This window comes from Weizmannia sp. FSL W8-0401 (genome assembly GCF_038009125.1).
In the GTDB taxonomy this organism is placed as follows: domain Bacteria; phylum Bacillota; class Bacilli; order Bacillales; family Bacillaceae_C; genus Weizmannia; species Weizmannia coagulans.
Map to the genome: position 1 here is coordinate 1 of NZ_JBBPAG010000001.1, position 57,671 is coordinate 57,671.

At 48.3% G+C, this 57,671-nt stretch carries 51 protein-coding genes, 3 tRNA genes and 3 rRNA genes (1 of these 57 running past the window's edge); 54 read left to right on the forward strand and 3 right to left on the reverse strand.

Going from position 1 to position 57,671, the window contains the following annotated elements:
- The 24 genes from dnaA to rsmI all read left to right on the forward strand — a co-directional run bounded on the left by dnaA (position 1) and on the right by rsmI (position 23,860).
- Entirely contained in the window at positions 1-1,350 is a 1,350-nt protein-coding gene (dnaA, locus tag NSU00_RS00005; RefSeq protein WP_017552556.1) for a chromosomal replication initiator protein DnaA, read from the forward strand.
- A 199-nt stretch (positions 1,351-1,549) separates the two neighbouring features.
- Positions 1,550-2,695, forward strand: a complete 1,146-nt coding sequence (dnaN, locus tag NSU00_RS00010; protein WP_237348745.1) for a DNA polymerase III subunit beta — start codon at positions 1,550-1,552, stop codon at positions 2,693-2,695.
- 150 nt (positions 2,696-2,845) lie between these two features.
- A complete protein-coding gene (gene yaaA / locus NSU00_RS00015; protein WP_013857968.1) occupies positions 2,846-3,064 on the forward strand; it encodes a S4 domain-containing protein YaaA in 219 nt (72 codons plus the stop codon).
- 33 nt (positions 3,065-3,097) lie between these two features.
- Entirely contained in the window at positions 3,098-4,210 is a 1,113-nt protein-coding gene (recF, locus tag NSU00_RS00020) for a DNA replication/repair protein RecF (RefSeq protein WP_017552553.1), read from the forward strand.
- 9 nt (positions 4,211-4,219) lie between these two features.
- Positions 4,220-4,498 carry an extracellular matrix regulator RemB gene (gene remB, locus NSU00_RS00025; protein WP_340702152.1) on the forward strand — a complete coding sequence of 93 codons (279 nt, stop codon included), beginning with the start codon at positions 4,220-4,222 and terminating at the stop codon, positions 4,496-4,498.
- A gap of 206 nt (positions 4,499-4,704) precedes the next feature.
- Positions 4,705-6,630: a DNA topoisomerase (ATP-hydrolyzing) subunit B gene (gene gyrB / locus NSU00_RS00030; RefSeq protein WP_133537393.1), complete on the forward strand. Its 1,926-nt coding sequence runs from the start codon at positions 4,705-4,707 to the stop codon at positions 6,628-6,630.
- Between the two features lie 19 nt (positions 6,631-6,649).
- Positions 6,650-9,124 (forward strand): DNA gyrase subunit A, encoded by a 2,475-nt coding sequence (gene gyrA / locus NSU00_RS00035; RefSeq protein WP_340702153.1) that lies wholly within the window; start codon positions 6,650-6,652, stop codon positions 9,122-9,124.
- An 87-nt stretch (positions 9,125-9,211) separates the two neighbouring features.
- Positions 9,212-10,282 (forward strand): HD-GYP domain-containing protein, encoded by a 1,071-nt coding sequence (locus NSU00_RS00040; protein WP_061574281.1) that lies wholly within the window; start codon positions 9,212-9,214, stop codon positions 10,280-10,282.
- A 376-nt stretch (positions 10,283-10,658) separates the two neighbouring features.
- A 16S ribosomal RNA gene (locus NSU00_RS00045) occupies positions 10,659-12,212 on the forward strand.
- 102 nt (positions 12,213-12,314) lie between these two features.
- A tRNA-Ile gene (locus NSU00_RS00050) sits at positions 12,315-12,391 on the forward strand.
- A gap of 13 nt (positions 12,392-12,404) precedes the next feature.
- A tRNA-Ala gene (locus tag NSU00_RS00055) sits at positions 12,405-12,477 on the forward strand.
- Positions 12,478-12,565: 88 nt separating this feature from the next.
- A 23S ribosomal RNA gene (locus NSU00_RS00060) occupies positions 12,566-15,497 on the forward strand.
- 412 nt (positions 15,498-15,909) lie between these two features.
- Positions 15,910-16,025 (forward strand): 5S ribosomal RNA (gene rrf / locus NSU00_RS00065).
- Together the 16S, 23S and 5S rRNA genes with 2 tRNA genes alongside form the textbook arrangement of a ribosomal RNA operon.
- Positions 16,026-16,261: 236 nt before the next feature.
- Entirely contained in the window at positions 16,262-16,474 is a 213-nt protein-coding gene (locus NSU00_RS00070; RefSeq protein WP_017553991.1) for a sigma factor G inhibitor Gin, read from the forward strand.
- Between the two features lie 186 nt (positions 16,475-16,660).
- A complete protein-coding gene (locus tag NSU00_RS00075) occupies positions 16,661-18,118 on the forward strand; it encodes an aminotransferase class I/II-fold pyridoxal phosphate-dependent enzyme (protein WP_340702154.1) in 1,458 nt (485 codons plus the stop codon).
- Positions 18,119-18,131: 13 nt separating this feature from the next.
- Positions 18,132-18,785 (forward strand): dTMP kinase, encoded by a 654-nt coding sequence (tmk, locus tag NSU00_RS00080; protein ID WP_017553989.1) that lies wholly within the window; start codon positions 18,132-18,134, stop codon positions 18,783-18,785.
- A 101-nt stretch (positions 18,786-18,886) separates the two neighbouring features.
- Positions 18,887-19,216, forward strand: a complete 330-nt coding sequence (locus NSU00_RS00085; protein WP_013857978.1) for a cyclic-di-AMP receptor — start codon at positions 18,887-18,889, stop codon at positions 19,214-19,216.
- A 15-nt stretch (positions 19,217-19,231) separates the two neighbouring features.
- Positions 19,232-19,672: a YaaR family protein gene (locus NSU00_RS00090; RefSeq protein WP_328192110.1), complete on the forward strand. Its 441-nt coding sequence runs from the start codon at positions 19,232-19,234 to the stop codon at positions 19,670-19,672.
- A 16-nt stretch (positions 19,673-19,688) separates the two neighbouring features.
- Positions 19,689-20,690 (forward strand): DNA polymerase III subunit delta', encoded by a 1,002-nt coding sequence (gene holB, locus NSU00_RS00095; protein WP_118500465.1) that lies wholly within the window; start codon positions 19,689-19,691, stop codon positions 20,688-20,690.
- Positions 20,683-21,510, forward strand: a complete 828-nt coding sequence (locus NSU00_RS00100; RefSeq protein ID WP_340703202.1) for a PSP1 domain-containing protein — start codon at positions 20,683-20,685, stop codon at positions 21,508-21,510. The genes holB and NSU00_RS00100 overlap by 8 nt, the downstream gene beginning before the upstream one ends.
- A 15-nt stretch (positions 21,511-21,525) precedes the next feature.
- Positions 21,526-21,909 carry a DNA replication initiation control protein YabA gene (yabA, locus tag NSU00_RS00105; RefSeq protein WP_019722094.1) on the forward strand — a complete coding sequence of 128 codons (384 nt, stop codon included), beginning with the start codon at positions 21,526-21,528 and terminating at the stop codon, positions 21,907-21,909.
- 77 nt (positions 21,910-21,986) lie between these two features.
- Positions 21,987-22,736: a tRNA1(Val) (adenine(37)-N6)-methyltransferase gene (locus tag NSU00_RS00110; protein WP_328192111.1), complete on the forward strand. Its 750-nt coding sequence runs from the start codon at positions 21,987-21,989 to the stop codon at positions 22,734-22,736.
- Positions 22,720-23,010, forward strand: a complete 291-nt coding sequence (locus tag NSU00_RS00115) for a GIY-YIG nuclease family protein (RefSeq protein WP_013857984.1) — start codon at positions 22,720-22,722, stop codon at positions 23,008-23,010. Before NSU00_RS00110 ends, NSU00_RS00115 begins: the two co-directional genes overlap by 17 nt.
- Positions 22,976-23,860, forward strand: coding sequence for a 16S rRNA (cytidine(1402)-2'-O)-methyltransferase (gene rsmI / locus NSU00_RS00120; RefSeq protein ID WP_017553984.1), 885 nt, complete (start codon positions 22,976-22,978; stop codon positions 23,858-23,860). Before NSU00_RS00115 ends, rsmI begins: the two co-directional genes overlap by 35 nt.
- Before the next feature lie 63 nt (positions 23,861-23,923).
- Here rsmI and NSU00_RS00125 read toward each other — a convergent pair whose 3' ends face one another.
- Positions 23,924-24,286: an AbrB/MazE/SpoVT family DNA-binding domain-containing protein gene (locus NSU00_RS00125; RefSeq protein WP_029141897.1), complete on the reverse strand. Its 363-nt coding sequence runs from the start codon at positions 24,284-24,286 to the stop codon at positions 23,924-23,926.
- A 454-nt stretch (positions 24,287-24,740) separates the two neighbouring features.
- On the opposite strand from NSU00_RS00125, the gene metG reads away from it, so the two are divergent.
- The 11 genes from metG (at position 24,741) to spoVG (ending at position 33,889) form a co-directional block, all read left to right on the forward strand.
- The gene (gene metG, locus NSU00_RS00130) at positions 24,741-26,708 is read left to right on the forward strand and encodes a methionine--tRNA ligase (protein WP_118498631.1); all 1,968 of its coding nucleotides are present in this window, start codon (positions 24,741-24,743) and stop codon (positions 26,706-26,708) included.
- A gap of 150 nt (positions 26,709-26,858) precedes the next feature.
- A complete protein-coding gene (locus NSU00_RS00135) occupies positions 26,859-27,635 on the forward strand; it encodes a TatD family hydrolase (RefSeq protein WP_174760516.1) in 777 nt (258 codons plus the stop codon).
- An 18-nt stretch (positions 27,636-27,653) separates the two neighbouring features.
- Positions 27,654-28,256 carry a ribonuclease M5 gene (gene rnmV / locus NSU00_RS00140; protein ID WP_013857989.1) on the forward strand — a complete coding sequence of 201 codons (603 nt, stop codon included), beginning with the start codon at positions 27,654-27,656 and terminating at the stop codon, positions 28,254-28,256.
- On the forward strand, positions 28,211-29,098 hold the full coding sequence (gene rsmA / locus NSU00_RS00145; protein ID WP_328194452.1) for a 16S rRNA (adenine(1518)-N(6)/adenine(1519)-N(6))-dimethyltransferase RsmA: 888 nt from the start codon (positions 28,211-28,213) through the stop codon (positions 29,096-29,098). The genes rnmV and rsmA overlap by 46 nt, the downstream gene beginning before the upstream one ends.
- A gap of 114 nt (positions 29,099-29,212) precedes the next feature.
- Positions 29,213-30,091, forward strand: coding sequence for a sporulation peptidase YabG (yabG, locus tag NSU00_RS00150; RefSeq protein ID WP_340703155.1), 879 nt, complete (start codon positions 29,213-29,215; stop codon positions 30,089-30,091).
- Between the two features lie 283 nt (positions 30,092-30,374).
- A complete protein-coding gene (gene veg / locus NSU00_RS00155) occupies positions 30,375-30,626 on the forward strand; it encodes a biofilm formation stimulator Veg (RefSeq protein ID WP_013857992.1) in 252 nt (83 codons plus the stop codon).
- Between the two features lie 194 nt (positions 30,627-30,820).
- Positions 30,821-31,009, forward strand: coding sequence for a small, acid-soluble spore protein, alpha/beta type (locus NSU00_RS00160; RefSeq protein ID WP_017554888.1), 189 nt, complete (start codon positions 30,821-30,823; stop codon positions 31,007-31,009).
- Between the two features lie 216 nt (positions 31,010-31,225).
- A complete protein-coding gene (gene ispE / locus NSU00_RS00165) occupies positions 31,226-32,092 on the forward strand; it encodes a 4-(cytidine 5'-diphospho)-2-C-methyl-D-erythritol kinase (RefSeq protein ID WP_026104901.1) in 867 nt (288 codons plus the stop codon).
- 161 nt (positions 32,093-32,253) lie between these two features.
- The gene (gene purR, locus NSU00_RS00170) at positions 32,254-33,093 is read left to right on the forward strand and encodes a pur operon repressor (RefSeq protein ID WP_029141894.1); all 840 of its coding nucleotides are present in this window, start codon (positions 32,254-32,256) and stop codon (positions 33,091-33,093) included.
- A 3-nt stretch (positions 33,094-33,096) separates the two neighbouring features.
- Entirely contained in the window at positions 33,097-33,471 is a 375-nt protein-coding gene (locus tag NSU00_RS00175; RefSeq protein WP_013857997.1) for a RidA family protein, read from the forward strand.
- Positions 33,472-33,595: 124 nt separating this feature from the next.
- Positions 33,596-33,889 (forward strand): septation regulator SpoVG, encoded by a 294-nt coding sequence (gene spoVG, locus NSU00_RS00180; protein WP_013857998.1) that lies wholly within the window; start codon positions 33,596-33,598, stop codon positions 33,887-33,889.
- An 866-nt stretch (positions 33,890-34,755) separates the two neighbouring features.
- Here spoVG and NSU00_RS00185 read toward each other — a convergent pair.
- The gene (locus NSU00_RS00185; protein ID WP_003352379.1) at positions 34,756-34,896 is read right to left on the reverse strand and encodes a ribbon-helix-helix protein, CopG family; all 141 of its coding nucleotides are present in this window, start codon (positions 34,894-34,896) and stop codon (positions 34,756-34,758) included.
- 87 nt (positions 34,897-34,983) lie between these two features.
- On the opposite strand from NSU00_RS00185, the gene NSU00_RS00190 reads away from it, so the two are divergent.
- The 15 genes from NSU00_RS00190 to NSU00_RS00260 all read left to right on the forward strand — a co-directional run bounded on the left by NSU00_RS00190 (position 34,984) and on the right by NSU00_RS00260 (position 50,831).
- Complete coding sequence (locus tag NSU00_RS00190; protein ID WP_014095882.1) at positions 34,984-36,102, forward strand: RNA-guided endonuclease InsQ/TnpB family protein; 1,119 nt, start codon at positions 34,984-34,986, stop codon at positions 36,100-36,102.
- Between the two features lie 313 nt (positions 36,103-36,415).
- A complete protein-coding gene (gene glmU / locus NSU00_RS00195) occupies positions 36,416-37,792 on the forward strand; it encodes a bifunctional UDP-N-acetylglucosamine diphosphorylase/glucosamine-1-phosphate N-acetyltransferase GlmU (protein WP_019722085.1) in 1,377 nt (458 codons plus the stop codon).
- A 13-nt stretch (positions 37,793-37,805) separates the two neighbouring features.
- Complete coding sequence (locus NSU00_RS00200; RefSeq protein WP_013858001.1) at positions 37,806-38,768, forward strand: ribose-phosphate diphosphokinase; 963 nt, start codon at positions 37,806-37,808, stop codon at positions 38,766-38,768.
- A 201-nt stretch (positions 38,769-38,969) separates the two neighbouring features.
- The gene (locus tag NSU00_RS00205) at positions 38,970-39,599 is read left to right on the forward strand and encodes a 50S ribosomal protein L25/general stress protein Ctc (RefSeq protein WP_340702157.1); all 630 of its coding nucleotides are present in this window, start codon (positions 38,970-38,972) and stop codon (positions 39,597-39,599) included.
- A gap of 512 nt (positions 39,600-40,111) precedes the next feature.
- Positions 40,112-40,669, forward strand: coding sequence for an aminoacyl-tRNA hydrolase (gene pth / locus NSU00_RS00210; RefSeq protein ID WP_013858004.1), 558 nt, complete (start codon positions 40,112-40,114; stop codon positions 40,667-40,669).
- 135 nt (positions 40,670-40,804) lie between these two features.
- Positions 40,805-41,029: an anti-sigma-F factor Fin family protein gene (locus NSU00_RS00215; RefSeq protein WP_013858005.1), complete on the forward strand. Its 225-nt coding sequence runs from the start codon at positions 40,805-40,807 to the stop codon at positions 41,027-41,029.
- Positions 41,030-41,174: 145 nt separating this feature from the next.
- Entirely contained in the window at positions 41,175-44,711 is a 3,537-nt protein-coding gene (mfd, locus tag NSU00_RS00220) for a transcription-repair coupling factor (protein ID WP_340703203.1), read from the forward strand.
- Positions 44,712-45,002: 291 nt separating this feature from the next.
- Positions 45,003-45,539, forward strand: a complete 537-nt coding sequence (spoVT, locus tag NSU00_RS00225; RefSeq protein ID WP_013858007.1) for a stage V sporulation protein T — start codon at positions 45,003-45,005, stop codon at positions 45,537-45,539.
- Between the two features lie 191 nt (positions 45,540-45,730).
- Positions 45,731-47,350, forward strand: coding sequence for a putative polysaccharide biosynthesis protein (locus NSU00_RS00230; protein ID WP_265114561.1), 1,620 nt, complete (start codon positions 45,731-45,733; stop codon positions 47,348-47,350).
- The gene (locus NSU00_RS00235) at positions 47,331-48,404 is read left to right on the forward strand and encodes a MazG family protein (RefSeq protein ID WP_118498647.1); all 1,074 of its coding nucleotides are present in this window, start codon (positions 47,331-47,333) and stop codon (positions 48,402-48,404) included. Before NSU00_RS00230 ends, NSU00_RS00235 begins: the two co-directional genes overlap by 20 nt.
- A gap of 24 nt (positions 48,405-48,428) precedes the next feature.
- The gene (locus tag NSU00_RS00240) at positions 48,429-48,689 is read left to right on the forward strand and encodes an RNA-binding S4 domain-containing protein (RefSeq protein WP_277613379.1); all 261 of its coding nucleotides are present in this window, start codon (positions 48,429-48,431) and stop codon (positions 48,687-48,689) included.
- A 269-nt stretch (positions 48,690-48,958) separates the two neighbouring features.
- The gene (gene yabP, locus NSU00_RS00245; protein ID WP_017553419.1) at positions 48,959-49,264 is read left to right on the forward strand and encodes a sporulation protein YabP; all 306 of its coding nucleotides are present in this window, start codon (positions 48,959-48,961) and stop codon (positions 49,262-49,264) included.
- Positions 49,261-49,890, forward strand: a complete 630-nt coding sequence (gene yabQ / locus NSU00_RS00250) for a spore cortex biosynthesis protein YabQ (protein ID WP_041818559.1) — start codon at positions 49,261-49,263, stop codon at positions 49,888-49,890. Before yabP ends, yabQ begins: the two co-directional genes overlap by 4 nt.
- Before the next feature lie 49 nt (positions 49,891-49,939).
- The gene (locus tag NSU00_RS00255; RefSeq protein WP_013858014.1) at positions 49,940-50,335 is read left to right on the forward strand and encodes an FtsB family cell division protein; all 396 of its coding nucleotides are present in this window, start codon (positions 49,940-49,942) and stop codon (positions 50,333-50,335) included.
- A 73-nt stretch (positions 50,336-50,408) separates the two neighbouring features.
- Positions 50,409-50,831, forward strand: a complete 423-nt coding sequence (locus tag NSU00_RS00260; protein ID WP_014096558.1) for a S1 domain-containing RNA-binding protein — start codon at positions 50,409-50,411, stop codon at positions 50,829-50,831.
- Positions 50,832-51,005: 174 nt separating this feature from the next.
- Here NSU00_RS00260 and NSU00_RS00265 read toward each other — a convergent pair.
- Positions 51,006-51,079, reverse strand: a tRNA-Met gene (locus tag NSU00_RS00265).
- Positions 51,080-51,284: 205 nt separating this feature from the next.
- Here NSU00_RS00265 and spoIIE point away from each other — a divergent pair.
- From spoIIE to tilS, 4 genes are all read left to right on the forward strand, one after another.
- Entirely contained in the window at positions 51,285-53,771 is a 2,487-nt protein-coding gene (gene spoIIE / locus NSU00_RS00270; protein WP_340703897.1) for a stage II sporulation protein E, read from the forward strand.
- 492 nt (positions 53,772-54,263) lie between these two features.
- Positions 54,264-55,001 carry a VWA domain-containing protein gene (locus NSU00_RS00275; RefSeq protein ID WP_013858018.1) on the forward strand — a complete coding sequence of 246 codons (738 nt, stop codon included), beginning with the start codon at positions 54,264-54,266 and terminating at the stop codon, positions 54,999-55,001.
- On the forward strand, positions 54,967-55,956 hold the full coding sequence (locus NSU00_RS00280) for a serine/threonine protein kinase (RefSeq protein WP_340703204.1): 990 nt from the start codon (positions 54,967-54,969) through the stop codon (positions 55,954-55,956). Before NSU00_RS00275 ends, NSU00_RS00280 begins: the two co-directional genes overlap by 35 nt.
- 354 nt (positions 55,957-56,310) lie before the next feature.
- On the forward strand, positions 56,311-57,671 hold the 5' portion of the coding sequence (gene tilS / locus NSU00_RS00285; RefSeq protein WP_340703205.1) for a tRNA lysidine(34) synthetase TilS. It continues 76 nt past the right edge of the window; the window shows 1,361 of its 1,437 coding nt (coding positions 1-1,361); it begins with the start codon at positions 56,311-56,313; the stop codon falls past the right edge of the window.

The window sequence follows — 57,671 nt, forward strand, 5'->3', positions numbered from 1 at the left end:
TTGGAAAATATCGCTGATCTTTGGGAAAAAGCATTGTCCGTGATAGAAAAGAAGATCAGTAAACCCAGCTTTGACACCTGGCTCAAGTCGACTAAGGCATACTCGCTGAAAAACGATACGTTTGTCATTTCCGTGCCGAATGAGTTTGCCAGGGACTGGCTGGAGGGCCATTATATTCCGCTCATCACAACGGTCTTGTACGACATAACCGGAGAAGAGCTTGAAATTAAATTTGTTATTCCGCAACAGCAGGACAGTGATGAACCGGAGCTGTTCCCGTCCCCGAAAAAATCAGCGGATAAATTGAATGATACCCGCGATTATCAGAGCATGCTGATTCCAAAGTATACATTCGATACCTTTGTCATTGGTTCCGGTAACCGTTTTGCTCACGCTGCTTCCCTTGCCGTTGCCGAAGCGCCGGCAAAAGCCTATAACCCGTTGTTCATATACGGCGGGGTGGGCCTTGGAAAAACGCATTTAATGCATGCGATCGGCCACTATGTACTAGAGCATAATCCAAAAGCCAAAGTGGTGTATTTGTCTTCTGAAAAATTCACGAATGAATTCATCAATTCCATCCGGGACAATAAAGGAGGCGAATTCCGGAACAAATACCGGAATGTGGATATCCTTCTGATAGATGATATTCAGTTTCTCGCCGGAAAAGAATCCACGCAGGAAGAATTTTTCCATACATTTAATGCGCTGCATGAGGAGAGCAAGCAAATCGTCATTTCAAGCGACCGGCCCCCGAAAGAAATCCCGACGCTTGAAGAAAGGCTGCGTTCGCGGTTTGAGTGGGGATTAATCACAGACATCACACCGCCTGACCTTGAGACGCGCATCGCCATTTTGCGAAAAAAGGCGAAAGCGGACGGTTTGGATATTCCGAACGAAGTGATGCTTTACATCGCGAATCAAATTGACACGAACATCCGTGAACTGGAAGGCGCATTGATCCGTGTTGTCGCCTATTCTTCGCTGATCAACAAAGATATCAATGCCGACCTTGCCGCAGAAGCACTGAAAGATATCATCCCAAGCGCCAAGCCAAAAACGATTACGATCGAGGACATTCAAAAAGTTGTCGGGGAAGAATACCATGTGAAAATGGAAGATTTTAAAGCGAAAAAGCGCACGAAATCCGTTGCATTTCCGCGCCAGATTGCCATGTATTTATCCAGGGAACTGACGGATTTTTCGCTGCCGAAAATCGGGGAGGAGTTCGGCGGGAGAGATCATACAACCGTGATCCATGCCCATGAGAAAATTGCCAATTTGATTCAAACGGATGCGCAATTTCAAAAGAAAATTGAAGAACTGCAAAATTTGCTGAAAAATGGGTAGCCCACGGTTCAAAAAGCGGGCTAGAGCATATTGTGCATAACAACGGATAATGTATGAACAGTCTGTCCACATGTGGATAGACTGTATTTCATTGCAGCGGCAACGTTATCCACATGTTCACAACCCCTATTACTAGTACTACTGTTTTTTAAAAAAAGATTAAGTATAAGTATATGCGTCACACGATGGAGGAATAACCATGAAATTTTCTATTTTGCGGAACCGCCTGATCGAAAGTGTCCAAGATGTGTCAAAAGCCATTACGTCCAAAACCACGATTCCGATTTTAACCGGCATTAAAATTACCGCTTCAGAAGAAGGGATCACGTTTACAGGCAGTGATTCCGATATTTCAATTGAGTCGTTTGTCCCAAAAGAAGAAGACGGGGATGAAATTGCTGTCATTCAGCAAACAGGCGACATTGTGCTGCAGGCAAAAATTTTTGGGGAACTGGTCAAAAAGCTGCCAATGGATATTGTGGAGATAGAAGTAGCCAATCAATTCCAGACCATCATCCGTTCAGGCAAATCCAACTTTAATTTAAACGGGCTTGATGCGGAAGAGTACCCGCATTTGCCGCAAATTACGGAAGACAAAGTGATCCGGATTCCGGCAGATATTTTAAAAAATCTGATCCGGCAAACGGTATTTGCCGTTTCCACCGCGGAAACCCGCCCGATCTTGACAGGTGTAAACTGGAGCATTAAAGGCAGCAGGCTGAACTGTATTGCAACAGACAGCCACCGCCTGGCGCAAAGGACAGTGGAAATCGAAACGGCCGCAGATGCCGAGTATAATATTGTAATTCCGGGGAAAAGTTTAAATGAGTTGAATAAAATTTTGCCGGATTCGAATGAACCGGTGGGAATTGTCATAACGGATAATCAGGTTTTATTTAAAGCAAAGCATTTATTGTTTTTCTCGCGTCTGCTGGAAGGAAATTACCCGGATACATCACGGCTGATCCCGACAGATGGAAAAACGGAAATCGTTGTGAATACAACAGAGTTTCTGCAAGCCATTGACAGGGCATCGTTACTCGCAAAAGAGGGGCAAAACGCAAATGTCGTGAAACTTTCATCCGTTACGGATATCCCGGGCACGATTGAAATCACATCCAATTCGCCGGAAATCGGGAAAGTGACGGACAGGGTAAACTGTAAATCCATTGAAGGGGAAGAATTAAAAATCTCGTTTAGTTCCAAATATATGATGGACGCGTTAAGAGCGCTGGAAGGAACGGAAATCACCATCCGTTTTACCGGGGCGATGAGGCCTTTTATCATCCGGCCGGTGCATGATGATACGACGCTGCAGCTGATTTTGCCGGTAAGGACGTACTGATGAAAATTGCCTGTTGAAAAACAGGCTTTTTTCATCTCCGCTGCATGCGGAAAACTGCGGGCGGCAACGGGAATTCCTTGGTATGCTTTGTGTTTCTGCCTGATTTTTAGTAAAATAATATGTTAGTGAGTACATGAAAAGAGTGAAGAAATGGCAAAAAATGTAAAAATCTCAACAGATACCATTACGCTTGGCCAATTTTTAAAATTAGCGGATATCATTCAAAGCGGCGGAATGGCAAAATGGTTTTTAACCGAACATGAAGTGCTCGTCAATGGAGAACCGGAGCAAAGAAGAGGGCGGAAACTGAAAGAGGCGGACCGGGTTGAAATTGGCGGAATCGGTATGTTTCACATTATCCGCGGTTGACCGGCGCTTTTTCCGCATAAAGGATGTTGGCATATGTACCTGCAGGAACTGGAACTTCACAATTACCGCAACTATGAAACATTAACCATTCCGTTTGAAAACAAAGTCAATGTGATCCTCGGGGAAAACGCCCAGGGAAAAACCAACCTGATGGAAGCCATTTATGTTTTGGCACTGGCGAAATCCCACCGGACGTCAAATGATAAAGAACTCATCCGCTGGGACGCAGAATATGCTAAAATAAAAGGGAGACTTCACAAAACGCATGGTACTGTCCCCCTTGAACTGACCATCTCCAAAAAAGGCAAAAAAGCAAAGTACAATCATATTGAGCAAAAAAAACTAAGCCGGTATATCGGCAATATGAATGTGGTCATGTTTGCGCCCGAAGACTTGAATCTCGTAAAGGGGAGCCCGCAGGTCAGGCGGCGCTTTATCGATATGGAGATCGGGCAAATTTCGCCGGTTTACCTGTATGATATGAGCCGGTTCCAAAAAATATTGCAGCAGCGGAACCACTATTTGAAGCAGCTGCAGATGAAAAAACAGACAGACCGGACGATGCTCGATATTTTAACCGAACAGCTAATTGAACAAGCCGCTAAAATTGTCATGCGGCGGTTTGAATTTGTGCGGATGCTCGAAGAATGGGCCCGCCCGATCCATCATTCGATTTCCCGCGGTCTTGAACAACTTGAGATCCAATATAAACCCTCTGTGAATGTATCAGAAGAGCTCGATTGGTCAAAAATGATAAAATCATATGAAAATAAATTTGCCGAAATAAGGGAGCGGGAAATTGACAGGGGCGTTACGATGGCCGGTCCGCACCGCGATGATTTAGCCTTTGCAGTAAACGGCAGGGATGTTCACACATTCGGATCACAGGGGCAGCAGCGGACAGCCGCATTATCTGTTAAATTGGCCGAAATTGAACTGATTTATTCGGAAATCCGGGAATATCCGATCCTGCTGCTGGATGACGTGTTATCGGAGCTGGATGACTACCGCCAGTCCCATCTGCTGAACGCGATACAGGGAAGGGTGCAGACTTTTGTGACAACGACAAGCGTGGATGGGGTGGATCATCAAACTTTACGGGAAGCATCCATGTATACAGTGAAGGCAGGACAAATTGTCAGGTGAGGTGTGCCTATGTATCTCTATCTCGCGGAAGATGTCATGATCCGAAGCGATGATATTATCGCCATTATGGACGAGAGATCGCTCAACAGCTCCATAATCAACGAAGCCTATTTGCAGGTTTTCGAAAAAGCCACGGTCAATTTGGCAAAGGGCAGTTTTAAATCAGCCGTGATTACCCAAAATGCGGTCTATTTATCGCCTTTTTCCCCAGGCATTCTGTTCAAACGGGCAATCGGTCTTTTTCCGGCGGGGTTTTTAACCGAACATTTTACCGGAAAACCGGTTTAACATAAGAGAATGTTGCTTACTCAACCGGTGCTTGCTTGTAACACCCGTTACAGGTTGAACCGGCTTTATGCAAGGCGTGTTTTTTGGCACGTCTGTTTCCGGCTAACCGCAAAAACGGCGGGTACAGCCTGCCGGGATAACCGGAGGGTGCTCCAGTATCCGCAGGAATCCCGCAGGTTCAATTTAAGAGAGTGCAGGTGGTATAATTGGAACAAGAACAATTACAGAAGCAGTCTTATGGTGCCGAGCAAATCCAGGTTCTTGAAGGGCTGGAAGCGGTGCGCAAACGTCCGGGGATGTATATTGGCTCGACAAGTGCGAGAGGCCTTCACCATCTTGTCTGGGAAATTGTGGACAACAGCATTGACGAGGCACTGGCCGGTTTCTGCGATGAAATCAATGTTTTTATTGAAAAAGACAACAGCATTACGGTAAAGGACAACGGGCGCGGCATCCCGGTCGGCATCCAGGAAAAAGTGGGCAGGCCTGCCGTTGAAGTCATCATGACCATTTTGCATGCCGGCGGGAAATTTGGCGGCGGCGGATATAAGGTGTCCGGCGGCCTGCACGGGGTCGGCGCGTCTGTTGTGAACGCCCTGTCTACAGAGCTCGATGTCTATGTCCACCGCAACGGGCATATTTACCACCAAAAATACCGCCGCGGTAAACCTGCCTTTGACTTAAAAATCATTGGCGAAACGGACCGTACCGGCACAACGACCCACTTCAAGCCGGACCCGGAAATTTTTACGGAAACGATCGAATTCGACTATGATATTCTTACAACCCGGCTCCGGGAATTGGCTTTTTTAAATAAAGGCATCAAAATTACCATTGAGGATAAACGCGAAAAAAATCCGCGCAAACAAGTATACCATTACGAGGGCGGGATCAAATCGTACGTGGAGCATTTGAACCGCTCGAAAGAAGTGCTCCATAAGGAACCGATTTATGTGGAAGGCGAAAAAGACGGCATTACGGTTGAAGTATCCCTTCAATACAATGACGGGTTTGCCAGCAATATCTATTCTTTTGCCAATAATATCCACACCTACGAAGGCGGCACACATGAGTCCGGTTTTAAAACGGCTTTAACGCGCGTCATCAATGATTATGCCCGGAAAAACAATCTGATTAAAGAAAATGAAGCCAATTTAACAGGCGAAGATGTCCGGGAAGGGCTCACTGCGATCGTTTCCATCAAACACCCGGATCCACAATTTGAAGGGCAAACGAAAACGAAACTTGGAAATACAGAAGCAAGAACGATTACAGATGCGGTATTTTCCGAGGCGTTCGAGAAGTTTATGATGGAAAATCCTCAAGTGGCGCGGAAAATTGTCGAAAAAGGGCTGATGGCTGCCCGGGCAAGGATGGCTGCGAAAAAAGCACGCGAACTGACACGGAGAAAAAGCGCGCTCGAATCGACAAGCCTGCCGGGCAAACTTGCAGACTGCACATCACGCGACCCGTCTGAGAGCGAGCTCTACATTGTTGAAGGTGACTCGGCCGGCGGCTCTGCCAAGCAGGGAAGGGACCGGATGTTCCAGGCGATCCTGCCGTTAAGAGGGAAAATTTTAAACGTAGAGAAAGCGCGTTTGGATAAAATTTTGTCAAATGCGGAAATCCGTACCATTATTACCGCGCTCGGCACAGGTGTCGGGGAAGATTTTGACATCTCGAAGGCGCGTTATCATAAAGTCGTGATTATGACGGATGCGGATGTCGACGGCGCCCATATCCGCACGTTATTATTAACGTTTTTCTACCGTTATATGCGCCCGTTAATCGATGCAGGCTATATTTATATCGCCCAGCCGCCGCTTTATAAAGTGCAGCAGGGCAAAAAGGTTGAATATGTATACAGCGACCGCGGCCTTGAGGAGTTGCTTAATACGCTGCCTGCCCAGCCGAAGCCGGCCATCCAGCGTTATAAAGGCCTCGGTGAAATGAATCCGGAACAGCTTTGGGAGACGACGATGGAACCTGCTAACCGGACGATGCTGCAAGTGAGCCTCGATGATGCGATTGAAGCGGATGGCACGTTTGAAATGTTGATGGGTGATAAAGTGGAACCGCGGCGGAATTTTATCGAAGAAAATGCCATTTACGTGAAAAACCTGGACATTTAAAGAAAAGGAGGTTGCATAAATGGCTGACACACCGGAATCGAATATTGTGGAAGTAAACTTAACCCAGGAGATGCGCACATCTTTTCTTGACTATGCGATGAGCGTCATCGTATCCCGGGCCATTCCGGATGTACGGGACGGATTAAAGCCTGTGCACCGGAGAATTTTATATGCGATGAACGATCTCGGGATGACTCCTGATAAAGCGTATAAAAAATCGGCGCGTATCGTCGGGGAAGTCATCGGGAAATATCACCCGCACGGCGATTCGGCCGTGTATGAAACAATGGTGCGGATGGCGCAGGATTTCAGCTACCGCTATATGCTGGTTGACGGGCACGGCAACTTCGGATCGGTTGACGGCGACCCGGCTGCTGCCATGCGTTACACGGAAGCGCGCATGTCAAAAATTTCCCTTGAACTGCTGCGCGATATTAACAAAGATACAATTGATTTTCAGGACAACTATGATGGTCAGGAAAAGGAGCCGGCTGTCCTGCCTTCCCGTTTTCCGAATCTGTTGGTGAACGGTTCTTCCGGGATTGCGGTCGGCATGGCAACGAACATTCCACCGCATCAACTCGGTGAAGTCATCGACGCGATTCTTGCTTTAAGCAAAGACCCGGATATCACGATCCAGGAATTGATGGAATATATCCCAGGGCCGGATTTCCCTACGGCCGGTTTAATTGTCGGAAGAAGCGGCATCCGCCGTGCTTATGAAACGGGAAGAGGCTCTATCACACTTCGCGCAAGGGTGGAAATTGAACAAAGATCAAACGGCAAAGAATCCATCATTGTGACCGAACTGCCTTACCAGGTCAACAAAGCCAAATTGATCGAACGGATTGCAGAACTTGTGCATGAAAAGCGGATCGACGGCATTACCGACCTGCGTGACGAGTCCGACCGCAACGGCATGCGGATGGTGATTGAAGTCCGCCGTGATGCAAATGCGAATGTGATTTTGAACAATTTGTACAAGCATACCGCCATGCAGACGACATTCGGTATCAACCTGCTGGCGCTTGTTGCAGGCCAGCCAAAAGTGCTGAATTTAAAACAGGCGCTTAAGTTTTACCTTGACCATCAGGAAGAAGTGATCCGCCGCAGAACGGCTTTTGAACTGAAAAAAGCGGAAGCGCGTGCCCATATTTTGGAAGGCCTGCGCATTGCACTTGACCATATTGATGCGATTATCCAGCTGATCCGTTCCTCGCAAACAACGGATATTGCCCGTACCGGCTTAATGGAGCAATTTTCCCTGTCCGAAAAGCAGGCACAGGCAATTCTCGATATGCGGCTGCAACGTTTGACCGGGCTGGAACGCGAAAAAATTGAAGAAGAATACCGGGGCTTGATCCAACTGATTGCAGAACTGAAAGCCGTTTTGGCAGATGAAGAAAAAGTGCTTGAAATCATCCGAGAAGAGCTGCTCGAAATTAAAGAACGGTTTAATGATGAACGGCGCACGGAAATTATAGCAGCAAGCGTTGATCAGATTGAGGACGAGGATTTGATCCCGCAGGAAAGCATCGCCATCACCCTGACCCATAACGGCTATATCAAACGCCTGCCGATTTCGACGTACCGGAGTCAGAAACGCGGCGGCCGCGGCGTGCAGGGGATGAGCACGAATGAAAACGATTTTGTTGAACATCTCTTAACGACATCAACACATGATACGATCCTTTTCTTCACAAATAAAGGAAAAGTCTATAAGAAGAAAGGATACGAAATCCCGGAATACGGCAGAACGGCAAAAGGCATTCCGATTGTCAACCTGCTTGAAATTGACAGGGATGAATGGATCAATACGATGATCCGTGTGGAAGATTTCGTAGAAGACTGGTTTTTATTTTTTACCACAAAAAAAGGCATTTCAAAACGCACGCCTGTAACTGAATTTGCCAATATCCGGACGAACGGCCTGATTGCCATTCATCTGAAAGAAGAAGATGAGCTGATTTCCGTAAAACTGACGGACGGCCATAAAGAAATCATTATCGGTACGAAGAACGGCATGCTGATCAGATTTCCCGAAACGGATGTCCGTTCAATGGGAAGGTCGGCAACAGGGGTAAAAGGCATTACCTTAAGCGGCGATGATGAAGTGGTCGGCATGGAGATTCTGGAAGAAAACGATGATGTGCTTATTGTGACCAAAAACGGCTATGGAAAACGGACAAAGGGAAGCGAGTACCGTATCCAGAGCCGGGGCGGAAAAGGTTTGAAAACCTGCAATATCACAAGCAAGAACGGTCCGCTTATTGCTGTGAAGACGGTAACGGGAGAAGAAGATGTCATGCTCATTACAGCGGGCGGCGTGCTGATCCGGATGGCTGTCGGGGATATTTCAGTGCTCGGCAGAAATACAATGGGCGTCAAACTGATCCGTCTTGGTGACGAAGAATATGTTGCCACAGTCGCAAAAGTGGAAAAAGATGAAGAAGAAAATCATGCTGATCTGGTGGAAGAAACCGGAGAGGAATAAGAAATCTCGGGAAGCATTGCACACAATGCTTCTTTTTTTTGATAAAATATGGGCAGCACAGTTGCTTGTTGACGGAGGGAGAAAAGCTTGAAGATAAAAGTATGCGATCTCGTCCCCGGCTATATTTTGGCCAAGGATGTCATGGGGAAAACGGCCCGCCCCATTATGCCGAAAGGAACCCTTTTAACGCAGAAAATGATCAATGTCCTGAAAGAGTTCGGGATAGAAGAAGTGGATGCGGGCCGTTACAATAGCCGCAAAGAGGCGGAAGAAGGCGTGAAGGAAGAAAACCAGGAAATGGCAACAGTGCCTGAAGCATTCCGGGAGCGGTATACGTCTGCAGTTGGCAGCTACAAGAAAATGTTCCAAAGCTGGCAGTCCGGTTCCAAAGTCAGTGTAGGCGCAGTAAGGGATTTTTTTATTCCGCTTTTTGAATTTATTGAACAGGATCCCGGGAAAATCCGCATTATTCATCAATATGCAACAAAAGAGGAATATATCTATCACCATGCCATCTCGGTCGGGCTGTTAAGCGGCGCAATCGCCCAAAAACTGCAGCTCGGGAAGGGGACCTGTTACCAGGCCGCATTGGCGGGTTGCCTCGCGGATGCTGGCATGGCAAAAGTCCCTGCGCATTTGCTTAGAAAATCAGCCTCCTTAACAAAAGAAGAATACGAAGAAATCAGGAACCATCCGGTATACGGTCTGAAAATGGTCCAGCACTCGCCCCTTTTGAAATCCGAAACGAAACTTGCGATTTTACAGCATCATGAACGTCTTGACAAAAGCGGCTATCCATTTGGCGAAAAACCGGACAGAATCCCGATCCTGTCAAGAATTGTTGCCGTAGCGGATGTATACCATGCCATCGTGTGCGACCATATTTATAAAAAGAAGAAAATCCCGTTTCAAGCCATTGAAGAGCTGCTGGAGGACCACTTCGGGGAGTTCGATATCGCTGTGATCCATGCATTGATCCCCCTTGTTGCCCATTTAACGATTGGATCAAAGGTCTTTTTATCCAACCATGAGGAAGCAGAAGTGCTTTACATTAAACCGTCCGCTCCCATTAAACCGCTTGTAAAAATTTTAAGCAGCAATGAAATGGTTGATTTGGAAAGCCGGCCTGATTTGTTTATTACAGAATTAATCCGGTAATGTTTGCAGCAGAAACCGGACTTTTGTTGCAGGAAAATAGAAGCTTTATTATCTTATCGTTCTGATAAACAACTCGTGTTCATGCCGCATTCATTGCCGCACCGGCGCAAGAATGAAAACCAGCCGGCTCATATTTTCGGGTGGATTTTGTTCATTGGACAGAGAATGTTGCACAAACCGAAAAAAACACTTGCGATTTACTGCATAACGAGTATAATAGAAATTGTGCTTTTTATGGTTGCTTGTTGATTTGCTTTTTTTGTTGACACAAGCTGCCGGATATGTTATGATATAAAAGTCGTCACAAGATGTGATTGTTCCTTGAAAACTGGACAAAACGAAACGTCAAATTCTTTTTGAGCTTTTATCAAACATCTTTACTGAGAGTTTGATCCTGGCTCAGGACGAACGCTGGCGGCGTGCCTAATACATGCAAGTCGTGCGGACCTTTTAAAAGCTTGCTTTTAAAAGGTTAGCGGCGGACGGGTGAGTAACACGTGGGCAACCTGCCTGTAAGACTGGGATAACGCCGGGAAACCGGGGCTAATACCAGATAGTTTTTTTCTCCGCATGGAGGAAAAAGGAAAGGCGGCTTCGGCTGCCACTTACAGATGGGCCCGCGGCGCATTAGCTAGTTGGCGGGGTAACGGCCCACCAAGGCAACGATGCGTAGCCGACCTGAGAGGGTGATCGGCCACATTGGGACTGAGACACGGCCCAAACTCCTACGGGAGGCAGCAGTAGGGAATCTTCCGCAATGGACGAAAGTCTGACGGAGCAACGCCGCGTGAGTGAAGAAGGCCTTCGGGTCGTAAAACTCTGTTGCCGGGGAAGAACAAGTGCCGTTCGAACAGGGCGGCGCCTTGACGGTACCCGGCCAGAAAGCCACGGCTAACTACGTGCCAGCAGCCGCGGTAATACGTAGGTGGCAAGCGTTGTCCGGAATTATTGGGCGTAAAGCGCGCGCAGGCGGCTTCTTAAGTCTGATGTGAAATCTTGCGGCTCAACCGCAAGCGGTCATTGGAAACTGGGAGGCTTGAGTGCAGAAGAGGAGAGTGGAATTCCACGTGTAGCGGTGAAATGCGTAGAGATGTGGAGGAACACCAGTGGCGAAGGCGGCTCTCTGGTCTGTAACTGACGCTGAGGCGCGAAAGCGTGGGGAGCAAACAGGATTAGATACCCTGGTAGTCCACGCCGTAAACGATGAGTGCTAAGTGTTAGAGGGTTTCCGCCCTTTAGTGCTGCAGCTAACGCATTAAGCACTCCGCCTGGGGAGTACGGCCGCAAGGCTGAAACTCAAAGGAATTGACGGGGGCCCGCACAAGCGGTGGAGCATGTGGTTTAATTCGAAGCAACGCGAAGAACCTTACCAGGTCTTGACATCCTCTGACCTCCCTGGAGACAGGGCCTTCCCCTTCGGGGGACAGAGTGACAGGTGGTGCATGGTTGTCGTCAGCTCGTGTCGTGAGATGTTGGGTTAAGTCCCGCAACGAGCGCAACCCTTGACCTTAGTTGCCAGCATTGAGTTGGGCACTCTAAGGTGACTGCCGGTGACAAACCGGAGGAAGGTGGGGATGACGTCAAATCATCATGCCCCTTATGACCTGGGCTACACACGTGCTACAATGGATGGTACAAAGGGCTGCGAGACCGCGAGGTTAAGCCAATCCCAGAAAACCATTCCCAGTTCGGATTGCAGGCTGCAACCCGCCTGCATGAAGCCGGAATCGCTAGTAATCGCGGATCAGCATGCCGCGGTGAATACGTTCCCGGGCCTTGTACACACCGCCCGTCACACCACGAGAGTTTGTAACACCCGAAGTCGGTGAGGTAACCTTTACGGAGCCAGCCGCCGAAGGTGGGACAGATGATTGGGGTGAAGTCGTAACAAGGTAGCCGTATCGGAAGGTGCGGCTGGATCACCTCCTTTCTAAGGAATAAAAGGAAAACTTCGTTTTCCAAAATCAAGTTTGGCGTTTCCGTTTTGTCCAGTTTTGAAGGTTCAATCCTTCCTTATATTTCCTTTCATTAAGGGCCTGTAGCTCAGCTGGTTAGAGCGCACGCCTGATAAGCGTGAGGTCGATGGTTCAAGTCCATTCAGGCCCACCATTCCTTAATGATCGGGGCCTTAGCTCAGCTGGGAGAGCGCCTGCTTTGCACGCAGGAGGTCAGCGGTTCGATCCCGCTAGGCTCCACCTTTATAAACGTGTTCTTTGAAAACCGGATAGGAGAAATAAACCAAGTAAACCGAGAATCGCTTATTTTTGGATTTAAACCTTTTATGGTTAAGTTAGAAAGGGCGCACGGCGGATGCCTTGGCACTAGGAGCCGATGAAGGACGGTACAAACACCGATATGCTCCGGGGAGCTGTACGTAAGCTTTGATCCGGAGATTTCCGAATGGGGAAACCCCCTGTCTTTAATCGGACAGGATTCCTGCCTGAATCCATAGGGCAGGAAGGGCACACCCGGGGAACTGAAACATCTCAGTACCCGGAGGAAGAGAAAGCAATTGCGATTTCCCAAGTAGCGGCGAGCGAACAGGAAACAGCCCAAACCGGAAGGCTTGCCTTCCGGGGTTGTAGGACACTCATATGGGAGTTACAAAAGAACGGGGTAAGTGAAGCGGCCTGGAAAGGCCTGCCGGAGAAGGTAAAAGCCCTGTAACTGAAACTTCGTTCTCTCCCGAGTGGATCCTGAGTACGGCGGGACACGAGGAATCCCGCCGGAATCCGGGAGGACCATCTCCCAAGGCTAAATACTCCCTAGTGACCGATAGTGAACCAGTACCGTGAGGGAAAGGTGAAAAGCACCCCGGGAGGGGAGTGAAAGAGATCCTGAAACCGTGTGCCTACAAGTAGTCAGAGCCCGTTAACGGGTGATGGCGTGCCTTTTGTAGAATGAACCGGCGAGTTACGGTCTCATGCAAGGTTAAGCTGAAGAAGCGGAGCCGCAGCGAAAGCGAGTCTGAACAGGGCGAAAGAGTATGAGGCCGCAGACCCGAAACCAGGTGATCTACCCATGTCCAGGGTGAAGGCAAGGTAACACTTGCTGGAGGCCCGAACCCACGCACGTTGAAAAGTGCGGGGATGAGGTGTGGGTAGCGGAGAAATTCCAATCGAACTTGGAGATAGCTGGTTCTCTCCGAAATAGCTTTAGGGCTAGCCTCAAGCGGAGAGTTTTGGAGGTAGAGCACTGTTTGGACGAGGGGCCCTCATCGGGTTACCGAATTCAGACAAACTCCGAATGCCAAAAACTTATGCTTGGGAGTCAGACTGTGAGTGATAAGATCCATGGTCGAAAGGGAAACAGCCCAGACCGCCAGCTAAGGTCCCAAAGTATACGTTAAGTGGAAAAGGATGTGGCGTTGCTTAGACAACCAGGATGTTGGCTTAGAAGCAGCCATCATTCAAAGAGTGCGTAATAGCTCACTGGTCGAGTGACGCTGCGCCGAAAATGTACCGGGGCTAAACGTATCACCGAAGCTGCGGATGGACACCGTTTGGTGTCCGTGGTAGGAGAGCGTTCTAAGGGCGTTGAAGCCGGACCGGAAGGACCGGTGGAGCGCTTAGAAGTGAGAATGCCGGTATGAGTAGCGAAAGAAGGGTGAGAATCCCTTCCACCGAATGCCTAAGGTTTCCTGAGGAAGGCTCGTCCGCTCAGGGTTAGTCGGGGCCTAAGCCGAGGCCGAAAGGCGTAGGCGATGGACAACAGGTTGATATTCCTGTACCGCCTCTTCACCGTTTGAACGATGGGGGGACGCAGGAGGATAGGGCAAGCGCGACACTGGTTGATCGCGTCCAAGCAGTTAGGCCGGTGCGGAGGCAAATCCTTCGCGCCAAGGCGGAGCTGTGATGGCGAGGGAAATTAAAGTACCGAAGTTCCTGATTCCACACTGCCAAGAAAAGCCTCTAGTGAGGTGAAAGGCGCCCGTACCGCAAACCGACACAGGTAGGCGAGGAGAGAATCCTAAGGTGAGCGAGAGAACTCTCGTTAAGGAACTCGGCAAAATGACCCCGTAACTTCGGGAGAAGGGGTGCTTTTTGGGGTGTATGCCCCGGGAAGCCGCAGTGAATAGGCCCAGGCGACTGTTTAGCAAAAACACAGGTCTCTGCGAAGCCGCAAGGCGAAGTATAGGGGCTGACACCTGCCCGGTGCTGGAAGGTTAAGGAGAGGGGTTAGCCGCAAGGCGAAGCTCTGAACTGAAGCCCCAGTAAACGGCGGCCGTAACTATAACGGTCCTAAGGTAGCGAAATTCCTTGTCAGGTAAGTTCTGACCCGCACGAAAGGTGTAACGATCTGGGCACTGTCTCAACGAGAGACTCGGTGAAATTATAGTACCTGTGAAGATGCAGGTTACCCGCGACAGGACGGAAAGACCCCATGGAGCTTTACTGCAGCCTGATATTGAATTTTGGTACAGCTTGTACAGGATAGGTAGGAGCCTTGGAAACCGGAGCGCCAGCTTCGGCGGAGGCATCGGTGGGATACTACCCTGGCTGTATTGAAATTCTAACCCGCACCCCTTACCGGGGTGGGAGACAGTGTCAGGCAGGCAGTTTGACTGGGGCGGTCGCCTCCTAAAAGGTAACGGAGGCGCCCAAAGGTTCCCTCAGAATGGTTGGAAATCATTCGCAGAGTGTAAAGGCATAAGGGAGCTTGACTGCGAGACTTACAAGTCGGGCAGGGACGAAAGTCGGGCTTAGTGATCCGGTGGTTCCGCATGGAAGGGCCATCGCTCAACGGATAAAAGCTACCCTGGGGATAACAGGCTGATCTCCCCCAAGAGTCCACATCGACGGGGAGGTTTGGCACCTCGATGTCGGCTCATCGCATCCTGGGGCTGTAGTCGGTCCCAAGGGTTGGGCTGTTCGCCCATTAAAGCGGTACGCGAGCTGGGTTCAGAACGTCGTGAGACAGTTCGGTCCCTATCCGTCGCGGGCGCAGGAAATTTGAGAGGAGCTGTCCTTAGTACGAGAGGACCGGGATGGACGCACCGCTGGTGTACCAGTTGTCTTGCCAAAGGCATCGCTGGGTAGCTATGTGCGGAAGGGATAAGTGCTGAAAGCATCTAAGCATGAAGCCCCCCTCAAGATGAGATTTCCCACAGTTTAACTGGTAAGATCCCTGAAAGATGATCAGGTTGATAGGTCCGGGGTGGAAGCGCGGTGACGCGTGCAGCTGACGGATACTAATCGATCGAGGACTTAACCAAATAGAAAAGCGAAGGTGCCTTGTTTAGCCCCGACAAGCGAATGTTCTGACCGGCATGGAGCCGTCTTTTGGCTCCGTGACGGGCAGGTGATTCGACCTCGAGGGGCTAGGCACCGGAGCTAGACAATAGAAAAGCGGAAGCGCCTTGGTCATCGGCGTATGAACTTCAAGGCCCCCGCCTGAGATAAAGGAAACACGACGAGCCCTAAAGGCGAGTCGATGCCCGCTTATCGTAGGAAAGGGGGACGGGAAGTTCACTAGCCGATAGGCGCTGGAGCTGGACAATTCTCAAAGTTAGAAGCAGAAACGCATTCTCCGTTTACAGTTTTTTCTCCCATCCGGTTTTCAGGGAATACAATTATTTCTCTTGATAAATAACAGCAACTGTGTTATACTATTTCTTGTCATTAAGGTCCGGTGATGATGGCGGAAAGGTCACACCCGTTCCCATCCCGAACACGGAAGTTAAGCTTTCCAGCGCCGATGGTAGTTGGGGGTCTCCCCCTGCGAGAGTAGGACGTTGCCGGGCCAAATCAAAACCGCAGGCGATTTGTCTGCGGTTTTTGCCTGTTTTTATGGAAAAATGGATGTTAAAAACGGCTTCTTTTCGCATTGGGGCGGTTCTTTTCAGACATACACACACCTGGAAAACCGGCATACGATACCATACATCAATCTATTTCGTTGCAACATTTGAAAAAATCCCTTTGATTGTGAATAGTCGGCGGGAATGATGGCAAATATAATGAGCAGGGGGTGGAGCAGATGAATCGGAGTGCCCGGAGAAATGAACCGGAAATGTGCATTGTTTGTGAGAAATTAAAACATAGCGGCATCCATCTTTATACATCATTTATCTGCAGTGACTGCGAACAGGAAATGGTCCGTACTGATACAGGAGATCCGCGTTATTCCTATTTTGTCCGACAGTTGAAGGCAGTCCAAAATCAAAAATGTATACATGACCAAGCGTACTAAAACAGGCTTGGTTATTTTTTTTGCCCTGCCCGTGTAAATTCTGTTCTATGAAAAGCGATGCCTGGACAATCGGAAAAAACTTCATCTATCCGTTTCCTGCCCGCTTTTGCCCGTTTATAGTAAAATAGAAAAAGTAAACCCGGGGCTAATTTTTACAGGCGGCCCCGTATGATAAGGGGTACGGATATGGATCAAAATCGAATGCCGTTATTTGAAGCGCTATGCCGCTATCAACATACCAATCCCGTTTCGTTCCACGTGCCGGGGCATAAAAACGGCTTGTTGATCGAGCCGTTATTAAAAGAAAGCGCGTCTTTTTTGCAATATGATGCAACAGAACTGTCCGGGCTGGATGATTTGCACCATGCGGAAGGAGCCATTCAAGAAGCCCAGGATTTGTTGGCAGATTATTACGGCAGTGAAAAGAGCTATTTTCTCGTAAACGGAAGCACCGTTGGCAACCTCGCCATGATCCTTTCCGTGTGCCGGCCGGGGGATCGTGTGCTTGTGGACCGGAACTGCCATCAATCGGTTTTGCATGCCCTCAGGCTTGCCAGGGCCAATCCGGTTTTTGTTTTTCCTGAAATTGATGAGGAACTCCAAATGCCGGCCGGATTTTCAGAAAAAGTATTTGTACAGGCGTTCAGGCAATACCGGGACGTGAAAGCGTGTATTTTGACTTATCCGACTTACTATGGCATTACCTGCGATTTGCGGGCCGTGGCTGAAATCGCGCATCAAAACGGCGCTTATGTGCTGGTGGATGAAGCCCATGGTGCGCATTTTCAGGTTGGCTCCCCGTTTCCGGAGACGGCGCTCCACCAGGGGGCAGATGCCGCCGTCCAGTCTGCCCATAAAATGCTGCCGGCGATGACAATGGGGTCTTTTTTACATATCAGGGCGCCGCATTTTCCGTTTGAAAGGTTAAAATTCTATTTATCAGCGCTGCAATCGAGCAGCCCGTCGTATCCCATTATGATGTCGCTCGATTACGCAAGGTGGTATGCCGCCAATTTCAGCCGTGAAGATATCTGCTATACCCTGTCACAAAGGGAGCAATTTTCCGCGCGGCTCGGCAAGATGTTAAAACTGGAGGAAAAAGAGGGGCAGGATCCGCTGAAATTGCTGGCGGCATTCCCCGGCCTCTCCGGGTTCAAGCTCCAATCCGTGCTTGAAAAAGCCGGTGTGTACACAGAAATGGCGGATTTACAACGGGTTGTCTTTGTGCTGCCGCTTTTAAAAAACGGCATGCCTTTTCCGTATGAGGATGCTGCCGGGCGGATCGAAGCAGCGCTTGCCGGAGCATCTCCACAAGCCGGGAACCAAACCAGGCTGGAACGGGCGGAACAAAAACCGGCATCGGGAGAAACAGCAGGTTTGGACGCCCTGCAAGGGTTAACGGAATTGCACCTTGCCTATGATGAAATGGAAGAAAAAGAGGCGGAATGGGTATCATTTGAAGAAGCAAAGGGGCGGATTGCGGCAAAAATGGTTACGCCGTATCCGCCCGGTGTGCCGCTGCTTGTGCCGGGTGAACAGGTTCGAGACGCCCATCTTTACCAAATCCAACAACTGCGCGCTTGCGGGGCGGGGTTTCATGCGGATGCCCCGTTTTTTGAAAACAGGCTGGCAGTTTATAGATAGAAAGGGAGAGAACATGAAAGGAATTTTTATTACAGCAGAAGGGCCTGAGGGCGCGGGGAAAACGACCATTACCGGGATGATTGCCGCACACTTAAAGGAAAACGGCTATCCCATTGTGTTGACGCGGGAACCCGGGGGCATTAAAATTGCCGAACAGATCCGGCACATTATTTTGAACCCGGAAAATACGGAAATGGATGCGCGGACGGAAGCTTTGCTATATGCGGCAAGCCGCCGCCAGCATCTTGCGGAGAAGGTCCTGCCGGCACTGGAAGAGGGGCGCATTGTCCTGTGCGACCGGTTTATTGACAGTTCGCTCGCGTATCAGGGCTATGCGAGAGGAATCGGAATAGAGGAAGTGTACCGGATCAACCAGTTTGCAACGGGCGGTCTGCTGCCGGATTTGACGCTCTATTTTGATGTGGAAGCAGAGACAGGCCTCAGCCGGATTGCCAAAAATCAAAACCGGGAAGTAAACCGCCTTGACCTGGAAGCCATCGACTTCCATAGAAAGGTAAGAGAAGGGTTCCAAATATTGTTAAAACGGTTTCCGGATAGAATCCATGCCATTGATGCCAATAAAGAGGTAGAATATATATATCATACCGCTTTGCAAAAAGTGCTGGGCGCCATTTGCCGGCATTACGGGAAAAATTTCCCCGGATAAAAGGAAATTCACATACAGAAGCAGAATTTCATATATAACGGTAAATGGAAGATGATATAATGAAGGATAAATACACGGTTGGAAATTCAGGAGGGGAAAAAATGAAACTGATAGTCGCAGTCGTACAGGACCAGGACAGCAACCGGTTGATGAAAGCCATGGTTGACCATAATTTCCGTGTGACAAAACTTGCATCGACAGGCGGGTTTTTAAAATCGGGCAATACGACTTTTCTGATCGGAACGGAAGAAATTCGTGTCAATAAAGCGTTGCAGGTCATTAAGGAAAATTGCAAATCGAGGGAACAGTTTATTACCCCGGTTTCACCGATGGGCGGAAATGCCGACAGCTACATCCCGTATCCGGTCGAAATCGAAGTGGGGGGCGCGACGGTATTTGTCCTGCCGGTAGATGAATTTCACCAGTTTTAACGGGGGAATAATGGATTGAAAATACAACAAGATTTGCGTATTGGTTTGGACAAAACGGTCCGGGAAGCAAAAAGCATGGCAACGGGCACAACAAATTTTGCCGAAGTGATGGACACAAGCAGGGAAAAGCTGCAAATGGATGAATTTCAACAGCTCTTGTCGCAAATTGACGAAGCAGGCAGCCGGCTTGCCCGTTCGCGCAGTCTCAAAGACTTGTCCAAATTCAAGTCGCTTGTAAAACAATTTGTGAAGCAAACTGTCGAATACGGGATGAAAAATAAACAGTCACAAAGCTTCGACCGGTTCGGGGAAAGCCGTAAATTGAATATAGTGGAAACAATAGACAAAAAACTGGCGGATCTTACCGACGCCTGTCTCAGAAAAGAGCAGCCCGCACTCGATATACTGGGAAAAATCGGCGAGGTAAAAGGTTTGCTGATTAATTTATATACTTAAGAGAGTGGAAGAAGCCATGACATGGGAAGAATTTGAAAATATCCAGCCTGTTGCGGCAACTTTGCTGAAAAACAGCATCAGGCGCAGCCGGATGGCACATGCTTATTTATTTGAAGGTGGACGCGGCACAGGGAAAAAAGAGGCCGCGCAGCTACTGGCGAAAACATTGTTTTGCCTGCAGCCGGCGGATGATTTTTTTCCATGCGAAAGCTGTTCGAATTGCTTAAGAATCAGCCACGGCACACATCCTGACGTTCACCTGGTTGAACCGGACGGCCTTTCAATCAAGAAAGAGCAGATTAAAGCGTTGCAGCAGGAGTTTTCCAAACGGGCGGTGGAGTCGAAACGAAAGCTGTATATGATTGCGGACGCCGAAAAAATGTCGACAGGCGCCGCCAACAGCCTGCTGAAGTTTTTGGAAGAGCCGAACCCCGGCACGACGGCCGTGCTCATGACAACCCAGCTGCACCGGATCCTGCCGACCATTTTATCACGCTGCCAGGTCGTTTCATTTAAGCCGGTCCCGCCCGCCATACTGAAACAACAGCTGATTGAGGGCGGGGTCAGCCCCGATTTGGCCCCGCTTCTTTCCCATATGACAAGCCACTTGGAAGAAGCGCTTGAATTAAGCAATGATGAGTGGTTTGCACAAGCCCGAAAAATCGTGTTAAAATTGTATACAACCCTTTCAAAATCGCCTTCCCGCGCAATGGTTTTTTTGCAGGAAGCGTGGTTTGGGCATTTTAAAGAAAAAAATCAACTGGATCTCGGGTTGGATCTGTTGATATGGATTTATAAAGATCTTCTTTCCATCCATCTGGGAAAACAGGAAGATGTCGTTTATCCCGATCAGCTAAACCTTTTTTCTGCAGATCTTCTTTCCTGCTCCCCGCGTTCTCTGGCTGAAAAACTGGCAGCCATTCTTGATGCAAAAAAGAAATTGGGTGCCAATGTCAATCAACAGCTGCTCATGGAACAGCTTGTTTTAAATTTGCAGGGGGGAACGGCCTTTGTTTAATGTAGTAGGAATCCGGTTTAAAAAAGCCGGCACAGTATATTATTTCGACCCAGGCGATTTTCCCGTTAAAAAAAATGATGCCGTCATCGTCGAAACCGCGCGCGGCATTGAGTATGGCTTTGTTGTGACAAATCCCAAAGTTGTCGGGGAACACGATGTCGTGCTGCCGCTGAAAAAAATCATCCGGATTGCCGACCAGAAAGATCATATGACTGTGGATGAAAATAAAGCGGCAGCAAAAGAAGCGTATGGAATTTGCATGAAAAAAATTGCGGAACACCAGCTTGAGATGAAGCTGGTGGATGTAGAGTATACATTTGACCGGAATAAGATTATTTTTTATTTTACCGCTGACGGGCGCGTCGATTTTCGGGAGCTCGTAAAAGATTTGGCGTCCATTTTCCGGACAAGGATCGAACTCCGCCAGATCGGGGTGCGTGATGAAGCGAAAATGCTTGGCGGTATCGGCCCTTGCGGCAGGATGCTATGCTGCTCCACGTTTTTGGGCGATTTTGAGCCGGTATCGATCAAAATGGCAAAAGACCAGAATTTGTCATTAAATCCGGCAAAAATTTCCGGGCTTTGCGGACGGCTGATGTGCTGCCTGAAATATGAAAATGATGAATATGAAGCGGTAAAAGAAGCGTTTCCGGATGTCGGGGAAATGGTAAAAACGCCTTACGGAACTGGAAAAGTAACCGGCTTGAACATTTTGGAAAGAGTTTTGCAAATTGAATTACAAAGCCAGGGGCGTACGATTGAGTATACGATGGAAGAATTTCTAAGTGCGGATGTTGTGTCAATTCAATCCACGGATTAATGAGGTGGAGAACTGATGGATAGGAAAGAATTATTTGAGGAGATACAGCAAATGGAAGTGCAGATCGGGGCGCTCCAGGAAAAGTTGGGGGAACTGAAACGGGATTTAACGGAAGTCATTGAAGAAAACAGCATTCTGAAAATCCAGAATGACTATTTCAGGCGCCAGTTGCAGCCTGAATCCGGCGGGGAAGGCACAGATCCGCATGACGAACCGGCCGAGATTGTTCGGAAAATCAAGGAAAAGGGCGTGCCGCAGACGCTTCTTGATATCGGCGAAGGGTATGACAATCTGGCCCGCCTTTATCAGGAAGGCTTCCATATTTGCAATGTCCATTTCGGCAGCCCGCGCAACGGGGAAGATTGCCTGTTCTGCCTTTCCTTTTTGAATAAGAAGTAACGAACGGTCCAAGATGAAAAGCCTTCCTTTTACCGGGAAGGCTGTTTTATGCAGCCGTTATTTTTGGAGGCTACAGGATGATTTTGACATTATCAGGAGACGAACGATTGGATTATTTGCTTGCGGAAAATTTAAGGATTGTGCAAAGCCCGTCCGTGTTTGCTTTTTCATTGGATGCGGTGCTTCTGGCAAAGTTTGCCTGGCTGCCGATCCAAAAAGGGAAAGTGCTTGATTTATGCACGGGAAACGGGGTGATCCCGCTTTTATTAAGCAGCCGTACGAAAGCGGAGATTACCGGGGTCGAAATCCAGGAACGCCTCTGGGATATGGCAAAAAGAAGCGTCGCTTATAACGGGCTTGAGGACAGGATCCGGATCATTCACGGCGATTTGAAGGAAATGCCGGATGTGCTCGGCTGCAGCAAATTTGACGTGGTGACGTGCAACCCGCCTTATTTTCCTTCGCAGACGAAGAATTTTCAAAATGAAAATGAGCATTTTGCGATTGCCCGCCATGAAATTTTCTGCACATTGGAAGATGTCGTAAAAGTCAGCAGCCGGATGCTCAAGCAGGGCGGCAAAGCAGCGTTTGTGCACCGCCCGGGACGTCTGGTCGACTTGGTTACGTTGATGAAAAAACACCGCCTCGAACCGAAACGGCTCCGGTTTGTTTATCCGAAAGCAGGCAAAGAAGCGAATACGATTCTGGTTGAAGGCATAAAAGACGGAAAACCGGATTTGAAGATTCTCCCGCCCTTGTTCGTGTACGGGCAGGATGGCGAATATACGGAAGAAGTGAAAGAACTGCTGTATGGAAACAAAAACTAAATCTTATTTTTACGTGCTTCTATGCTGTGACGGCAGTTTTTACGGCGGGTATACCGTTGATTTGAAACGGCGCTTCCGCGAACACAGCGAAGGCCGGGGCGCCAAGTATACGCGAACGCGGACACCGGTTAAGCTTTTGTATTTTCAGGAATATGAGACAAAAAGCGGGGCCATGAAAGCGGAATATGCTTTTAAAAAACTCCCGCGCCGGGAAAAAGAGCGATTTTTGGAGAAGGCAGGTGTCGACCTTGCACAGGCAGCAAAGTTTCCATGATGAAAAAAATAAAGGGATTCTCTATTTGGTCCCGACCCCGATCGGCAATCTCGAGGATATGACATTCCGGGCAGTGCGCATTTTAAAAGAAGCTGACTTGATTGCTGCTGAAGATACGAGAAACAGCAAAAAATTGTGCAGCTACTTTGATATCCACACGCCGCTTGTAAGCCATCATGAACATAATAAAGAAGCGAGCGCACGCGATTTAATCACGAGGCTCGCGCGCGGCGAAAAGATTGCCCTTGTAAGCGATGCAGGCATGCCGTGCATTTCGGACCCGGGTTATGAGCTTGCCGCTGCCTGCATTCGCGAAGGGATCCCGGTTGTGCCGCTTCCGGGCGCAAACGCGGCGCTTACGGCGTTAATTGCTGCCGGGATTGCACCGCAGCCGTTTACGTTTTACGGGTTTCTGCCGCGGGAAAAGCAGGAAAAGCGGGCGGCACTGGAACGGCTCGCAAAAATCCCTTCCACCTTCATTTTGTATGAAGCGCCGCACCGGCTGAAACATACGCTGCAGATGATGGCGGAAGTGCTGGGGGACCGGAAAATTTCCATCAGCCGCGAGCTGACGAAAAAATTTGAGGAATTTTTGCGGGGGACGATCAGGGAAGCGGTGGAATGGGCCGAAAACAATGAAGTGCGCGGCGAGTTCTGCCTGGTTGTGGAAGGAAGCCCGGAAACAGGGGAAGAAGACGGCAATTTCTGGTGGACGGCGCTATCCGTCAAAGAACATGTGGAAGCCTATATGCAGCAAAAACAGCTGCCAACAAAAGAAGCGATCAAGCTTGCGGCAAAAGACCGGAAACTGCCAAAAAGGGAAGTCTACCAAATCTATCACGAACTGTGAATCAAAAACCGGGGAGGATGTTTGGCAACAACGATCTGTCCAAGGCGTAAAAAACCCCGCGTTTCAGCGGGGTTCCGGTTCCGGCTCAGGTTTGGATGCGAATGGTTCTGCTTCGTCCGCTGCCTGTTCATTTTCAGCCGGCTGATCTTCCAAATGGAAATTTTCTTGGATTTCTTTCATCAGCAATTCTGCGCCTTCACGGCTTAAAACAATTTTTCCGCCTGCCAGCCGGAGATTGTCATCCGAGACTTCCCCGGTGACGAGGCAAGTCATATTGGGCTTGTACTTTTTCAAAATGATCTTGTCATCATCGACATAAATCTCCAATGCATCTTTTTCAGCAATGCCAAGATTTCTCCGCAATTCAATTGGGATGACAACACGGCCGAGTTCATCGACTTTCCGTACAATGCCTGTTGATTTCATTAACGCTTTCCTCCCTTAAAGTAGATGTGAACCTGTACAGAACCCTGATACCAAACCCGATTGCGCAAATGCTGTACGTCTATATCTATCAAAAACTGGCGAATACCCCTGAATCTTCAAAAACTGTACAACCTATTTAATTGTATTATAGAAGATAAATTGGAATAAAAAAACAAATTTGTTTAAAATATTTTTCGACAAGTATAAAAACCATGGCCCTGCACCGGTTAAGCTGGCGGTATGCCGTCTATAATGGATAATGCGCTGCACCGGGCGCCATGAAGATGCAAGTCATCTCCTTGATGCGGTATACTAAACATAAGGGACTTTTTTTAAAAATCCACGTTTTTTGCTTATTTTCACGAAAAGTTTTATACTTATTGTTTAGAAGTTCTAAGTAGCGCGTGAAATGTGCAAAAGAAATGTCTAATGTTATCGAAAGGTGGAGGCTGGTTTGGAAGAGAAACGGAAAACTTTTTATATCACAACGCCGATCTATTATCCGAGCGGAAATTTACATATCGGCCATGCCTATACAACCGTTGCAGGCGATGCGATGGCCCGTTATAAAAGGCTGCGCGGGTTTGACGTCATGTTCCTGACCGGCACGGATGAGCACGGCCAGAAAATCCAGCGCAAGGCAAAGGAAAAAGGCGTGACACCGCAGCAATATGTCGACGAAATTGTCGCCGGCATCCAGGATCTATGGAAAAAACTCGAAATATCCAATGATGATTTTATCCGCACGACACAGGACCGTCACAAAAAGGCAGTGGAAAAGATTTTCAAGAAGCTGCTCGACCAGGGCGATATTTATTTGGGAGAGTATGAGGGCTGGTACTGTACACCTTGTGAATCCTTCTTCACGGAACGCCAGCTTGTGGACGGCAAATGCCCGGACTGCGGCAGGCCGGTAGAAAAAGTAAAAGAGGAATCGTACTTTTTCAAGATGGGGAAATATGTCGGCCGGCTTTTGCAGTACTATGAGGAAAATCCAGATTTCATTCAGCCGGAAAGCCGGAAAAATGAAATGATCAATAACTTTATCAAACCGGGGCTTGAGGATCTTGCCGTATCGCGGACAACGTTTGACTGGGGGATAAAAGTGCCCGGGGACCCGAAACATGTCATCTATGTCTGGATTGATGCCTTGACCAACTATATTACAGCGCTCGGTTACGGCAGCGATGACGATTCGAACTACCGGAAATACTGGCCGGCTGACGTCCATCTTGTCGGCAAGGAAATCGTCCGCTTCCATACGATTTACTGGCCGATTATGTTGATGGCGCTCGGCCTCCCGCTGCCGAAAAAAGTGTTTGCACACGGCTGGCTGCTCATGAAAGACGGGAAAATGTCGAAATCAAAAGGAAATGTCATTGACCCGGTTACTTTGATTGACCGGTACGGGCTCGACGCACTCCGCTATTACTTGCTGCGTGAAGTGCCGTTTGGGGCGGATGGCATTTTTACGCCGGAAGGGTTTGTGGAACGGATCAATTTTGACCTCGCCAATGATCTGGGCAATCTGCTGAACCGTACGATTGCGATGATGAACCAGTATTTTGACGGTGTCATTCCAACGTTTGCCGGTTCGCACAATCCGTATTCCATCCAGCTTGTGACCGCATATAAAGAGGCTGTGAAAAAATACGAAGATGCGATGGAAAACATGCAGTTCTCGATTGCGCTCGCTTCTTTATGGGAATTTGTCAGCCGTACAAACAAATATATTGATGAAACAACTCCGTGGACATTGGCAAAAGATGAAACCAAACGGGCGGATCTTGCCGAAGTGATGGTCCATTTGGCGGAGTCGCTGCGCCATATCGCCATCCTTTTACAGCCGTTTTTGACATCAACGCCAAAGAAAATTTTTGACCAGCTGAACATTACGGATGAGAGCTTGCATACATGGGAAAGCCTGTCCTTATTCGGCAGCATTCCGGAAGGCACAAAGGTTGTGAAAAAAGGCAAGCCGATTTTCCCGCGTCTCGATATGGAAAAAGAAATTCAGTTTATCAAATCGCAAATGCAAGGTGCGGCTCCGAAAAAAGAAGAAACGAAAGAAGAAAAAGCGAAAGCGGAAGACACAAAAGCCGGGATCACGATCGATGATTTCGCAAAAGTGGAATTACGTGTCGCAAAAGTAACCGCTTGTGAGCCGGTAAAAAAAGCCGACAAACTGTTGAAACTGCAGCTTGACCTTGGAGATGAACAGCGCCAGGTTGTTTCCGGCATTGCGGAATATTACAAACCGGAAGAACTGGTCGGGCGCAGAGTCATTGTCGTGGCCAATCTGAAACCTGTCAAATTGCGCGGTGAATGGTCACAAGGCATGATTCTCGCAGGCGAAAAAGACGGCATATTGTCATTGGCAACCATTGATGAAAGCCTGCCGCTCGGCGCGATTGTCAAATAAAGGGACCAGATGAGATGAAAAACATAGAGATGTTTCACGTGGAACAAATTTCGACGGATCTCTCTATGTTTTTCTTTTACTTTTCAGGAAAAATAGATGTTTTTCCCGATCATATGTGAAAACAAACGTGAAGAATTTGAGGTGAAAAAGATGTTATTTGATACCCATGTGCATATCAATGATGAAGCGTTCAAAGAGGATTTGGAAGCCACCATCGCACGTGCGCGGGCGGCCGGGGTGGAAAAGATGATAGTCGTCGGGTTTGACAGGCCGACCATCCAAAAAGCGATGGCGCTGATTGACCAATACCCGTTTCTGTATGCAGCGATCGGCTGGCACCCGGTTGATGCGATTGACATGAAAGATGAAGACCTGGACTGGATTGAATCTCTTGCCCATCATCCGAAAGTGGTGGCGATCGGTGAAATCGGGCTGGATTACCATTGGGATAAATCGCCGAAAGCGGTGCAGCAGGAAGTGTTCAGGCAGCAAATCCGGCTGGCCAAAAAGCTGGCATTGCCCATTATTATTCATAACCGGGAAGCGACAGAAGACTGTGTGCAAATTCTAAAAGAGGAAAATGCACAGGAAACAGGCGGCATTATGCATTGTTTCAGCGGCAGCCCGGAAACGGCGAAGGAATGCATCAAAATGAATTTCTACATTTCACTTGGCGGCCCGGTGACGTTTAAAAATGCAAAAAAACCGAAAGAAGTGGCTGCCGAGGTCCCACTTGAAAAGCTTTTGATTGAAACAGACTGCCCTTATCTTGCCCCGCATCCGTACCGCGGGAAACGCAATGAGCCGGCATATGTAAAACTGGTCGCTGAGCAGATTGCGGAAATCAAAGGCATTCCTTTTGAAAAAGTTGCCGAGCAGACGATGTTAAATGCAGAAAAATTGTTTAAAATAAAAGATCATGCATAGAAAGCGAGTTTTATCCGCATGGCAAAATTAAAAGAGGTTATTGTCGTGGAAGGCAAAGACGACACAGCGGCCATCAAGCGGGCGCTCGATGCCGACACGATTGAAACAAACGGGTCGGCCATTTCGGAAAGTACGATTGAAAAAATCCGCCTTGCCCAGGAAAAAAGGGGCGCCATCATTTTCACCGATCCTGATTTTCCCGGTGAAAAAATCCGCAAAACGATCGCGGAAAAGGTGCCCGGCTGCAAACACGCATTTTTGGACAAACAGGAGGCACGGGCGCCCGAGGACCGGGGAATCGGGGTCGAACATGCACGTCCTGCGGCGATCCGGCAAGCGCTGCGGGAGGCGCATCAAATGGAGGAAGCCGTGCCGGAAGTCATCACAAGGGATGATTTAATGGCTGCAGGCCTGATTGCCGGACCGCTGGCCAAACAAAGAAGGGCAAGAATTGGGGAACTTTTAAAAATCGGATACACGAACGGCAAGCAGCTCCATAAACGGCTGATGGTGTTCCAAATCGATAAAGACACGTTCCGGGACGCCCTGATGAAAGTGTTACAGGAGGAATCAACTTGCAAAAAGACATTGCCACCCCCATCCGGACAAAAGCGATTTTAAACCGCTACGGATTTTCGTTTAAAAAAAGCCTGGGCCAAAATTTTTTAATTGACCCAAACATACTCCGGAATATTACGGATACGGCGGATTTAACGCAAGAAAGCGGCGTTATCGAAGTCGGCCCCGGCATCGGCGCGCTCACGGAACATCTCGCCCGCAGCAGCAAAAAAGTCGTTGCTTTTGAAATTGACAAAAGGCTGGCTCCGATCCTTGAAGATACGCTGGCGCCGTACCCGAATATAAACGTGATCTATGAAGACGTGTTAAAGGCCGATATTGAAAAAGTGCTGGAAACGGAATTTGCTGGTATAAACGATATCATGGTTGTCGCCAATCTGCCGTATTACGTGACGACCCCGATCATATTGAAATTTGTCACCGGACAGTATCCGATCCGCGGCATGGTCGTGATGCTGCAAAAAGAAGTGGCCGACCGGATTTCGGCGGTTCCCGGCACGAAAAACTACGGCACGCTTTCCATTGCAATCCAGTATTATATGACGGCGGAAGTGGCGATGATTGTGCCGAAAACGGTCTTTATGCCCCAGCCGAATGTGGATTCCGCCGTGGTCAAGCTTGTGAAAAGGGACAAACCGAAAGTCGGGGTTACCGATGAAGCGTTCTTTTTTCAGGTGGCAAAAGCTTCCTTTGCCCAGCGGCGGAAAACCTTGATCAATAATTTGACTGCCGGCCTTCCCGGCGGAAAAGACAAGAAAGAAACGCTGCTTTCCGTACTCGGGCAGCTTGGCATTGAACCATCGAGGCGGGGGGAAACGCTCAGCCTCGAGGAATTTGCCGCCTTAAGCAATGCTTTGTTTCCCGTTTTTCACACAAGAGTATAAATGCCGCATCAAGCCGGGGGAGTGCGTTCCCCCCGGCTTTTTCACCATTTCCGAAGGCAGTGCATATATAGTGTTATGCAGGCGAGAGATGGAAACCAAATGGAGTTGACGGCAATGGAAGCAAGGCTCAACGCAATTGTTGGAAGGAAGTCTTACAATTGTGATATTTTATTCCGGGTCATCGATATACAGGAGCAGAACGGGCGGAAAGTGGCTGTTTTGTACGGGGAGGATGTCCGGCTGATCGCGGATTCCCCGTTTGAAGACCTGGTCACCCCCGGCCCTGCGGAAAGATCGAAAATTACGCAGGAGTTTCGTTCTTTGGAAGAACAGTCATTCGAACTGTTTAAACAGGATATCGAACTGTTGAAGGAAAAGCGCGATTATGAGGCCACACACGGCTATAAAGAGGAACTGAGTTATTTCCAGCTGCCGGGAAGGGTTTTGCACTTGGACGGCGATCCCCATTATTTAAAAAAATGCCTGAATTTATATGAAAAAATCGGCGTGACGGTTTACGGCATCCATTGTTACGAAAAAGAAATGCCGGTTCGCATCAATGCGCTGCTTGACCAATACCGGCCGAATATTCTGGTGATTACCGGCCATGATGCTTATTCAAAATCAAAGGGAAAAATAGCGGATTTAAATGCATACCGCCACTCAAAATCTTTTGTCAGAACCGTGATGGAGGCAAGGAAAAAGGTGCCGAATTTGGATCAGCTCGTCATTTTTGCAGGCGCATGCCAGTCCCATTTTGAGTCGCTTATCCAGGCAGGCGCCAATTTTGCCAGTTCCCCGCTCCGGGTGAATATTCATGCGCTCGATCCGGTCTACATTGTGGCCAAAATCTGTTACACCTCGTTTATGGAACAAGTGAATGTTTGGGACGTGCTCCGCAATACACTGACAGGGCAAAAAGGCCTGGGAGGCGTGGAAACAAAGGGCGTGCTGCGGACCGGGATGCCATATAAGCCAATGGATGAGGACTAAGCGAGAGCCCCGTCCCGGTTCCTCAAAATTGGCCGGGCTGCAGGATTTTACATAATTCGATTGCATTTGGCATATCCTATTGATAAGAATATGAGCCTTTGACAGGTATAACATTTTCTCCAAGGCAGCCCCATACACTGAACATGCAAACCTGCGACCGGAAAAACGGCAAAGAAACAATGAAAAATGGTTGACAGACCGGATTGATCACTGATAAAATATATGTTTTATTTGACCGGAAGCGCAAGCTGTGTTATAATTGAAACCAGTGAGGTGGAGCGAAATGCCAAAAACGTTAACAGACATTAAAAGATCCTTGGATTCAAACTTGGGAAAAAGATTAATGTTAAGAGCCAATGGCGGCAGAAGAAAGACGATTGAACGTTCCGGTGTTTTGGCAGAAACTTACCCAGCAGTTTTTGTCATCGAATTAGACCAGGAGGAAAATGCTTTTGAACGTGTTTCCTACAGCTATGCAGATGTCCTGACAGAAACAGTACAGCTTGTTTTTATGGATAAACAACAAGAGGTTTGATGAGCGGCAGCAGACATATGTTTGCTGTTTTCTATTTTACGGGCGGCAGCAGGGATCCCTGCTGCCGCTTTCTTCATATTCCAGGCTTGTTTCGTACATACTACAAAGAGGCGCATGCAGGGATATGACAACCAAATGAAAGGAAAGGCAGGGGCTTTTTTTGCCTTTCCCATCAAAGGGGGAAATTTTATCTAATGGGCCGAAGAAGAGGGATCATGTCTGAACGTTTTAAAGAAGAACTGGCGAAAGATCTCGGCTTTTATGATGTCGTCCAGGAAGAAGGCTGGGGCGGCATTAAAGCCCGGGATGCCGGGAATATGGTAAAGCGTGCCATTGAACTGGCTGAAGCGCACCTTGCTTCGGAAAAACAATCGGGCAACTGACCTGACAATCTTTGCGACTGCTGCATGGCGCCGGGCCGGGGAATTTCCCCGGCTTTTTGCATATTCGGGCGGCGAATGCACATGCGGCAATTTTGTCAATTTTTATGTTCTACGAAATTTGCGTTTTGATGTAAATATTTGCCGGGCGTTATGTTAGAATAAGAAAAATGAAGCAGGAAATACGGCTGGATTGGATGTTGGAAGTAGGTGAAGGATTTGAAGTTGTTGGTCAAGGCACCGGCAAAAATTAATTTATCGCTCGATGTGCTTGGCAAACGGGAGGATGGCTATCATGAGGTGGAGATGGTCATGACAACCATTGACCTTGCAGATCATATCGAGCTCTCGGAGCGGCACGATCAGGAGATTAAAATTGTGTCGCAAAACCGGTTTGTGCCGGATGATGAGAGAAATTTGGCGTACCAGGCTGCAAGGCTTCTGAAAACGCGGTGTAGCGTCAGGCAGGGGGTCGAAATTGCGATTGACAAAGTCATTCCGGTGGCTGCCGGGCTGGCGGGGGGCAGCAGTGATGCGGCAGCTACCCTCCGCGGCCTGAATACGCTCTGGGATCTCGGCCTTTCCTTAGATGAGCTTGCAACACTCGGTGCCGAAATCGGGTCGGATGTCTCGTTTTGCGTATACGGCGGCACTGCGCTCGCAAAAGGAAGGGGAGAAAATATTACAAAACTGCCGGCACCGCCAAACTGCTGGGTCATTTTGGCGAAACCGTCCATCGGCGTGTCAACGGCAGAAATTTACCGCCAACTGGACTTAAATGAAGTGGTGCATCCGGATATTCCCGGCATGATCAGCGCCCTGTGCGCCCGTGATTATGCCGGCATATGCAAGCATGCGGGAAATGTGCTGGAAAGCGTCACATTAAAGGCATACCCGCAAGTGGCGCAAATCAAAAAACAAATGCAGCGCTTCGGGGCGGATCTCGTCTTAATGAGCGGAAGCGGCCCGACAGTATTCGGGCTTGTCCGGCATGATTCGCGGCTGCAGCGGATTTATAACGGCCTCCGGGGATTCTGCGGCCAGGTATTTGCTGTCAGGATGATTGGAGAACGCGAACAATTTTAAATATAAAATAATGATTGTACGGATTTTTGTTTTCAAAAAGAAAAAAATGCGGTATATTAATGTTATTGAATCCGAGTTTCCAGAGCCGCCGTGCCGATTTTGTACGGAGAAGAGCGGGGCCGGCATTTTTGACAGACGGGATTATGACGGGGGTTTTTGACGTGAAATTTCGGCGAAGTGAACGTCTTGTAGATATGACACATTATTTGTTGGAAAAACCAAGGATTCTCGTTCCCCTCAGTTTTTTTGCCGATCGTTACCAGTCTGCAAAATCTTCCATCAGTGAAGATTTGACGATTATCAAAGAAACATTCGAGAAAAGGGGCATTGGGACGTTGCAGACGGTTCCCGGCGCAGCGGGCGGCGTTAAATTTATTTCGCGTACAGATAGGGCGGAAGCAAAAGAGGCCATCAGCGAACTTTGCACGCTGATGGAGAATCCGGACCGGCTTTTGCCGGGCGGTTATTTGTATATGACGGACCTGATCGGCAGCCCGCAGGTCGTCAGCAAAGTCGGGAAGCTTTTGGCAACCGCATTTGCGGACAGGGAGATTGACACGATTATGACGGTCGCGACAAAAGGAATCCCGATTGCGCTGGCAACAGCGGCTTATTTAAATGTTCCGGTTGTGATTGTCCGCAATGACAGCAAGGTGACGGAAGGACCGACTGTCAGCATTAACTATGTTTCCGGATCACAAAAACGGATCCAGACGATGGTCCTCTCAAAAAGGAGCCTGCGGGAAGGCGCAAACGTTTTAATTGTCGATGATTTTATGAAAGCAGGCGGGACGATTAACGGCATGATCAATCTGCTGAAAGAATTCGATGCTTCTGTTTCGGGCATCGGCGTTTTGGTTGAATCGGAAGACACGAAAGAACGGCTTGTTGATGATTACGTGTCCCTTGTGAAATTAAGGGATGTCGATGTCCGCAGCCAGCAGATCAAAGTGGTGGAAGGGAATTATTTTTCAAAAGTTAGCTTGTTCGGAGGGGATTAAGGAATGAAAACCATCTCAACAAATCAGGCGCCTGCGGCAATCGGGCCGTATGCACAGGGCGTTGTGGCAGGAAATTTATTTTTCAGTTCGGGACAGATTCCGCTAAGAGCGGACGGCACGCTTGTGGAAGGCAGCATTGAAGCGCAGGCCCGCCAGGTAATGGAAAATTTAAAAGCGGTGCTTGAGGCAGCCGGGGCTTCTTTTGATACGGTTGTCAAAACGACGGTTTTTATTCAAAACATGGACGATTTTGCAAAAATAAACGACGTTTACGGTTCCTATTTTACGGACCATAAACCGGCGCGATCCTGCGTTGAAGTGGCAAGGCTCCCGAAAAATGCCGGCGTCGAAATCGAAGTGGTCGCGCTTATTCCGTGATCTTTATACGCTTCCATTTTTTCACCTTATGAAAAATTTTAGAATTTTTTTCTGGAAAAGAAGGAAATTTTAAAAGGGTGTTGAATAATAAAGATGATCCTAAATCTTTTGAGGTGGTGAAAGAATGGAAGTGACGGATGTAAGGCTGCGCCGTGTCCATACGGAGGGCAGGATGAGGGCGATTGCCTCGATTACCATGGACAACGAATTTGTCATCCACGATATCCGGGTGATTGATGGCAACAATGGCCTGTTTGTTGCAATGCCGAGCAAAAGGACGCCGGATGGCGAATTCAGGGACATTGCCCACCCTATTAATTCGGGTACGCGCAGTAAGATTCACGATGCAGTCTTGTCGGAATATCACCGTTTAGGGGAATTGGAACAAGTGGAATTTGAAGAAGCTGGCGCGTCCTGATAGATTTTTGCAACAAGAGCCTACTTCAACAGTAAGGCTCTTCTTTTTTGTCCTCCCGGCGCCGTTTGGCAGCCTGCACTGTTATTGTTTTCACCATTATTGATTGAATTTTTGCGGATGTGTGGGCGGGAGAGGAGGCATTTTAAATGAAAAAATAGTTTTGCCCGTAAGGTTATTGTTCTGGTTGTGATTGGCGGGTTCTTTATATACCAACACAATCAAAATCAAAGCGTATCAAGTGGCCGGGACCATTCTGAAACAAGCCCCTCTCCGCAGCCTAAAGATAAAGCGGAACAAAAGGACGCCAGTTAGGATGAATCCGCCGCTTCAACAACAACGGGAAGCGGCCGGAATCATTCTGAGGGACAGTCAAAAGAAAGCAGCCCGGCAGCTACCGGGTCTGGCAATGCAAAATCAGGCCGGCCCACATCAAGGCATTCACCGGCATCCGGGAATCCGGCATCGGATAATGGAGGAACATCAAGCAACAGCACCAGTTCCGGCACGGATAAGACCAGCCAGGCTGTAAACCGGCCAAAAGGTGCCTGGGTAACCACTTTTGAGAAAGAATTGTATAAAGGCTACCACGTTACACCCAGCCGCTATAAATATATTGGCAACGGGAATTGGGAAGTTTGGGTGAAAGAAGTGGATACGGGTGAAAATCCATATGTAACCGTCAACCAGAAGACGGGCGATTTTCATGGATAATGAAGTTTCACAAAAAAATCCCCATAAAATGCCCCCCGCATAAAGCGGGGGTTTAACGGCTTTCCGAAAGAAGTCTCCCATCCTCAAGGAATGTGGAGGTGCGAATCGCACCAATGAGTAGGTGGAAGATGAATTTCGGTTGGCTTTAGCCAAAGTTATTTTTCCAATCCTTTTCTCAACAATTCTAAGATTGCGGCTGTTCTAGTTGGAATCCCATTTTCTTTTTGATATTGCTCCAATTTTTCTAATATCGTCTTAGGCATACGAATTTCTACACGTTCTTTCTCTTCTCTCATGATTATCACCTCATATTGATTGTACGGATTTTTTACGATATAATCAATATATACGAAATTTTTCCGCACAAAGTGAGGTGAATGGATATGGCCAAGCAAAACAAAGCTTTCAAGTTTCGTTTGTTACCAAACAAAGAACAATCCGCATTATTAGCTAAGACATTTGGTTGTGTTCGCTTTGTCTACAATAAGATGTTAGCTGAACGCAAAGAAACGTATGAAAAGTTCAAGGATGATAAAGAATTGCTTAAAAAGCAAAAGTTTCCGACTCCTGCAAAATATAAAAGTGAATTTCCATTCCTAAAAGAAGTGGATTCTTTAGCTTTGGCAAATGCACAAATGAACTTACAGACTGCTTATAAGAATTTCTTTGAAGGAAATGCGGATTTTCCAAAGTTCAAAAATCGTAAAGCAAAACAATCCTATACAACTAATATGGTCAACGGAAATATTAAGCTAGAAAATGGTCATATCAAACTGCCAAAAATCAAAAAGCCAATAAAAATGAAACAGCATAGAGAGATACCTGCTGATTATAAAATCAAATCTTGCACTATTTCTAAAACAAAGACAGGCAAATACTACATTTCAATTTTGACAGAATATGAGAAAGATATTCGTCCAGTTAAAATACAGAAAGTTGTTGGTTTGGATTTTGCTATGGATGGTCTATATGTCGAGAGTGAACAGGGTAAGAAAGCCAATTACCCACGTTACTATCGGCAAGCCTTAGATAAATTAGCAAAAGCACAACGAATTCTTTCTCGAAGAAAGAAAGGTTCTGCACGTTGGAACAAGCAACGACTAGTAGTGGCTAAGTTACATGAGAAAGTGGCGAACCAACGCATGAATTTTCTTCATCATAAGTCAAAAGAATTAGCTTCTAACTTTGATGCTGTCGTGATTGAGGACTTGAACATGAAAGGGATGTCTCAAGCCCTTCACTTCGGGAAAAGCGTTCACGACAACGGTTGGGGGATGTTCACTACTTTCTTAGCGTATAAGCTAAAAGAACAAGGGAAACAACTTGTGAAAATTGATAAGTGGTTTCCCTCCACTAAGAAGTGTTCATGTTGCGGCAAGGAAAAAGAAATGCCATTATCTGAACGTGTATATAAATGTTCTTGCGGCTTTGTATTAGATCGCGATCACAATTCAGCAATCAATATCAAAAATGAGGGATTACGCTTATTAGCGTTATCATAAGTAACAAAACTCTTGGAACAAGAGGGTTAGCTCGGTCAGTTTTCGTTGGCAAGTAAAAGCAACGATAAGTCGAGAAGCCCCCACTTCAATCAAACCGTAAGGTTGATAAGTGGAGGGTAGTTCACTCCAGGGTTAGCATTATTTCTTTCATGCAAACAAAGTATGGGACTTAGATAAATAGAAAGGGCTGGCAATCCTCCCCAATCCATGCCCCAACATTCCCAATAATTGTAATATCCTGCCTTTCCTTGAAATATGCCCTTATTTACGATATATTTTTTTATGGATAATAAGGTTTATTGGGGGATCATAAATGACAAACAGATTCGCTGTAATCCTGGCTGCAGGCCAGGGTACCCGCATGAAGTCGAAATTGTACAAAGTGCTGCATCCCGTTTGCGGGAAACCCATGGTTGAACATGTTGCCAGCCAGGTTTTACAGCTTGAAACGGATAAGATTGTGACGGTGATCGGGCATGGTGCAGACCAGGTCCGCTCCTGCCTGGAAGGAAAAACCGCATTCGTCCTGCAAGAAGAACAGCTGGGCACAGGGCATGCCGTCCTGCAGGCAGAACCGGTTCTCGGCAACAAGGACGGGACCACTTTGGTTGTTTGCGGGGATACGCCGCTCCTTCAGGCGGAAACCTTAAAGGCCCTGTTTGAAGAACACGAACGGAAACAGGCAAAAGTGACCATTTTAACAGCAACGGCCCCCGACCCTGCCGGATACGGGCGGATCATCCGCAATGCGGCAGGCTTCGTGGAAAAAATTGTCGAACATAAAGATGCCAGCCCCGAAGAACAGCAGGTAAAGGAAATCAACACAGGCGTTTACTGCTTTGACAACCGGGCGCTTTTTGAAGCGTTGAAGCGCGTTTCCAACGATAATGCCCAGGGCGAATATTATCTTCCTGATGTGGTGGGCATTTTAAAATCGCAAGGGGAAACGGTTGTGGCTTACAAGACAGAAAGTATCGAAGAAACATTAGGGGTCAATGACCGGGTGCAACTTTCGGAAGCGGAAAGGATCATGAGAAAGCGCATCAATGAACGCCATATGCGTAACGGCGTGACCATTCTCGACCCTCGGCAAACTTACATTGAAGCGGATGTTGAAATCGGGCAGGACACGGTAATCTACCCGGGGACAAAGCTGTCCGGCAAAACAGTCATCGGGGAAGACTGCAAAATCGGCCCGAATTCCGACATTACAAATTGCGTGATCGGAAACGGAACAGAAGTCAGCCAGTCCGTTGCAGAAAACAGTGAAATTGGCGCTTCTGTCCATGTCGGCCCGTTTGCCCATATCCGGCCGGATTCCTCGATTTCCGATGAAGCGAAGATCGGCAATTTTGTGGAAGTAAAGAAATCAACAGTCGGCAAGGGCAGCAAAGCATCCCATTTGACGTACATAGGCGATGCGGAAGTCGGGGCAGGTGTCAATATCGGCTGCGGCACGATTACAGTGAATTATGACGGGAAACATAAATTTAAAACGGTCATAGAAGACGGCGCGTTTGTCGGGTGCAACTCCAATCTGATTGCGCCGGTTACAGTCGGGGAAAATGCTTATATTGCAGCAGGCTCGACCATTACAGATGATGTCCCGGGCGAAGCATTGTCCATTGCGCGCGCACGCCAGGTGAACAAGGAAAACTATGTCCAGAAGTTAAAACATAAACAACAATAATTGGAGGTCCATCATGTCTAACCAGTATTTAGATCCGAATTTAAAGATTTTCACCCTGAACTCCAACCCGAAACTTGCCGAGGAAATTGCCAACGTTGTCGGAGTCGAACTTGGAAAATGTTCCGTTTCACAATTCAGCGACGGGGAAATCCAGATCAATATTGAAGAAAGCATCCGTGGTTGCGATGTTTATGTGATACAGTCGACAAGCGATCCTGTCAATGAACATATGATGGAACTTCTGATTATGGTTGATGCTTTAAAACGGGCATCGGCACGGACCATTAATCTTGTGATTCCTTACTATGGTTATGCGCGCCAGGACAGAAAAGCGCGTGCACGTGAACCGATTACCGCAAAACTGGTGGCGAACCTTCTCGAAACGGCCGGTGCGACAAGGGTCATTACCCTTGATCTGCACGCCCCGCAAATTCAAGGGTTTTTTGACATTCCGATCGACCACCTGATGGGCGTTCCAATTATTGCAAAGTATTTTGAAGATAAAGGATTCCAAGCGGAAGATATCGTTGTCGTTTCCCCTGACCATGGCGGTGTCACCCGTGCGCGCAAACTGGCTGAACGTTTAAAAACGCCGATCGCCATTATCGACAAACGCCGCCCGCGCCCGAATGTGGCGGAGGTAATGAATATTGTTGGAAATGTTGACGGAAAAATTTGCATCATTATTGATGATATTATTGACACGGCAGGCACGATTACGCTTGCGGCAAAAGCGCTGATTGAAAGCGGCGCAAAAGAAGTGTACGCCAGCTGCACTCATCCGGTTTTATCCGGGCCGGCGATTGAACGGATTAACAATTCCCCGATTAAAGAACTGGTGGCGACCAATTCCATTAACATTCCGGAAGAACGAAAAAGTGAAAAACTGGTTGAATTGTCTGTAGCCCCGCTTTTGGGCGAAGCGATTATCCGTGTGCATGAAGACCAGTCCGTAAGCCCGCTGTTCGATATTTGAAAGAATCCGGCGATTGGGGTATGAAAATATTTTTTAAAAGCAGTTCAAGTTTTTACAAGAAAAGCACGCAATCCTGCAAAACAGGAAAAGCCTCACTTATATCGGTAATTTTAAGCCATTTTTTCAAAACAGGTTTATAATGGATAATGGCAGGGTAAAGATATATTTGATGTTTGCTTAAACATTAGGAGGTCAATATTTATGGCAGATGTACTTGGAGCAAAAAAAAGAGAGGTTAAACACCATTCTTCCAGCCGCCGGTTAAGAAGAAATGGTTGCATACCGGGTGTTGTTTACGGATACCAGACGGAAAATACGCCGGTTTATGTCAATTACGCCGAGTTTGAAAAATTACTGCGCGAAAACGGGAGAAATGCGGTGCTTTCCCTGAATGTGAACGGGACACAGCGGAATGTGATGGTACATGAAGTGCAAACCGATCCTTTGAAAAATAAAATCATTCATGTCGATTTTCTTGCCGTCAATATGTCGGAAGATGTCGATGCCACTGTGCGCGTTATCCTTTCTGAAGAATGCGCCGGCGTAAAGGACGGCGGCGTGCTGCAGCAGGCACTGCATGAATTGTCGATTACAACAAAACCGGATCAAATTCCTGATGCCATTACGGTGGATGTTTCCAATCTGCAAGTTGGGGAAAACATTACTGTTGCGGACATCCGCGGACAGTATGGATTTACCATCAATCATGAAGATACGGAAACCATTTGCTCCGTTCTGCCGCCTCGCCAGGAAGAAGAAATCAGCACCGGCGAACAGCAGGAATCAGGGACGCCTGAAAATCTTGAAGGACGGGAAACAAGCGGAGCATAACATCCGGGTTTGTGAAAAAAAGGCGTATGAGCATACGCCTTTTTTGCCGTCATGCCGGATCCTTTGCTAAGATAGAAAAGTACCCGCCGTGTTGTGTGTGAATTTTCATAAAATATTTTACGTTTTTTATGCACGAGCAAGCTTGCCGGGGGCAAATGATGGGGGCACAAAATGCGCCACTTGTTCCGTTCCTTTATTTTCAAGTGGCATGGAAGGCATGAGGAGCAGCATTTTCCGGGAAAAACTTGCCACATGCCCACAGTCCGGCCTGCTTGCACTTTTATCTGTCTTCGTGGATAATTAAAACAGGGTTTTACGTATGGAGAGAAACCGGCACGGGTGGAAAACGGGCGCGCCCTGTTTTTTGCCCGTTGCATGCACAAATGGGCTGCCTGTTGGCTGAAAAGGCATCACGGTAACATGATGCTGCTGTCCCTTAAAAACGGCTGCAGGCAGTTTTCCTTAGCAGCTTATTTCATTTCAGCAGGGAATGAATCAATCGGGGTGTGAATATGAAATGTATTGTCGGGCTTGGAAATCCGGGAGCCCAATATGAACATACAAGGCATAACATCGGTTTTGAAGTGGTCAATCTGCTTGCAGAACGGCTGCAGGCCCCTTTTAAACAGTCGAAATTCAAGGGGTTGTGTGCAGAAACAACTGTAAACGGCGAAAAAGTGCTGCTTTTAAAACCGATGACATATATGAATTTATCCGGCGAGTCGGTCAAAGCAGCCATGGATTATTACCGCCTTGGCACCGGAGATTTGCTTGTCGTCTACGATGACCTCGATCTTCCGCCCGGCAAAATCCGCCTGCGGCAAAAAGGAAGCGCCGGCGGCCATAACGGAATCAAATCCATCATCCACCATCTTGGAACACAGGAGTTTAACCGGATCCGCATCGGTATCGGGCGGCCGGACAGAGATATCTACATGCCGGATTATGTGCTCGGCCGCTTTTCAAAAGAAGACCGGGTGAAAATGCAGCTGGCGGTTGAAAAAAGCGCCGATGCTTGCGAAGCTTGGCTGGAAAAGCCGTTCCCTGTCGTGATGAACTTTTATAATTGAGCCGCCATTTATGCGGAATATGGGGAATTTCCGCGAAATTCCGCGGCCATTTCTTCCGTTTTTATAAAAAAACGAATAACCCCTTCCCATTGCGCCCATACTATATAAGGACGATATGAAAAAGGGGGCCGGAAGATGGCCGTTCATTACTATTGCCGGCACTGCGGCATAAAAATCGGCACCATCCCGGGTATTGAAGCAGACCGGATGGGACTTTTCTTTTTAACGAATGAGGAGCGGAAGGAAATGGTGCTTCCCCAGGAAGACGGGAGCGTCCGCATCCAGTCGATTTGCGAAGAATGCCAGGATTCATTTGAACGCGAACCCGCATTTCATCAATACGGCTATTTAATCCAATAATCCGCTTTGGAAGGGAGTCCAAAGCATTTTTCTGTTTTGCTGCAGGAACATTTATGCTTTCTGCAGCCCCTTCCCGTTTAAATTTTACAAAACAGTGTGAATAGTAGAGAAAAGGAAATCGGATCAAGAGAGGAGTTGGCCCTTTTTGGACGGAATACAAAAAATGATCCTTGAACACAAGGAAGCAGAATCGGTCATAAGCGGCATAACGGCCGGCCTGAAAGAGCAGCTTGTTTCCGGGTTGTCCGGTTCCGCCCGCAGCGCTTTTATTGCTTCGGTCTATCAAAAAACGGAACAGCCGGCCATTGTGTTAACTTATAATCTATTACAGGCGCAAAAGTTGTATGATGATCTCCTGCAATTTATGGATGAAAGCGCCTTATTTCTGTATCCTGCAAATGAACTGATTGCGGACGAACTGGGCGTGGCAAGCCCCGAACTGATGGCCCAACGGATAGATGTGCTGAATGCGTTGCTATCGGGAAAAAATTGCCTGATCGTTGTCCCGATGGCCGGAATGCGGAAAATTTTGCCGCCGAAGACGGTTTGGGAAAAGTACCAGCTGCACTTCGAAACAGGAAAAGAAATTGAGCTTGATCGTGTATTGGAAATGCTTGTGGAAATGGGTTATACTCGGTCGGATATGGTCGATTCACCGGGAGATTTCAGTGTGCGCGGCGGAATTCTCGATATATACCCGCTGACAGAAGAAGACCCGGTCCGTATCGAATTATTTGACACCGAAGTAGACTCCATCCGGACGTTTTCCGCTGAAGACCAGCGTTCCCGGAATAAACTTTCTGCTGTCTCCATCGGGCCGGCGACGGAATATCCGGCAGGCCGCCCTTCGCTCATCAAAGCGGCCGGAGCCGTAAAAGAAGGGCTCAGCAAAACACTAGCTAAAATTAAAGATGACCAGGTCAAACAACTGCTTGCCCAAAACATCGGTTTTGACATCGAAAAGCTGAAAAACGGGGAAAAACCCGATCAAATTTTTAAATATTTATCGATTCTGTATGACCAGCCTGCCAGTCTCTTAGACTATGTGGAAACTTCCGGCATTTTGTTTTTGGATGAGTTCGGCCGGATCCAGGAAATGCAGGAGCGCCTCGATAAAGAAGAAGCTGAATGGTACACGGCGATGATGGAAGAAGGCGAAATGATCTATGATTTGGCCGTTTCCCATGCCTTAGATACACTGTTGTCAGAAAAAAAATGGAAGAAGCTCTATTTGTCACTGTTTTTGCGCCATATCCAAAATACAAATCCGCAAAACATTGTAAATATCGCTTGCAAGCCGATGCAGTCGTTCCATGGGCAGATGCATGTGCTGAAGGCGGAAATCGAACGCTGGAAGAAAGGCCGTTTTACGGTGGTTTTCCTTGGTGCGGACAAAAACCGGGCTGAAAAAATCCAAAGTGTTCTGGAAGATTATGAGATTGAAGCTGCCTACGCGGCGGGTATCATCCCTGGGCGTATCCAGGTGGCGGAAGGGAACCTGAACACCGGTTTTGAGCTTCCGATGTGCAAGCTTGCCGTCATTACGGAAGAAGAACTTTTCAATAAAAAGGCGAAGAAAAAAACGCGCCGGCAAAAGCTGTCCAATGCCGAGCGGATTAAAAACTATTCCGAGCTGAATGTAGGAGACTATGTGGTTCATGTCAACCATGGGATCGGGAAATATTTGGGGATTGTGACGCTTGAAATCAACGGCGTTCATAAAGACTATCTCCATATTAAGTACCAGGGTTCGGATAAGCTATATGTGCCGGTTGACCAGATCGACCTTGTCCAAAAATACGTCGGTTCGGAAGGAAAAGAGCCGAAACTTTACAAGCTGGGCGGCAGCGAATGGAAACGGGTTAAACGGAAAGTCCAGTCATCCATCCAGGATATCGCGGACGACCTCGTCAAATTGTATGCGGAGAGGGAAGCATCAAGAGGGTTTGCCTTTTCTCCGGACGGGGATATGCAGCGTGAGTTCGAGGCGGCTTTTCCGTATAAAGAAACGGAAGACCAGCTCCGGTCGATCCAGGAAATCAAGCGGGACATGGAAAAAGAGAAACCGATGGACCGCCTGCTGTGCGGGGACGTCGGCTACGGCAAGACGGAAGTGGCCATCCGCGCCGCTTTTAAAGCAGTGATGGACGGCAAGCAAGTGGCCATGCTTGTGCCGACCACCATCCTTGCCCAGCAGCATTTTGAAACGGTCACGGAAAGGTTCCATGGCTATCCGATAAAAGTCGGGCTGTTGAGCCGTTTCCGGACGCGGAAAGAGCAGAATGAAACGATTAAAGGCTTGCGCAACGGGACGATTGATATGGTAATCGGCACGCACCGGCTGCTTTCAAAAGATATCCAGTTCCGTGATCTGGGCCTCTTGATCATTGACGAGGAGCAGCGGTTCGGTGTCAGCCATAAGGAAAAAATCAAGAAATTAAAGACGAATGTCGACGTGCTGACCCTGACCGCAACGCCAATCCCAAGGACGCTGCATATGTCCATGGTCGGCGTGCGGGATCTGTCTGTTATTGAAACGCCGCCTGAGAACCGTTTCCCGGTGCAAACTTACGTGCTGGAATATAATGACCAGATGGTGCGGGAAGCGATCGAACGCGAACTGGCGCGGGACGGGCAGGTGTACTTTTTGTATAACCGGATTGAAGATATTGAGCGGAAGGCGGAGGAAATTGCGCGGCTTGTTCCCGATGCGCGCGTGGCGTATGCCCACGGCCGGATGACAGAATCCCAGCTTGAAACGGTCATTCTCGGCTTTCTTGAAGGCGAATACGATGTGCTTGTGACGACGACGATTATTGAGACGGGCGTGGACATCCCGAATGTCAACACCTTGATCGTCAATGATGCGGACCGGATGGGGCTTTCGCAGTTATACCAGCTGCGCGGGCGTGTCGGGCGGTCCAACCGGGTAGCGTATGCTTATTTTACGTACAGAAAAGACAAGGTGCTGGCGGAAGCATCGGAAAAAAGGCTACAGGCGATTAAAGAATTTACGGAACTCGGATCCGGCTTTAAAATTGCGATGCGCGACTTGTCCATCCGCGGCGCCGGCAACCTGCTGGGCGCACAACAGCACGGGTTCATCGATTCGGTCGGTTTCGATTTGTATTCGCAAATGCTGAAAGAAGCGATCGAAGCGCGGAAAGGGACAGACGGCGAAGAGGAAAAACTGCCGCCATTTGAAGTCGAACTCGAAATTGATGCGTATATTCCGGATGCCTATATTAAAGACGGATACCAGAAAATTGAAATGTATAAGCGGTTCAGGGGCATCGAGACGCTTGAAGATGTTGAAGAATTAAAAGAAGAGATGATTGACCGTTTCGGCGAGTATCCGCAGCAGGTAAGCGACCTGTTTACGATTGCGGAGATGAAAGTATACGCCAAAGAAGCGATGATTTCATCGATTAAACAAAACAAGCAATTGATCACGATTTTAATGTCCGAAAAAGGCTCGAAGCAGGTAAACGGCCCGAAAGTCGTGGACATTGTGAGAAAATACGGGCGTTCGGCCGGATTCGGCATGGAAGGCAACCAGCTGAAAATTACGCTGGATATTAAAAAAAGCAAGGGCCATGAGTGGCTTTACACCTGCACGGAAATGATCCGGGAACTGCGGGGCGCCTTCGAAAGGGCCGAAACGACGAGCGCTTCCCGGTAAGTTGGAGGCTAAAACCTGAAGGGGCGGCTTTTTGGCAAAGGCCTGTTTGTAAAAGCACGGAACAGCGGTTTGTTCCGTGCTTTTTATGGTTCTTGATGTTTGCCGTGGAAAAATTCCGGGAAAAAGATAGAGAAGAATTGGAAATCAATCCAATCGATAGCAATTGTACAAAAAACGTTCATGATGTATAGAACTTGCCAGATGAAAGATACTAATGTCAACGTAGGTAAAGGATTCAAGAGCCATCTGAGGATGGAAAAAATCAACTGATGAAAGTGAGGGCAACTTTAGATGAAAGCAACTGGTATTGTTCGTCGTATTGATGATCTAGGCAGAGTTGTCATCCCGAAAGAGATACGAAGGACGCTTCGTATCCGTGAAGGGGACCCGCTTGAAATTTTTGTGGACCGCGACGGAGAAGTTATTTTGAAAAAATATTCGCCGATCAGTGAACTAAGTGATTTTGCCAAGGAGTATGCCGAAGCGCTGTATGACAGTTTAACGAGCCCTGTCCTGATCTGTGACCGGGATGCCGTGATTGCAGTCAGCGGCGGTTCAAAAAAAGAATACTTAAATAAAAGAAATGGCGAAGTGATCGAAAAAGTCATGGAGGACAGGATGCCGGTTTTATCAAAAGAAAAAGGGAAAACAGCGCTGGTGGACGGGGTGGAAGAGGAACTGGCTTCTTATACGATTGCCCCGATTGTCGCAAGCGGCGATCCGATTGGTGCTGTCGTCATTTTTTCAAAAGACCGCACGTTCGGGGAAGTGGAACAGAAATCGGCGGAAACGGCTGCCGGATTCCTGGCCCGCCAGATGGAACAGTAAGGCTTTTTTCTCCCGTTTTTTTCCGGGATTTTTTTGTCATCATTTGTTTTCACGCACGGCCAAAAAAGCGCAGGCAAAGGGTCTGCGTTTTTTTGATCTGTTTTTTCGCAGGTTGTCTGTAAGGCGCGTCTTGTATCCCCTTTTATGGTATAATACATTCGATTTTATTCTATGTACGGTGTTACGGCCGTGTGAAAGGCAGAAAAGACGTGCAGCAGGATCATGAGTCAAAAAAGCTTTTTCAAGGCATTCTGATTTTAACCTTGTCATCCGTCATTACGAAAATCCTCAGTGCAGTTTACCGCGTGCCGTTCCAAAATATTGTCGGCGATGTCGGTTTTTATATTTATCAGCAAGTGTATCCGATTTACGGGATTGTGATCGCACTCTCATCTTCCGGTTTTCCGGTTGCCGTTTCCAAAATGGTGGCGGAACGGGAAGCAGCGGGGGAAAACAGCCACCGCGCATTTTTAAACGCGGTATTCCTCACCCTCGGCTTATTCGGTTCCGGATTGTTTCTTGCCGTTTTTTTCACCGCAGGGAAACTGGCGGCGTGGATGGGGGATCCCCGTCTTTCCCCGCTTATCCGGACGGTTTCCTGTTCCTTTTTGCTGATGCCGGTCATTTCTGCGATCAGGGGTGTTTATCAGGGGCAAGGAAAGATGGTGCCGACTGCACTCAGCCAGGTGCTCGAACAGGCGGTCCGGGTTGCGGCCATTCTTCTTCTTTCCTTTTGGCTGGTCCACGGCGGTTTTTCGCTTTATGCAGCGGGGCAAGGGGCTGTGGCCGGTTCCGTGCTGGGGGGAGCGGTGTCTGCAGCAGTCCTTGTATTTTATCTGGTCAAGGGCGGCAGGCAGGAAAAGGCAGCCCGGCTCCTTGAATGGAAAGACGTAAAGCAGGCGGCCCGCTCCCTGTTTTGCGGCGGGATTGCGGTCTGTATCAGCGGCCTCGTCCTGGTTTTGTTCCAATTTGTCGATTCCCTCCATCTTTACGCGTTGTTAACAGACGCCGGCTGGGGGGCGGAAGCGGCAAAAAAACTGAAAGGCATTTACGACCGCGGGCAGCCGTTTTTGCAGCTTGGTACAGTGACAGCGTCTTCCTTTGCCCTGAACCTTGTCCCGGTGATTGCACTTGAATATAAGAAGGGCAGGCGAAAAAGCCTTGAAAAACAGGTGCAGGCTGCTTTAAAAATCAGCACGGCGGTCGGCGCGGGCGCTGCAGCCGGACTGATCGGGATCATGCCGTTTGCCAATACGATGCTGTTTGAAAACAGCGCGGGAACAGCTGTCCTGTCTGTTTTTTCGGTTTCCATTTTATTCAGCACCTGGATTTTGACATTGTCGGGGATTTTGCAGGGAATGGGGAAGGTGTACACTCCTGCAGTGGCCATTGCGGCAGGCGTCCTGTTGAAATATGGTTTGAACGAGATTTGGGTCCCCCGTTTCGGGACCATGGGCGCTTCCGCTGCCACCGTTGCCGCTTTAGGGTTTATTTCGCTTATATTGATGATAAAATTGGGTAAAGCCTATTTTCAAATGCTGCCGGCTCTATTTTTCGGCAAGCTCGCTCTCTCCCTTTTCGCCATGTCCGCTTGTTTGCAGCTTTGGCTCCGCCTGTTTGCCCACGGGCTTCCTGGCAGGGCGGCAAGCGTTCTGGCTGCTTTGGGGGGGACGGCAATCGGTGCGGCTGTTTTTCTATTTTGTGCCGCCCGGCTGCGTTTGCTGACGGATGAAGAATGGGGGCTTGTGCCTTTTGGAACAAAATTAGCCGGCCTGAAAGGAAAGAATCGGATTGGAAAACAAAAACCATAGCATTACCGTTGCCGGTCTCGGGGCCGGGGATATGGGCCAGCTTCCGCTCGGTGTATACAGGCAGCTGAAAGCAAACAAGAAAATTTTTCTGCGGACAAAAGAACATCCGGCCGTGCCGGAACTTGAACGGGAAGGGATGAAGTATACGGCATTTGATGACGTATACGAGCGCCACGACCAATTTGAAGCGGTATACGAAGAAATTGTGGGGATCCTTTTCCGGGAAGCGGAACATCAGGATATTCTTTATGCCGTGCCCGGCCACCCGTTTGTAGCGGAACGGACAGTGCAGCTGCTGTTCGAACAAAGCGCGGCGAAACAGACGGAGATCAAAATCGCGGGCGGGCATAGTTTTATCGATGCGCTGTTCGCTTCTGTCAGGGCGGATCCGATTGAGGGCTTTCAGCTTGTAGACGGCACTGCTTTAAACCCGCACGACATTCAGGCGGACCAGCATCTCGTAGTCGGGCAGGTGTATGATGCGTTGGCGGCTTCTGAAGTCAAGCTGGCCCTCATGGAAAAATATCCGGATGAACACCGGGTGGCAATCGTCCGCGCTGCCGGCAGTACGGACGAAACTGTCAAATGGCTGAAGCTGTATGAACTGGACCGCGGATTTGAGCTCAATAATTTAACGAGCGTCTACGTTCCGCCGCTTAAAGAGCAGGATTTGCGGGACTTCGCCGAACTGCGGCAAATCATCGCGGCTTTGCGCGCGCCGGATGGCTGTCCATGGAACCGGGCGCAAACCCATTTTTCGCTGAAAAAATATTTGGTTGAAGAGTGCGGGGAAGTGCTTTCGGCGATTGACAATGAAGATGAGGAAAACCTCGTTGAAGAGCTTGGCGATGTGCTGCTCCAGGTTTTGCTGCATGCGCAAATTGGCGAAGAGGAAGGCATGTTTACGATGGAAGATGTGATAGAAGGGCTTGCTTCAAAAATGATCCGGCGCCATCCGCATGTGTTTGGCAATGTGAAAGCCGAAAGCGCGGAAGAAGTCGCGCAAAACTGGGAGCGGATAAAAGCCGCCGAAAAACAGGAAAAACGGGAGTGAGGGATGGACATGGAAAACACGACAATGCGCCTCGATAAATTTTTAAAAGTCTCGCGGCTGATTAAACGGCGTACGCTTGCAAAAGAAGTCGCCGACCAGGGCAGAATCCAGATCAACGGCGTCCAGGCAAAAGCCAGTTCAAACGTGAAAACGGGGGATGAACTGACCATCCGTTTCGGCCAGAAAGTGGTCAAGGTGAAAGTGGAGAACTTAAGGGAGTCGACAAAAAAAGAAGACGCTGCCGGCATGTACACGATGATCAGTGAAACGCGGGTCAACGAATAAAAATGTTTCAGGGTGTCCCGAAGCTGTGAACCGGCTATGGGCGCTCTTTTTATTTTTCTGGCAGAAACGCGCCCCCCGGGATATGCGGGAGATGGGCCATACGCCCGATGCAGTTGCGGAATGGAAGCTTTGCGGGAAGGCGTTTCCGGAGGGCCGCGCGAATTCCGCATGGCCGTGCTTCCGTTTCGTGTGCCGTTCCCTTTTGGTCTTTTTTTGTCCGGACGGGCATAGTATAGTACAAAGTTTGGACAAGGAAAGTGGGGATCAGGATGAGTGACTTTTATAATACACCGCAAGGCAGCAAACCGGTTCTCCAGGAACACGATGTGATGATGCGCGGCCGCAAGCTGCTGGATATTACCGGCGTGAAACAGGTGGAAAGCTTTGACAATGAGGAGTTTTTGCTGGAAACGGTAATGGGTTTTCTCGCCATCCGCGGGCAGAATTTGCAAATGAAAAACCTGGATGTTGACAAAGGGGTCGTCTCGATAAAAGGGAAAGTGTTTGATCTTGTTTATTTGGATGACCATCACGGGGAGAAAGCTAAGGGACTCTTTAGCAAGCTGTTTAGATGAGCCTGAGCGTGCAATTTTATACGATGCTTGCCATGATCGCGATGGGAAGCTTTTTTGGCGGCACCCTTGATACGTATAACCGTTTTTTGCAAAGGCGGAACAGAAAGCGCTGGGTTGTCTTTGTCCATGATGTCCTTTTTTGGCTGTTCCAGAGTTTGCTGCTGTTTTATGTCCTGTTCCTGGTAAACGCCGGGGAAGTCCGGTTTTATATTTTTATCGCTCTCTTGTGCGGGTTTGCCGCTTACCAGGCATTATTCAAAAACGGTTACTTGAAGCTTTTGGAATGGTGCATCCAGGCAGCATGCCGCACTGGCCGGTTTACAGCCGGCATGTTCCGGCTTCTTGTTTTCCGCCCGGCCAAAGGATTTGTCCTTCTTTTGTTTGCCCTTTTTCTCGGCGCGGGGCGATTGCTTTATACGATTGTAAAAATGATGGCAAAAATGGTAATATGGATATTAAAGACCGGGCTTAAACCGTTTTCCGCACTGGGTGTTTTTTTATGGCGCATCAATCCGCTGCGCGCCTCTTTTGACCGTTTTTTTATGAAAACGGCAGGATTTTGGAAAACAATCCAGAATAAGTTTATCAAACTGAAAAACCGGATCGGCAAGTTTTTTAAAAGATAAGCCCGGTGGCTGTACTTTCCGCTCTGCCTAGGGCTTTTTAGGAGGGAGTATGTTGGGACGCAATATTGCTTCAATGGACAATGCTTATACGAAACAGCAATCGGTCAAAGAAAAAGTACTGGCAAGAAGGCGCAAGCTGCTTTTCCGGCGATTGGCGCTTTTCGGTGTTATGGCAGTGCTTGTTTCCGCACTGCTCGTCTCTACCCTGGTCTCACGGAACGCACAGCTCGCTGCAAAAAAAGAACAAAAAGCAAAGCTGGAGCACCAGGTAAGGGACATTGACAAGCAGCAGGCGATGCTTAGAAGCGAGATTAAGAAACTGAAAGATGATAACTATATTGCAAAACTCGCCCGCAGCGAATATTTCCTTTCCAAAAAAGGGGAGATCATCTTTAATCTGCCTGATTCCAAAAAGAATGCCCAAGAAGAAGACGTGTCTTATTGACACTCTTTTTTCATGTTCGTTATAATATGTTAAAGGTTGATTTTTTTATCTTTTAAGGAGGAAAATTTTTTTTATGTCAATTGAAGCAGGCAGCAAGTTACAAGGTAAAGTAACAGGCATCACGCATTTCGGGGCTTTCGTCGAATTGCCGGACGGCTCAACCGGGCTGGTTCATATCAGTGAAGTTGCTGATAACTATGTAAAAGATATTCATGACCATTTAAAAGTCGGCGATATCGTTGAAGTAAAGGTGCTGAATGTCGAAAAAGACGGGAAAATCGGTTTGTCGATCCGCAAGGCGAAAGACCAGGCGCAGCAATCCCAATCCCAGTCCCATTCCCATCGGCCGCAAAGGCATGGCCGGGGAAATAACCGCGGAAAAGAAGATTTTGAATCCAAAATGGCGCGCTTTTTGAAAGACAGTGAAGATCGCCTGTCTTCGCTCAAACGAAATACAGAATCGAAACGCGGCGGCCGCGGCGCGAGAAGAGGCTAACTTGCTGTCTAGTTGACTCATATATCCGTATCATTGCTTTTCATTGGAGGGCGGAACCGGTTCAAACAGAAATGTTTGTCGGATCCGCTTTTTCTTTTTGCTGTTTCGGACAAAAATCGCCGAATCACACGAAAAAAACCGGCCTTTAACGGGCCGGTTTTTTCAAAACGAATATAGCGGCGGAGGGGATCGAACCCCCGACCTCACGGGTATGAACCGTACGCTCTAGCCAGCTGAGCTACGCCGCCATGGCTTAAATGAAAAAGCACATTTTCTATAATAACGGCACTGCACCCATTTGTCAACTTCTCTTTTTGAAAAAAATTGTAAAATGCATCGCATATTTGTGGAAAAAGTCGAACTTTTCTTTGGTGTTGCATTGGAATTTTGACAAACTTTTAAAACTTGTCCTTTTATAATTGCTTGTATCAAAGTGATGAGGGGGAGTTTATGATGAATTTGGGGAAAGTTGAGCGGGGAATGATCGAGCAGGGGGGCCATGTGGATCTTGAGGAAACAAAAAAAGAGTTTGCGAAAGGGTGGAAGCAGCTCCGGGGGAAATTTGAATCGTTGTTTATCCAAAAAGGCATCAGCCTTTTGATCATCGGCTTTTTGCTGGGAAGGGCCCTTATTTTGTCCCATTTTACGCCGTTTGCATTGCCGTTTTTCGCAGCTGTCTATGTGATGAAACGGGATAAGGCGCCCATCACGCTGCTCGGCCTCACTGCGGGCGGATTAACATTATCCGTTGCGAACGGGATGTACACGCTGGCTTCGACCATCCTCTTTATTCTTGTATTCAGGTTGTTCGGCAAATACCATAAAGAGGAAACACGGGTGCTGCCCTTTTACATCTTTGCTGTCTCGCTCGTTTCAAAATGCGCTTATCTTTATCTTCAGCAGCAGTTCCAGCTCTCTTTTTATGACGGCCTGATGGCGGGTGTGGAATCGTGCTTAACCTTTATCCTTACCATGATATTTATGCAAAGCATTCCAATCTTATCACAAACAAGGCGAAAAAAAACATTAAAGACGGAGGAAGTCGTCAGCCTCATCATTGTGCTCGCGTCCGTTTTGACCGGGACAATCGGCTGGACGGTGAACGGGCTGTCCGTCGAGCATATTTTTTCGCGCTATCTTGTCCTGCTGTTTGCGTTTGTCGGCGGTGCGACGGTCGGTTCCACTGTCGGGGTTGTGACCGGCCTCATTTTCAGCCTCGCCAACGTGTCCAGCTTTTATCAAATGAGCCTGCTTGCGTTCGCAGGGCTCCTGTGCGGATTGTTAAAAGAAGGGAAGCGTGGGGGTGCTGCTGCCGGGATGCTTGTTGCCACCCTGCTGATTACGATGTACGGCGATGCCGGGGCGTCTTTAAGCGCTGCGCTGTATGAAACATGCGTGAGCATTGCCCTTTTCTTTTTAACGCCGTCCCCGTTTACGGCCAAAATGGCGCGGCATATCCCGGGGACAGCCGAATATATGAAGGAGCAGCAGCAATATTTAAGGAAAGTGCGCGATGTGACGGTTCACCGCGTGGAGCAGTTCTCGTCCGTTTTCCAGGCGCTGTCCAAAAGCTTTTCGCAGTATGACCATACGAAAGAAGAGGAGGACCGCGAACGGGATCTGGATTATTTTTTCAGCAATGTCACGGAACGGACATGCCAGACCTGCTTCAAAAAAGAGCAGTGCTGGGCGAAAAACTTTGATAAAACATATGATTTGATGAAAATGACGATGGAGGACCTGAGTGAAAGGGACGGAGCGGTTTCGAGGCGTGTCCATCGCGAATTGGAGAAACATTGTGTCAGGGCCCAAAAAGTGGAAGAAGCGATCAACCAGGAATTGACGTTTTACCAGGCCAATCAAAAGTTCAAAAAAATGATCAAAGAAAGCCGGAAAATCGTCGCAGAACAGCTGCAGGGCGTTTCGGAAGTCATGGGGGATTTTGCAAAGGAAATTCAGCGGGAGCGCGAGAACCATCAGCGGCAGGAAGAAATGATTCTTGAGTCATTACAGGACTTCGGGCTCGATATTGACCAGGTGGAAATTTACAGCCTGGAATCGGGCAATATTGACATTGATATAACCTTGCCGCAGTACAGTGGCTATGGCGAATGCGAAAAGATCATCGCGCCAATGCTTTCCGATATATTAGGGGAAACAATTGTTGTCCAGAAAGAAGAGTTCGGTTCGCAGTCGGGCGGGCTTGGCTATGTGACATTCCGTTCGGCAAGGGCGTTTGTCGTCGACACTGGTGTGGCGCATGCCGCAAAAGGAGGCGGTTTTATATCCGGTGACAGTTATTCAATGATCGAGCTTGGCTCAAGAAAGTATGCCATTGCCATCAGTGACGGCATGGGAAACGGCGAGCGCGCCCATCACGAAAGCAATGAGACACTGAGGCTTTTGCGGCAGATTTTGGAATCGGGCATAGAAGAAAAAATTGCGATCAAATCGGTGAACTCCATTCTGGCGCTGAGGACGCAGGAAGAAGTGTTTTCCACGCTTGATCTGGCGATGATCGACCTGCAGGATGCAAGCAGCAAATTTTTAAAAATCGGATCGACGCCGAGTTTTATCAAACGCGGCGATAAAGTGATCAAAATTGAATCCGGGAATTTGCCGATGGGCATGATCCAGGAATTTGATGTGGATGTCGTTTCCCGGCAGCTGAAAGCCGGCGATATTTTAATCATGATGAGTGACGGGATTTTGGAAGGCCCGCGTTACATTGAAAACCCGGAATTATGGATTAAGCGGAAAATCCGGGAGCTGGAAACGGAAAATCCCCAGGAAATTGCCGACCTGTTCATAGAAGAAGTGATCCGTTCGCGATCCGGTTTAATTGAAGATGATATGACGGTCGTCGTTGCAAAAATCAAACACAATACGCCGAAATGGGCGGCTATCCCGGTCAGCAAAGGGAAAAAAATGATCTCTTAGATGCCGTGCCACACTGAATGCGATACGTGCTGAAACGGCCGGGCCGAAACGGCGGCTGCAAGCAGAAACAGCGCACGTGTCCACGATCAGCTAAAAATGCGGTACGGAAAGGATAAAATTGAATATTCAGGCGGGGCACCTATGCTAAAGCGTGCAGGGCGGGCAAAAGGGTGAACATCAGCCGCCGCACATTTTCAGGACAGAAGCCTGTGCCGCAATGAATGCGGCAACAGGAGAAAAGGAATGGACATCAACGGGCACCATTTTTCAGGATAGAAAAGGAGGCGGGCGGCCGGATAAGGGAATTTCGTTAGGATTGGAACGTTTGCTTGATAAAGCGCCCGAATTTCAGGCGGGCACTTTACAAGCGAAGATATGTCTGAAAAGCGGGAATTAAATAGAAGAAGCGGAAGGCAACGGTATATATTTTCTCCCGATTGTCGATGATGGTAAAAACGCAAGAAATGCCGTCAATGACAAGGAGGAGAAAAGATGAATGCAGGCACTTTAAAACAAATTTTGCTGATTACGGACGGATGTTCAAACCAAGGGGGTGATCCGGCTGCAGCTGCGGCACTGGCAAGGGAAGCAGGCATAACCATTAATGTAATTGGCGTCATGGAACGGGATATCATTGATGAAAAAGGGGCAGCGGAAATTCAAAATATCGCCATGTCAGGGGGCGGCGTCAGCCAGATCGTATATACGAAACAATTATCGCAAACTGTGCAAATGGTCACACGGAAAGCGATGACCCAGACGATTCAGGGAATCGTGAACAAGGAATTAAAACATATTTTGGGAAGTAACGGATCCATTGAAGCACTGCCGCCTGAAAAACGCGGCGATGTGTTGGAGGTGGTGGATGAGCTGGGGGAAACAGTGGATTTGGACATTCTTGTGCTTGTCGATACAAGCGCAAGCATGAAACCGAAGCTTGAGACGGTAAAAGAAGCTTTGCTTGATTTGTCTTTAAGCCTGAATGCGCGGATGGGAAATAACCAATTTTCAGTTTTTATATTTCCTGGGAAAAGGAAAGAGACGGAGAAACTGCTTGACTGGACACCGAAACTGGAATCACTGGCGGCAATATTTCCGAAACTGCAGACAGGCGGGATTACGCCGACAGGGCCGGCCATTCATGAGGCGATCCGCCATTTTGACCGGAAAAGGAAGCTGAGGGGATATCATACGCATGATGACGGACAATACTTTGAAGAATCCATTTAATGATCCGCCGGGTACGGTTGTGACGGGGAAATGGCATAAAAACCGGTACAGATTGCTAAAGCGCCTTGGGGCCGGTGCAAATGGCGCAGTATATCTGGCGGAATCGGCGGCCGGTCTGGTTGCATTAAAAGCCGGTGTGAGCACTGCCCAGATGGCCTCCGAGTCCAGCGTACTAAAAACCATATCCAAGGCCCGGGGGCAGTCCCTCGGGCCTTCCTTTTTGGAAGCGGATGACTGGGAACGCGGGCGGGAGGTCATTCCCTTTTATGTCATGGAATATATAGAAGGCCCGGACCTGCTTTCCTTTGTTTCCGGGAAAGGTTTTTCCTGGGCGGCAGTGCTTGTGATCCAGCTTCTTTCCGATTTGCAGCATTTGCATGAACAGGGATGGATTTTCGGGGACTTGAAGCCCGAAAACTTGCTGGTCGGGACGCCTGGAAACAGGATCCGCTGCATTGACCCGGGCGGGATGACAAAGATCGGGCGTTCTGTAAAAGAATTTACGGAGTTTTTTGACAGGGGTTACTGGGGGTTGGGATCGCGGAAAGCCGAGCCCTCCTATGATTTGTTTTCCGCCGCAATGGTGATGATCAATCTCGCTTATCCGAACCGGTTTTTAAAAAAACAGGCAAATGGCTTCCCGCAGCTGATGGCGGCGGTCAGGCAACATGCCGGGCTGTGCAAATTTGAGGCGGTGCTGCGGAAAGCGCTGGGGGGTGGATACCAGACAGCTTTTGAAATGAGGCAGGACATGCTTAATCTGCTGACTGCGGACGGAGAAAAGAAGAAAGCCAAAACAACGCACAGGCCGGAAAAACAAAAACCCGGACAGTCTCGTTCAAAAAGGCGCAGATTCCGAAAATTTAAAAGGTTCGTGGCTGCCATGATGATCATCTTGATGATCTCTATGTTATACTGGTATTATACTTACGGACAAACCAGCATCCCTTTTTAAATATCCACAAATTTATGCCGGTTCATGCGGCGGCTCCTTGTCCGGGATTTCAGCATGGGCGAAAAGATGCGCGCAGCGGCAACATGCGGGTACGGGCAAGGATGGCCATCACATGTTTTATTGAGACAGGCGCCTTTTTATAAAGAAAAGCATCGCAAATTTCCGGCCGTTTAAAAATGCCAGCGCAAATTTTTACGAAAACGTCCATGCGGCAAGATCAGCGCCAAAGGGGTGGAAATAAATGTTCAGGATAAATACACCGGCACCCATTCTCAAGGCGGAATATGTTTAGAAATTTGGAAATGCCCGTGTTACAATGGAAATAACAAAACGGTACCGAAAAGGACAGGTTTTATGCTCGCATTTGAGGACAACGTATTCCATTTTATCAGGAAACACCAGCTGATTGAGGCGGGAGACCATTTGCTCGTAGCGGTTTCCGGCGGGCCGGATTCCCTTGCGCTCCTCCACTTTCTCACTTCGCGGATAGAGCGCTTCCGTGTAAAGATAACAGCCGCCCATGTCAACCATATGCTAAGAGGGGAAGCGTCCCGTAAAGACCTTTTGTTTGTCAAAAGCTTCTGTGAATCTTGCCGTATCGGTTGTGAAACGGCAGAAATCCCGGTGCTGGAAAAAGCGGAGGAAGAAGGCCTTGGCATTGAAGAGGCAGCGAGAAAATACCGGTACGCTTTTCTCGCTGAAGCAATGGAGAAAACCGGCGCCAATAAAGTTGTACTGGGCCACCATGGCGATGACCAGATGGAAACGGTGCTTATGCGGCTTACCAGGGGCGCAGGCGGAAAGGGAAGGGCAGGCATTCCGTTTCGCCGGCCGTTTGCAAAGGGTGACATCATCCGCCCGCTGTTGGGCACGACCAAAAAAGAAATCATAGATTACTGCGCCCATTATCATCTGGAGCCGCGCACCGATGAAAGCAACGCATCCCCCGCCTTTGCAAGAAACCGGTTTCGCGCGTCCGTACTGCCTTTTCTACAAAAAGAAAATCCGCGGGCCCATTTGCATTTTCAAAGATTCAGTGAAGAGCTTTTGGAAGATGAAACCTATCTTTACGGGCTGGCGCAGGAGAAATTAAAGCAGATGGCGGAAACAGGGCCCGGAACTTGCACGCTCGATCTCCGGAAGTTCAAAGAGATGCCTATGCCTTTACAAAGGCGGGCGATTCATCTAATATTAAAATATCTTTACAATGAAGACATAAAAGACGTCACAGCGATACATACAGATGCCGTTTTAAAACTGGCTTCAGGCTCCAATCCGTCCGGGAGCGCCGATCTCCCCGGCGGATTAAAGGCTGTAAGGGATTACGGGCGCATGGCCTTTTCTTTCGGGCGCCGCCCCGCCCGTTCTGCATATCAATACGTCTTGGATGAAGGGATGAAGATTGATCTGCCGAACGGGTATACGATAAAGCTTGTAAAAAGCAAAATTTCATATTCATCCCTGCCAAAGAATATGCTATTATTACACATAAACGACACTTCTCTCCCCCTTATTGTTCGTACAAGGAAACCGGGGGACAGAATTGAAGCAAAAGGACTAAATGGTTCAAAAAAGGTAAAAGATATATTTATTGATGAGAAAATTTCAAAGCCGGAGCGGGATTTGTGGCCGGTTGTAACCGATTCAAAAGGGAACATCCTGTGGCTTCCGAATCTGAAAAAAGCAAAATTTGAATCCGGGCTTATTTTACCTGA

Excerpts from the sequence above, each read along its gene's own strand:
- veg (WP_013857992.1), top strand. The coding sequence starts at position 30,375 with ATGCCAAAAACGTTAACAGACATTAAAAGATCCTTGGATTCAAACTTG.
- tmk (WP_017553989.1), top strand. The coding sequence starts at position 18,132 with ATGAAAGGAATTTTTATTACAGCAGAAGGGCCTGAGGGCGCGGGGAAA.
- glmU (WP_019722085.1), top strand. The coding sequence starts at position 36,416 with ATGACAAACAGATTCGCTGTAATCCTGGCTGCAGGCCAGGGTACCCGC.
- NSU00_RS00110 (WP_328192111.1), top strand. The coding sequence starts at position 21,987 with ATGATTTTGACATTATCAGGAGACGAACGATTGGATTATTTGCTTGCG.
- NSU00_RS00215 (WP_013858005.1), top strand. The coding sequence starts at position 40,805 with ATGGCCGTTCATTACTATTGCCGGCACTGCGGCATAAAAATCGGCACC.
- NSU00_RS00205 (WP_340702157.1), top strand. The coding sequence starts at position 38,970 with ATGGCAGATGTACTTGGAGCAAAAAAAAGAGAGGTTAAACACCATTCT.
- NSU00_RS00190 (WP_014095882.1), top strand. The coding sequence starts at position 34,984 with ATGGCCAAGCAAAACAAAGCTTTCAAGTTTCGTTTGTTACCAAACAAA.
- holB (WP_118500465.1), top strand. The coding sequence starts at position 19,689 with ATGACATGGGAAGAATTTGAAAATATCCAGCCTGTTGCGGCAACTTTG.
- NSU00_RS00260 (WP_014096558.1), top strand. The coding sequence starts at position 50,409 with ATGTCAATTGAAGCAGGCAGCAAGTTACAAGGTAAAGTAACAGGCATC.
- NSU00_RS00185 (WP_003352379.1), bottom strand. The coding sequence starts at position 34,896 with ATGAGAGAAGAGAAAGAACGTGTAGAAATTCGTATGCCTAAGACGATA.
- yabG (WP_340703155.1), top strand. The coding sequence starts at position 29,213 with ATGGAAGCAAGGCTCAACGCAATTGTTGGAAGGAAGTCTTACAATTGT.
- NSU00_RS00125 (WP_029141897.1), bottom strand. The coding sequence starts at position 24,286 with ATGAAATCAACAGGCATTGTACGGAAAGTCGATGAACTCGGCCGTGTT.
- NSU00_RS00115 (WP_013857984.1), top strand. The coding sequence starts at position 22,720 with ATGGAAACAAAAACTAAATCTTATTTTTACGTGCTTCTATGCTGTGAC.
- rnmV (WP_013857989.1), top strand. The coding sequence starts at position 27,654 with ATGGCAAAATTAAAAGAGGTTATTGTCGTGGAAGGCAAAGACGACACA.
- NSU00_RS00275 (WP_013858018.1), top strand. The coding sequence starts at position 54,264 with ATGAATGCAGGCACTTTAAAACAAATTTTGCTGATTACGGACGGATGT.
- NSU00_RS00175 (WP_013857997.1), top strand. The coding sequence starts at position 33,097 with ATGAAAACCATCTCAACAAATCAGGCGCCTGCGGCAATCGGGCCGTAT.
- NSU00_RS00200 (WP_013858001.1), top strand. The coding sequence starts at position 37,806 with ATGTCTAACCAGTATTTAGATCCGAATTTAAAGATTTTCACCCTGAAC.
- yaaA (WP_013857968.1), top strand. The coding sequence starts at position 2,846 with ATGGCAAAAAATGTAAAAATCTCAACAGATACCATTACGCTTGGCCAA.
- NSU00_RS00280 (WP_340703204.1), top strand. The coding sequence starts at position 54,967 with ATGATGACGGACAATACTTTGAAGAATCCATTTAATGATCCGCCGGGT.
- NSU00_RS00255 (WP_013858014.1), top strand. The coding sequence starts at position 49,940 with ATGTTGGGACGCAATATTGCTTCAATGGACAATGCTTATACGAAACAG.
- yabA (WP_019722094.1), top strand. The coding sequence starts at position 21,526 with ATGGATAGGAAAGAATTATTTGAGGAGATACAGCAAATGGAAGTGCAG.
- gyrA (WP_340702153.1), top strand. The coding sequence starts at position 6,650 with ATGGCTGACACACCGGAATCGAATATTGTGGAAGTAAACTTAACCCAG.
- yabQ (WP_041818559.1), top strand. The coding sequence starts at position 49,261 with ATGAGCCTGAGCGTGCAATTTTATACGATGCTTGCCATGATCGCGATG.
- recF (WP_017552553.1), top strand. The coding sequence starts at position 3,098 with ATGTACCTGCAGGAACTGGAACTTCACAATTACCGCAACTATGAAACA.
- NSU00_RS00075 (WP_340702154.1), top strand. The coding sequence starts at position 16,661 with ATGGATCAAAATCGAATGCCGTTATTTGAAGCGCTATGCCGCTATCAA.
- yabP (WP_017553419.1), top strand. The coding sequence starts at position 48,959 with ATGAGTGACTTTTATAATACACCGCAAGGCAGCAAACCGGTTCTCCAG.
- NSU00_RS00135 (WP_174760516.1), top strand. The coding sequence starts at position 26,859 with ATGTTATTTGATACCCATGTGCATATCAATGATGAAGCGTTCAAAGAG.
- spoVG (WP_013857998.1), top strand. The coding sequence starts at position 33,596 with ATGGAAGTGACGGATGTAAGGCTGCGCCGTGTCCATACGGAGGGCAGG.
- NSU00_RS00085 (WP_013857978.1), top strand. The coding sequence starts at position 18,887 with ATGAAACTGATAGTCGCAGTCGTACAGGACCAGGACAGCAACCGGTTG.
- NSU00_RS00070 (WP_017553991.1), top strand. The coding sequence starts at position 16,262 with ATGAATCGGAGTGCCCGGAGAAATGAACCGGAAATGTGCATTGTTTGT.
- spoVT (WP_013858007.1), top strand. The coding sequence starts at position 45,003 with ATGAAAGCAACTGGTATTGTTCGTCGTATTGATGATCTAGGCAGAGTT.
- NSU00_RS00240 (WP_277613379.1), top strand. The coding sequence starts at position 48,429 with ATGCGCCTCGATAAATTTTTAAAAGTCTCGCGGCTGATTAAACGGCGT.
- spoIIE (WP_340703897.1), top strand. The coding sequence starts at position 51,285 with ATGAATTTGGGGAAAGTTGAGCGGGGAATGATCGAGCAGGGGGGCCAT.
- pth (WP_013858004.1), top strand. The coding sequence starts at position 40,112 with ATGAAATGTATTGTCGGGCTTGGAAATCCGGGAGCCCAATATGAACAT.
- dnaN (WP_237348745.1), top strand. The coding sequence starts at position 1,550 with ATGAAATTTTCTATTTTGCGGAACCGCCTGATCGAAAGTGTCCAAGAT.
- NSU00_RS00160 (WP_017554888.1), top strand. The coding sequence starts at position 30,821 with ATGGGCCGAAGAAGAGGGATCATGTCTGAACGTTTTAAAGAAGAACTG.
- remB (WP_340702152.1), top strand. The coding sequence starts at position 4,220 with ATGTATCTCTATCTCGCGGAAGATGTCATGATCCGAAGCGATGATATT.